Source organism: Gemmatimonadaceae bacterium, assembly GCA_020851035.1.
Lineage (GTDB): Bacteria > Gemmatimonadota > Gemmatimonadetes > Gemmatimonadales > Gemmatimonadaceae > JACMLX01.
In genome coordinates, this window is sequence record JADZDM010000028.1 from 1 (window position 1) to 57,671 (window position 57,671).

A 57,671-nucleotide genomic window follows, 5' to 3' on the forward strand; every position below is an offset into this window, starting at 1 on the left:
ACAGCAACAGCAACAGCAACAGCAACTGCCGCGCATTTGCCGTTGCTGTTGCTGTTCCCCTCAGTTCCTTCCGTACCCGAGCGAGCGACAGTGACCTGCGGTGCAGACCTCTTTGCGTCCTTTGCGCCCTTCGCGCCTCTGCGTCAACGCTGTTTGCGGTCTGCGAGTCAGGAGAGATCAGCGCCCCATGGCCCGGAGCTCGACGAGCATGCAGCGGTCCTGCACGACATCGATGCCGGCCCGCGCCAGTGACTCGGCGACGGCGTCGTGGCGGATGCCGAGCTGCATCCAGACGAGCGCCGGATGGAGGGCGAGGATGTCGTCGAGGTGGGGCGGGATGTCGGCTGGGCGCCGGAAGAGCTGGACGGTGTCGACCGGCGTCGGCACGTCGCGCAGGGCGCGATGGACGGGTTCGCCGAGGACCGTCGTCATCTCCGGGTAGTAGACGGGGACCGGGATGATCCGGTAGCCGGCCCGCTGTGTGTACTCGGGCACATACCAGGCGGGCGCGCCGGTCTCCTCGGGCTTGATGCCGACGACGGCGATGGTGTGCACGCGGGCGAGGGCGGCGTGGATGGCCTCGTCGGTGGAGAGCAGGTGGCTGCGCCAGCCATCAGCGGCGGCGGGGGCGTGAGGGGGCATGGGTGCCGGTGCCAGAGGGAGCGGAGGCCCCGGAAGGGGCAGGACGCGTAACGGCGGGCGCTCAGGTAAATTCCCGGTGCTCCCGCAGGTTCCTACCCTGCCATCACGATCTCGAGCCGGCCATGCTGCGCCGTCACTGCGCGCTGGCGGACCACCGACCTTTCCCATGCGATTTCTCGTACTTGGCCGCGGCGCACAGGGCTCCGCCTGTGCCTTCGACCTGCTCCGCAGTCCCGGCGTCTCCGAGGTTCGGATTGCCGACCTCGACGTCTCGTCGCTGCCGTCGTTCCTTCCCTCGGGCGATCCGAGACTGAAGGCAGTGTCGATCGACGTGCGCGATCGTGGCGCGATGCTGGCGCAGATGGGCGAGGTGGATGCCGTGCTCAGCGCCATTCCCTACTACTTCAACGGCGAGCTCGCGGCCCTCGCCGTCCAGGCCGGCGTGCACTTCGCCGACCTCGGCGGCAACACCGAGATCGTGTTCAAGCAGAAGGACCTGCATGAGGCGGCCAAGCTGAAGGGGGTTACGGTCGTCCCCGACACCGGCCTCGCGCCCGGCATGATCAACGTGCTGGCCGAGCACGGCATCCGCGCCATGGACAGCGTCGAGAGCGTCAAGCTGTTCGTCGGCGGCCTGCCGCAGCACCCGGTACCGCCGCTGAACTACCAGATCGTGTACTCGATCGAGGGTGTGCTCGACTACTACTCGACCCTGTCGTGGGTGGTTCGCGATGGCAAGCGTGTGCAGGTCACCGCGCTGTCGGAGCTCGAGCCGGTGGAGTTCGGCGGTTCGATCGGGACGCTCGAGGCATTCCACACGGCCGGCGGGCTCTCCACGATGGCGTGGCGGTATGAAGGCACGATCCCGGTGATGGAATACAAGACGCTGCGCTATCCCGGCCATGCGCAGATGATGGCCGCGATGCGGGACCTGGGGCTCTACGACACGGAGCCGGTGGATGTGAAGGGCACGAAGGTCGTGCCGCGCGACGTGTTCATCGCCACCGTCGGGCCGAAGCTCCGCAAGCCGGGCGGCACCGACCTGGTGGCGCTGCGCGTGGTGGTGACCGGCACGAAGGATGGTGCCCCTGCCACCCGCCAGTACGACCTGCTGGACTACTACGATGCCGAGCACGGGATCACGGCGATGATGCGCGTGACGGGCTACACCCTGTCGATCACCGGGCAGCTGATGGCCTCCCGGGCGCTGGCCTCGGGAGTCTACACGCCGGACGAGGTGTTCCCGGGTGATCGCTACATCGCCGAACTCGCGACGCGCGGGATCAACATCACTGTTTCGTAAGCGGCCGCCGGAACTGCAACAGCTTCAACGCAAAGACGCACAGGGTACAGAAGGACGCAAAGAGGTCGGTTCGCGTTGCAAACGTCCGAGCAGCACGCAGCATCGAGAGGCTTTGGGAACCGCAACTGCGAGAGCAGTTCCCCTCAGCCTTCCGTTCCGGGCGACGCAGACGCCTGCCTCACGGTGGAACTCTTTGCGTCCTTCTGTACCCTTTGCGCCTTGCGTTGAAGCTGTTGCCGTTCGAGCGCCGCAGATTCAGCGCGAGAAGTTCGCGAGGGTGACCCCGATGGCGTCGATGGCCTCGCGGGCGCGGTAGCGGTCCGTGCCGTTGTACAGCATCGCGAACGCGAGCAGCTCGCCGTTGCGGGCGGTGACGTAGCCGGCCAGCGCGACGATGTCGTTGGTGGTGCCGGTCTTGGCGTGCAGGTTGGTCTGCGCGGTGGTGCCGTTCATGCGGCGGCGCAGGGTGCCGCTCTCACCGGCGAGCGGGAGCGACGCGTGGAAGAGGGGCCCCCAGGTGGTGCGGTCCGCCCAGCCGAGGAGCTGCACCATCGCGCGCGGTGACACCCGGTCGAGCTGCGACAGCCCGCTGCCGTCGCTGGTGCGGACGGCGTCGGCGCGAACGTTCGCCGTGCGCTGCAGCATCGCGCGCAGCACCGTGTCGGCCGTGAATGCCGTGCCCGGCGTGTGGCGGTCCGATCCGCGCGCCGCCGCGCGGTACACATGCTCGGCGATCATGTTCACCGACTCGCGGTTCATCACCGTGAGCAGGGTCTCGAGCGGCGCCGACTGCCATGCGACGAGCGGTTCGGCGCCGTCGGGGGTCGCGTCGAGCGCCATGCCGTCGCGCACCGTCACCCCGTTGCGCCGGAGGGCCGCGAGGAATGCCCCGGTGGTGAACGCCGCCGGATCCTGCACGATGTAGGAGTACGAGCGCGGGCCGGCCAGCTCGCCGATGCTGCCGGTGACCGTGATGCCGGCGTCGGTGCGCGCGAAGCGGAGCGGCGCCGCGGTGCCCCGGACGGTGCGCACGTTCGCCGAGAGCGGGATGGCCGTCGTCGCCGGCTCCAGCACCACCTCGGCGGCACTGCCGCGTTGCGTGGGGCGGATCGTCACCCAGACGATGTTCTCGTTGAGCGAGAGCGCGGAGACCCGGCCCGCATACGAGTCCTGCAGGATGCGCGGGTGCCAGCCGTCAGGAATGCTGCGCGCCTCGAAGGCGGTGGCGTCGCCGATGACGCGCCCCGTCACCTCGCGTACACCGGCCTTCACCACGCGAAGCGCGAGCGAGTCCATCGCCGCGTCCGGCGTCCGGCCGAAGAAGCGCGTGCTGAGCGACGGATCGCCGTCTCCCCGCAGCACGAGGTCCCCGTCCAGCACGCCGTCGCGGAGCGACCCGGTGCGGAGGATGTCGGTCTGGTAGCGGTACTGCGGGCCGAGCTGCTCGAGCGCGAGCGCCGTGGTGAGCATCTTCTGCGTCGATGCCGTGAGGTGCGGCACGTCGGCATTTCGCGCGAAGAGGGTGTCACCGTGCGACAGCGAGACGACCATCATGCCCCACGAGCCGCTGCGGATCGAGCTGTCGGCCAGCCAGCCGAGGTCGGAGCGCAGGCCGTCGAGTCCGAGTGGCATCCTGGCCTCGAGCAGCGGCAGGGGTGGCGGCAGCGGTCTGGCCGGACGCGCGACCCGGCGCGCGGCCCTGCCCTTCGCACCGCGCACCGGCTTCACCGCCGCGCCGCGCGGTGCCGGCCTGGCTCCGCTGCGCGCCGCGGCCGTCCCCTTCCGGGCCGACGCCGGTGTGCGGGCGGCGGTCGTCCGCGCGCGTGCGGCCGTCGTGCCACGCGCCGGTCGTGCCGCCGCAGCGCGCGAGGCAACAGCGCGAGAGGCCGCGGCGCTGGCCGGCGTGCGTCGCGGCGTTGCGACCGCCGCCTTGGCCCCACGGACGGCAGGTCGCCGTTGTGCCGCAGTGGCGGCCGCACGGGACGCACCCTTCCGTGGCGAAGACTGAGCCTCACTGGCGACAGCCGGGCCGGAGAGAGCGAGCAGCATCGCCAGCATTCGCAGCGCCGGCATCAGTCGAGCGGGACAGCCCACAATCACACCTTGAGGAAGATGTTCCGGCGCCAGAGCGCCCAGAGGATCAGGAACCAGAACAGGACGAACGTGACGGCGTACCCCAGTGATGCCACCCGGGGTTCGAGTATCGGCTCGAACAACGTACGGTAGACCACCCACTGCACCGACACCGGGCCCTCGGCGGTGGGCACCTTCCAGAGCGTGACCGTGATGCGGGCCATCAGCCCCGACCCGACGAACGCGATCATCGGGTTGGTCCCGTAGATGACGAAGAACTTCGTCCAGCGCTTCCAGCCGCGCACGTCGATCAGCCACATGCAGGTGGCGAGCGTGACCGCCGCCATGCCCGCCGTGAAGACGACGTAGCTGCTGGTCCAGAGGCTCTTGTTGATCGGGAAGACCCAGTGCCACATGAGACCGACGACGAGCAGCAGCGCACCGGTCGCAAAGAGGCCGTTGAGGCGCTCGGCGAGGGGCCTGTTGGTCCCGATCCACCGTCCCGCGAGCTGTCCGAGCATCATCGTCCCGACTGCGGGGAGCGTGCTGAGCAGCCCCTCCGGATCCCAGGTCTTCGCCGATGCCCAGAGGTGGTTCGTGGTCAGCACGGTGCGGTCGAACCAGGCCGAGAGCACGGCGTCGGGCGTGTCGAGAAGCTGCCACCCCGGCACTCCACGATCGGGGACCGTCACCAGCGTCATCAGCGCCCAGTAGCCGAGCAGGATCGCGGCGAGCACGGCGATGTGCTGCTTCCAGGTGCCACGGAGGGTGAGGAGCGCGCCGATGACGTAGGCGACGGCGATGCGCTGCAGCACCCCCATGATGCGCAGGTGCTCGAGGCGGTAGAGCACCCGGTCGCCGAAGGTCGCATCGGGAATGGAGGCGATGGTGCCCCACATGAATCCCGGGAACCAGGCGAGGAAGAGCCCGAAGAGAAAGATCAGCGCGCCGCGGCGCAGCACCTGGCGGATGATCGCCGCCTCGCCGTCACCTCGTGCGCGTCGCTGCGACAGCGAGAGGTGGGCCGTGACGCCGACGATGAAGAGGAAGTACGGGAAGATCAGGTCGGTGGGCGTCCAGCCGTGCCATGCGGCGTGCTCGAGCGGCGGGAAGATGTGGTCCCAGTCGCCTGGATTGTTCACCAGGAGCATCCCGGCGACGGTCATCCCGCGGAAGACGTCGAGGGCGAGGAGTCGTTCACGCGCGCCGGGGCCAGCGGTGGCCCGGGAAGGCGATGTCGGGGTCCGGTGGGGCTGCGGCGCGCGTCCGGCTTCGGGGCGCGTGAGCGTGGCCACGCTCAGTGCCCCTGGGCGGCTGGTGTCAGGGGCGCGGCCGCAGGTCGGAGCTGGGCATCGGCCACGCCGTCACCCCCCTTCCCCTCGCGCTGCCAGCGGAAGAAGACGACGGTCATGACCCCGTAGAAGAAGAGTCCCCCCGGCACCCACATGATCAGTCCCCCGATGAGCTGGTCCGCCTTCGGCCCGATGCCCCAGATGCGCGGGCTGGACGCATAGAGAGGATACAGCACCGTGTCCGCCATGGCGATATAGATCGCGACGACGCTCATGGGGAGGGTCATGACGAAGCAGTACAACATCTGCGCCGGGTAGCTGAGGCGCGGCAGCTCGGGGAGTGGGCTGAGGAACGGCCACCACATCAGCACGCTCGCCACGAGGAAGGTGACGTGCTGGAGGATGTGGACGTTGTGGTGCAGGAGGGCGGTGTTGTAGAGGGCCGGGATGTGCCAGGCGGCGAGCGTGACGTTGAAGATCGCGAACGCCATGGCGCCGGTGGTGATGCGCCGTGCGAGCCAGCCGACGACGGGCCAGTCGAGTGCCGGCCGGAGCATCCAGCCGGGGGTGCCGGCGATGAGCAGGGGCGGCACGATGAGCTCCATGATCAGGTGCTGCACCATGTGCCCGCTGAACAGGTAGAAGTCGCTCAGGTCGTGGAGCGGTCCGTTCAGGATCAGGAAGAGCAGCACCAGCCCGCTCACGAAGGCGACACGCTGGCCGGTGGAGGGGCCGGTGCCGCCGGCGTCGCGGGCACGCCGGAAATAGAGCCACCCGAGGACGGTCAGGCCGATGACCGTGCTCGGGTGGATCGTCCAGGCATCCCACGCCAGTGTCTGCGCGGGATGGAGGAGCAGCGCGAGGTGGATCACCGCGCGCGCGCCGCCGTGCTCATGCGCCGCCGCTGAGGTTGACGGCGACCTTGCCGAACAGGAACAGCAGGCCGATGCAGGTGACGACGGCAATCGCGAGCGGCCCGACGAACAGGTTCCGGAACAGCTTGTTGTCGTACTTGAGGTGCATGTAGACCGCGCAGACCACCGCGAACTTGACGGCCGACATGAGGATCATGCTCGGCACGTAGATGGCGGACTGCTCCCACGGCTTGATGTAGTAGGCCGAGATCTCGACGATGGTGACGATCGTGAGGAAGAGCGCGGTCCAGAGGTAAGTCTTCGCCGTGGGGTGGTGGCCGTGCTCGTCGTGCGCGGCGTCGGGTCCGTGTGCCATGGGCTCGTGGCTCACTTGATGAGGTAGAGGAGGACGAAGATCGCGATCCAGACCACGTCGACGAAGTGCCAGTAGAGGGCACACAGGTCCACGTTCAGGGCCTCGTCGGTGCGGAGGCCGCGCTTCTTGTCGATCGAGGCGAGCGTGAAGAGCCAGAGCACGCCGGCGGTGACGTGCGCACCGTGGAAGCCGGTCAGCACGAAGAAGCTGCTGCTGAACAGGTTCGTGGTGAGGCCGAGCCCCTCGTGCACGAAGCTGGTGAACTCGTACGCCTGGCACATGAGGAACACGATGCCGAGCAGCGCGGTGGCGACCAGCCAGAAGAACGAGTTGCCCTCGAGCCGGGAGAAGAACGTGGTGCGCTTCACGTGGCGGTTCACCACGGCGTTGTGCGCGAGCACCATCGCGAGCGACGACATCAGGAGCACGAAGGTGGAGAAGCTCGTGACCGGGATGTTGAGGATCGCGTTGAAGACCTTGCCCGTGGCAGGGTCGGTCCAGACCTCGTGCGGGTAGGGCCCGACGCGCGACTTGCCCTTGTAGATCAGGTAGGTCGAGATGAGGCTGACGAAGAGCATGCACTCGGAGCCGATGAACGCCCAGATGGCGATCTTGCGGTTGTCGAGGCCGGTCGTGGTGTAGTGGTGGCCGTGGCCGGCGTCCGGCGTGGCGCCGTGGCCGCCGGTGGTCTCGACTGCGGTGGCGCTCATCAGTGCGACTCCTCGAGCGGTGACGTGAGCCAGGCGTAGAGGCTGATCACGAGGGTGGCCCCGCCGCCGGCGACGACGATGAAGAAGGCGGTGAAGTTCACGTGCTTGAGCGTCATGCCGCCGAGCATCGTGACGAGGCCGATCGCGGCCATCACCGGCTTGAAGGTGTTCATCGGCATGGGGATGCCGAGTTCGCGCGCGGTCGGGACGCGCTCATCGCGGGTCTCGGGGTTCTCGTGGTGCTCGCGCGAGAGGTCGTGGCCGTCGGTCACGTCCCACAGCGGGTAGCGGCTGGTGACGTTCGGCAGCACGGCGAAGTTGTACTCCGGCGGCGGCGACGGGATGGACCACTCGAGCGTCGAGGCGCCCCACGGGTCGCGGCCGGCCTTCGGGCCGCTCTTCAGGGACCAGAAGAAGTTGTAGAGGAAGATCAGCGTCGCAACGATGATGACCACGGTGCCGACGGAGCTCATCATGTTGAAGAGGTCCCAGCCCTGGTTCGCATCGTACGTGTAGATGCGGCGCGGCATGCCCAGCAGGCCGGACAGGTGCATCGGCCCGAACGTGAGGTTCATGCCGATCATGTTGATCCAGAAGTGCCACTTGCCGAGCGGCTCGTTCATCAGCTTCCCGAACATCTTGGGGAAGTAGTGATAGATGCCCGAGAAGATGCCCATGATCGAGCCACCGAAGAGCACGTAGTGGAAGTGCGCGACGATGTAGTAGGTGTCGGTCTGCTGCAGGTCGGTCGGCGGGGAGGAGTGCGACACGCCCGAGAGGCCGCCGATGGTGAACATCGCGATCAGGCCGACGGCGAAGCACATGGCGGTGGTGAACTGCAGCTTGCCGCCCCACATCGTGCTCATCCAGTTGAAGATCTTCACGCCGGTCGGGATGGCGATCAGCATCGTGGTGAGGCTGAACACGGTGTCCGCGATCGGGCCCATGCCGACCGAGAACATGTGGTGGGCCCACACGCCGAAGCCGAGGAAGCCGATCAGGATGCCGGAGTACACCATGACCGCGTAGCCGAAGAGCGGCTTGCGGCTGAAGGTCGGCAGGACCTCGGAGACGAGGCCGAATGCCGGCAGGATCAGGATGTAGACCTCGGGGTGGCCGAAGATCCAGAACAGGTGCTGCCAGAGCAGCGGGTCGGCGCCGGCGGTGAGGGTGTAGAAGTTCGTGCCGAAGAAGCGGTCGAACTGCAGGAACACCAGCGCGACGGTGATGACCGGGAAGGCCAGCACGACCAGGAACTGCACCACGAACGACATCCACGTGAACATCGGCATGCGCATCAGGTGCATGCCCGGTGCGCGCAGGTTGATGATCGTGGTGATGAAGTTGAAGCCGGCCGCGAGGGAGCTGATGCCGAGGATCTGGAGGCCGAGCACCCAGAAGTCGATGTTCAGGCCGGGCGAGTAGGCCTCGGTGGTGAGCGGCGCGTAGCCGAACCAGCCGCCGTTCGGGGCGATGCCGGCGAAGATCGGCAGCGTGATGAAGATGCCGCCGAGCAGGTAGACCCAGTAGCTGAAGGCATTGAGGCGCGGGAACGCGACGTCGCGGGCGCCGATCTGCAGCGGGATCAGGAAGTTGAAGAAGGCGGCCGAGAGCGGCATGATGGCGAGGAACACCATCGTGGTGCCGTGCATGGTGAAGAGCTGGTTGTACAGCTCCGCGCTCACCAGCGTCTGGTTCGGCGCCGCGAGCTGGGCGCGGATGACCGCCGCCTCGAGCCCGCCGAAGATGAAGAAGAAGAGCGAGGTGAAGAGGTACAGCACGCCGATCCGCTTGTGATCGGTGGTGGTGATCCAGCTCCAGACGCCGGTCTTCTCACCGGCGTGGGAGGCGGAGGAAGCAGCCGGCGCGAAGGTCGGCGGCGCAACAGTCGTGGCCATGACGCGATGTGCTCCGGGCGCGGGTTACTTGAGGGCCTGCAGGTAGGCGGCGACGTCGGCGATCTGCTGGTCGCTGAGCCCGCCCATCGTCACCTTCGCCTTGATGACCGGGTTGTACTCGCCGTTGCCGATCGCCGGCATCAGGCTGCCGGGCTTCATGGCGGGGGCGTTCTTGATCCAGCGCACCAGGTTGTCGGTGGTGTTGGTGTAGACCGCGCCGGCCAGCGTGTAGCGCGACCCGATGTGCGTGAGGTTCGGGCCGATGATGCCGGCGCTCATCGGGTTGCCGGTGATCTTGTGGCAGCCGATGCAGGAGGAACGGGAGTAGATCTGCTGGCCGCGGGTCGCGTCGCCGGTGAGACCGGCGGTGAAGGCGATCGAGGCCGGGGGCGTGGCGGTCGGCAGCGTCGAGGGGTCGAGCTTCTCGCGCGGGAAGACGAATCCGACCGGGGCCGGTGCGGCTGCGTTGGCCAGTGCCGGACCGACCTGGCCGGCCTTGCTGGTGGACTCGGCGGCCGGCGTGGCCGGCGTGGCGGCCGGCGCCACCGCCGGTGCGACGCCGAAGACCGCCGGACCCTTCTGGTGCGCCGCCCAGCTCGCAAACTGCTCCGGCGACACCGTGAAGACCCGGAACTTCATGTTCGCGTGGCTCTCACCGCAGTATTCGTTGCACGTGCCGTTGAGCGACTTCATCGCCATCGAGTCGCGTGGCGTCATCCAGAGGTAGTTCGTCCGGTTCGAGATCAGGTCGCGCTTGCCGCCGAGGCGCGGGATCCAGAACGAGTGCAGCACGTCGATGGTGTTGAGCTTGAAGTTCACCGGCCGGTTCACCGGCAGGTACAGCTCGTTGGCCGTCGTGATGCCGTACTCGGGGTATCGGAACTCCCACCACCACTGGTGCCCGATGACCTCGACCTGCAGCGCATTGGCCGGTGCCTTGGCCTGCGTCATGAAGATCGTCTTCACCGTGGGCACGGCGATGAACGCGAGGATGACGGCAGGAATCGCCGTCCACGCGATCTCGAGCGTCGTGTTGCCGTGGACGTGCTTCGGCTCGGGGGAGTCGGGGCGCGCCTTGAACTTGAAGATGATGTAGAGCACACCGACTTCGACGATCACGAAGACCACGGTGGCCCAGAACAGCAGCGAGTCCCAGAGATGGGTCGTCGCCTCATTCAGGTCGGTGGTGTAGTTGAAGGTCGTGTTCGGGTACTGCTGCGCCCCTGCGGCGGCGGCGAGTCCGAGCGTCAGCAACGCGATGAGCGCGACAGGAGCGGCTCCGCGGCGGGACAGTGCGCCGGCGATCAACCGGCGAATCCTTGAGGTGCTGGCCATGCCCAGGTCTTGGGAAAGGTCGTGAGGAGCCAGGGTAGGCTCCCCGTGATGAGCCGGCATGCGGGAACCTTTGTTCCCACCCGCCGACACGGGAGATGCAATGCGCACAACCCGGGGACGGACGTCGTCCCTTCGAACACGACCACCACGACCCCTACCGAGTCCGGCGACCGATGTGTGGTTACCCTCGTCCAGCAAAAGACGACATCGCTGTCAGGGCCTGCTCGACGATCCCGTAAAGCTAAGGAGCAGGGGTTACTCCACGCCACCGGTGGAAGAGCCCGGCGCACCAGCTTCCCCGTGCGCGCCGTCGTCCACCTTGTGCTTCGCGAGCGTCGAAGTGACGGCGAGCTCGATGCCGGACTTGAGCACCCCGACCCGCTCCCGGAGCATCCGGACCTTCACCTGGTCGGCCCCGCCCCCCCGGGTGGCCACGAGGATCAGGTCGCTGGCCATGTCGGCCAGGAGCTGGAACTGGCTGCGAAGCAGCCCCACCAGCGGCGTGGCGGCCCGCTTGATCTGCTGGGGGTAGGCGGCAGTCGCCTGTCCGGTGCGGACGGCGATGGCGTACTTCTCGACCAGGCCGTGCACGGTCTGGGCAAGGGAGGTCGCGGTCTCCAGGGACTGGAGCTTGGCCTGACCTGGGCCATCAACGGTGGGTTTCGCCATGGGCCGGGAATCTACCCGTCGGCGCGCCGGCCGGGGGCGGCGCGCGACGGCCGAGCTGCCCGCTCCCGGCGCGCGACACGGTGCCATGCCCTCGGGTCCGACTATTTTGCGGGATGTCCGATCGCACCCCGGTCCGCCACCCGGCGGCCTTCGCCCCGACCACGCCGCCCACACCACGCTGCCCGGTCTGCTGGTCCGCGCCGTTCCTGGGTCCGGCGCGAAAGGTGCGCCGCGGCTGGCGGGTGCAGGCCGGTGAGGCAGAGTCCGCCGCCGGCAGCACGGTCCCGGTCGCCACGTCGGTCTACCCGTGAAGCAATCCAGCCTGCGACGCCGCGATCGTGGTGCGCACCGCCCTCACGGGCGGGTACCTCCCCGCTGACGTCGACGGGCACGGGCTCGCCGCGCTGGATGCCGCCGCCTTCCTGCGTGGCCGCACCGCCCGTGACGGCATCTGGCGGGACCGTGCCGGCGACCCGAAGACCGCCCCTGTGCAACGGGACCTGTTCGCGGTCTAGCTCGCGGACAGGTCCCGTCCCGCCGGCGTGATGCCAGCGGGGTTCCGCACCGCCCTCACGTCACCGCACGCGCAGGCCGATGCCGATGTTGATGGAGCTGTTCTTCAGGTCCGTGCCATTGGCGTCGGTGATGTTCGTCATGCCGCGGATGTAGCGCACCGACGGCACCACCAGGTACCGCGCGCCCGCCTTGATCGGCAGCTCGACACCCACGGTCAGGCCGGCATCGAAGCGCTTCACGTCGAGGTCCTGGCCGACGAGGGCGTTGTCACAGTCGGTGGAGGAGCTGAACGAGCCGCTCTCCGCCACGGCGCTGCAGCTCACGCGCCAGTTGAAGCTGCCACCGGCGATGAGCGTCGGCGCGACACCGGCCACGCTGAGCGGGACGCCGACGCGCACCAGCAGCGGCACCTCGACGTAGCCGAGCTTCACGCCGCCGGTCACGGTCGGAAGCGCGCCGCCGCTGCTGAAGCTCGACTTCGCGCCCTTCATGACGTAGTTGACACCCGTCTGCATGCCGATCGCCGAGCCGGCCGGCTGCACGATGAACGACACGCCGCCGTACCCGCCGGTGCGGTTCTTCGCATCGTTGGCATCATCGCCGGTGAAGTTCGCGATGGAGACGCCACCCTCGAGGCCGACCTGTGCGACACCGACGGGCGTGCGGAGCGACTGCGCATATGAGGGAACCGCGATGAGGGCAGCAACACCGGCTGCGATCACGCGTGACATGGTGGTGGACGACTGCATAGGTATATCCCGCAAGGTTGCAAAGATGAAACTGCGTAGGCACGAACGTGCCATGCGACAGGATGCAGGAGCGCACATCGCGTGCCATGCACCGCATCGATGACACATCAGCGATTGCGCCTGCACGGCAACAGCAAGCGGAACGGCGCGTGAACCGGTGGGTCCACGCGCCGTCCATTCACCTGCACTGCACCTGCGTGATCAGCGACCGGCCATCGACTCCGGACGCAGCACGTCGTCGAGTTGCTCACGCGTGAGCCAGCCGCGCTCGAGCACGATCTCGGTCACGCCGCGCCCCGTCGCGAGTGCCTCCTTCGCGACGTCGGTGGCCTTCTCGTAGCCGATCACCGGCAGCAGCGCGGTCACCACGCCGATCGAGTGCTCCACGTAGTACCGCATCCGGTCTGCATTCGCCGTGATACCTGAGATGCACCTGGACTCGAGCACCTGGATCGCGTTCGTCAGCTCCTTGATGCCACCGAGCAGCCGGTAGGCGATGATCGGCTCGAACACGTTGAGCTGGAGCTGCCCCGCCTCGGCCGCCATCGTGATCGTGACGTCGCCACCGATGATGTCGAAGCAGACCTGGTTGACCACCTCGGGGATCACCGGGTTCACCTTGCCCGGCATGATGCTGCTGCCCGGCTGCACCGGCGGCAGGTTGATCTCGCCGAAGCCGGCGCGTGGCCCCGACGAGAGCAGCCGCAGGTCGTTGCAGATCTTCGACAGCTTGGTGGCGGTGCGCTTGAGCACGCCGCTCAGCTGCACGAAGGCACCGGTGTCACTGGTGGCCTCGATCAGGTCCGGCGCGGTGATCATCACCAGCCCCGTCACCTCCGAGAGGTGGCGCCGCACCGAGGTGGTGAACGACTCCGACGCCGTGATGCCGGTCCCGATCGCGGTGGCGCCCATGTTCATCTCGCGCATCAGCGCCTGCGCCTCGGCGAGCCGGTCCACGTCCTCCATCAGCGTGTGGGCCCACGCCCGGAACTCGCGGCCGAGCGTCATCGGCACCGCGTCCTGCAGCTGCGTGCGGCCCATCTTGATGAGCGACGCGAACTCGACACCCTTCACGTCCATCGCCCCGCACAGCGACCGCAACGCGTCCCGCAGGCCGTCGAGCGCGGTGTGCAGCGCGATGCGGATGGACGTCGGATAGACGTCGTTGGTGCTCTGGCTGCGGTTCACGTGCTCGTTGGGGTGCACCACGTCATAGCTGCCGCGCGACCGCCCGAGGATCTCGAGCGCGCGATTCGCGATGACCTCGTTGGCGTTCATGTTGGTGCTCGTCCCGGCCCCGCCCTGGATCATGTCCACGATGAAGTGCTCGTGGTGCCGGCCCGCCCGCAGCTCCTCGCCGGCCCTGATGATCGCCTCGGCGATGTGGTCGGGCAGCAGCCCGAGCTCGTGGTTGGCACGCGCGGCGGCGATCTTCACGCAGGCCAGTCCGGCGATCAGCTCGGGAACCTCGCGCAGCGGCACACCGGTGATGGGAAAGTTCTCGGCGGCGCGCAGTGTCTGCACACCGTAGAGCGCCTCATCGGGCACCTCCCGATCGCCGAGCAGGTCGTGCTCGGTGCGCATGCGCCGGCTGCCGAACCCCAGCGCGCGGCCGCGGCCCACCAGCGTCGCGTCGGCCACCCGCAGCCGCTGGGCGATCGCCCGCGCGGCGCGGGCCACCAGGCCGGCATAGAGGTGGGGATTGTCCTTCACCACCTCGGCCAGCTTCTCCTTGCGCAGGATCAGCAGCTCGCCGGCGATGACGGCACGGGCGGTGGTGCCATGGCGGGTGTCATCGAGCAGCATGCCCTCGCCGATCGCCTCGCCGGGACCCATGGTCACCAGGCGCACCGTGCGCCCCTCGGCGGTCTTCTCGATGGTCACGCCGCCGGTCACCACCAGCGCGAACATCGAGCGCTCCTCACCTTCGCGGAAGAACACGTCTTCGGTGGCGAAGGAGTGCGGCTCGACGGCGTGTGCCAGGCGCCAGAGCTGTGCGTCAGGAAGACCCTGCACGAACGGCAGCGCCTTCAGCTGTTTGAGAATCGCGTTTTTCATGGGCCCAAGCTATGCGCGTGCATGTGCGCCGGGCAGCAGCCGGAACCGCGATTCAGCCGGCCCCGCCAGCGGTCCACGCAGGCACCGGGTCGCCGGCCTGCCAGCCGATCCGTGCCAGTTCTGCAAGGAAAGCGAGCACGGCGTCCCGGTCGGCGTGCACGGCGAGCAGGATGACATCACCCGCCTGCGCCCACTGCACGGCGAGGCGGGCAGCGGCAACGTCATCCGCGGCCGCGGCACACTGCCCGTCGGGCACGCCCAGACCGTGCAACGCGGCGAGCAGCACGCCGCTGATCGACCCCGGCTCGCGCCCGCGCAGGAACCGCGGCATCTCCTTCGCGATGTAGAGGTCGATCACGCCGGCGCGCACGGCTGCCGCGGCGATGTCGTGCAGTGCCTCGTCGTCACGGTCGCCGCCGGTGGCGAGGGTGATGGCACGACGATGGCCCGCCAGGTGCCGCGTGGCGTCGATCAGGGCCGCCACGCCCTGCGGATTGTGGGCGTAGTCCACCACGACGGTCACGCCGCCGATGGTCTGGACCATGAGCCGCCCCATGTTGTCCGCCGGGTCGGCACCGAAGACCAGCAGCGCGCGCTGCGCGGCGGGAGGCAGTGCCAGTTCGCCGGCGACAGCGAGGGCGATGCGTGCGTTGAGCAGGTTGTGCGATGCGGCACCGCCGAGGGTGGCCGGGATGGCGCGCAACTCCTCCGCGGTGAGGGCCGCAGAGCCATCGGCGTGCACGAGATGCGTGCGGCCGGCGTACCCGGCGATCGCGTCCCGCAAGGCAGGCACGTCGCCGTTGACGACCAGCACCCCGGTCTCCTCCACCGCGCGCGTCACGACGAGCTTCGCCGCGGCCAGTGCGGCGAGGTCGGTGATGCCGTAGTCGCCGAAGTGGTCGGGCGAGAGCGTCACCACCGCCGCCACGGCAGCACGCTGCACGGCGAGCCCACGCCGCAGCATGCCCCCACGGGCAGACTCCAGCACGGCCAGTGTCACACGCGGGTCCTGCAGCACGCGCCGCGCACCGGCGGGACCGGACCAGTCGCCGCGCTCCACCCGCGCCCCGTCGATCCAGACACCGTCGGTGCAGGTGTGGCCGACCACATGCCCCGCGGCCCGTGCCATGGCCGCCACCATCCGCACGACGGTGGTCTTGCCGTTGGACCCGGTGACGAGGACGATCGGGATGTCGCGGATCGCGACCCAATCCACCTCGGAGACCTTGGGCAGCAGCGTCAGTGGCCATCCGGTCGCGCCCGCACCGGTGCCGACGAAGAGCGCGGCATCGTCGAAGGTGACGTTCAGGCCCAGCCGCTGTCCCTCGTTCCAGAGCGCGCGGAGTCGAGGCGACGCCTCGCTGTCGCTGGCGGCACGCAGGGCCGGCAGCGCCGTGTCCGGGCCGGCGGCACTGGCACCGCGGACGACCGCCTCGGCGGAGACCCACGCCGTCTCGCACACCTCGGTGGCGGTCATGAGCTGGTCGATCGGCGCGTGGACGAACAGGCTCGCGCCGCCGGGATAGCGCCGGACCGCCGTCTCTGCGTCAGGCCAGCCGAGTGCGGCGGCGAGTCCGGCCGCCTGCCGCTCCCACGCCTCCACCAGCGCCACCGCGTCCGTGTCGTGGTCGTCCAGCATCACGTCGAGCACGGCACCCAGGCCCGGGTGCATGAGGTTCGGACCCATCAGCCGGCGCGAGTCGACGATGGCCGGGGAGGGGTACCCCGACACGAGGTCCGGATCGCGCGGTGGGCGCGTCATGCGTGCGCAGTCTGGTCGGTCGCGGTCGGCTCAGTCGTTGGCTTCGCGGGCAAGGTACACACCACGATCATCGCGGATGATGGTGGTGCCGGCTTCCTCGGTGTCGCGATGCGTCGAGACCGGCAGCTTGTCGCGCAGCGAGCCGGGGATGGCATAGGTGTCCGTGATCTGGCGCACGGGCGCGTCGGCCGCAGGCGGCGCGGCGGGCAGGTCGTCATCGGCCAGTTCGACCACGTCCGGCGCGATCGTCTGCGGCACCTGGCGCTTCGGCGAGACGAGAGATGCCCGGTCGAAGTCCGGCTTGAACTGCGTGATCTGCTTCCAGCCGCGTGCGAGCGCATCGGCGAAGATGAGCACCAGGTCACCCGGCTGCGCGTGCCGCAGCGCGGTATCGATCGCCGCCTGCTCGTCGACGATGACCTCCACCCGGTCCTGGCTGATGCCATGCGAGAGCAGGGTGGCCTCCAGCATGCGCGGCACCTCGTCGTCGCCACGGCCGCGGCGGCTGTCATCGCGGCGGCAGATGTAGTGGTCGAAGAGGCCGGCGGCGGCCACGTCACCGATGGCGGCGATATCCTGGTCGCGACGGTCACCGGGGGCGGCGAGCACGCAGATGCGGCGCCCCTTCACGTCGAGCCGATTGGCGAGCTGGCAGAGCTGCTCGATGGCGTCGGCGTTGTGGCCGTAGTCGAAGAGCACGCGGAACGGATGCTGGTCGTACACGTTCAACCGGCCCGGCGCCTGGAAGAAGCTGGTGTCGAAGGTGCGCAGGCCGTGGCGGATGTCCTCGAGGCGCACGCCCATCGCGAACGCCATCGCCGCGGCGAACATCGCGTTCTGCACGTTGTGCAGCGCCTTGCCCTCGATGGTCGCCGGGATGAGGTGCGTCCAGAGCAGCGGGATGTGTGCGCCGTGGTCGTAGATGGTGATCATCGACCCGTTGATCCCGTTCTCGAGCGCAATGGCGCGGCCGCCGGCGCGAATGTGCTCGCGCACCAGCTCGTGGTCCGGGTTCAGCGTCACATAGCAGACGTGCTTCGCGTCGGTGTAGGCCGCCATCCGCAGCGTGTGCGGATCGTCGGCATTCAGCACCGCCGTGTCGCGCGCGATCTCCACCACCGTGCGCTTGATCTCGGCCAGCTGCTCGAGGGTGTCGATGTTCTTCTGGCCGAGGTGGTCGGGGCGCACGTTGAGCACCGCGCCGACGTCCACGTAGCGGGTGGCCATGCCGGCACGCAGCAGGCCGCCGCGTGCGGTTTCGAGGACGGCCACGTCCACCATCGGGTCGCTGAGCACGATGCGCGCGGCGGTGGGGCCGGTCATGTCGCCGACGACGGTGCGCTGGCCATCGATGTAGACGCCGTCGGTGGTGGTGAGGCCCACCCGCTTGCCCGAGAGCTTGTGGATGTGCGCCAGCATGCGCGACGTGGTGGTCTTGCCGTTGGTGCCGGTGATGGCCGCGATGGGGATCGTGACCGGGGCGCCCGCGGGGAAGAGCATGTCGATGGTCTTGCCAGCCACGTCACGCGGACGCCCGTCGCTGGGCGCCATGTGCATGCGGAAGCCCGGGGCGGCGTTGATCTCGCAGATCGCGCCGCCGATTTCCTTGTAGCTCTGCGTGATGTCGGGGGTGAGGAAGTCCACACCCCCGATGTCGAGCCCGATCGCCTTGATCGCCCGCACCGCCATCTCGGCGTTGTCGGGGTGCACCAGGTCGGTCATGTCGCGCGCGGTGCCGCCGGTGCTGAGGTTGGCGGTGAGGCGCAGATAGACCACCTCGTCGACGGACGGGATCGTCAGCGGCGTGTAGCCAAGCTTGTCGAGCAGGCCCATCGCCTGCTCATCGAGCTCGATGCGGGTGAGCACCTTCTCGTGGCCGATACCGCGGCGCGGGTCGGCGTTCACGTTCGCGACCAGCTGCTCGATGGTGTGTACGCCATCTCCGATGACGTGACCGGGCTCGCGCTTCGATACCGCGACCAGCTCACCGTCGATCACCACCATGCGGTGATCGTGGCCGGTGATGAACGTCTCGACGATCACGCTGCGCGAGTGTTCCTGCGCCCGCGCGAAGGCCTCGTGGATCTCGGCGTTGGTGCTGAGGTTGATCGAGACACCGCGTCCATGGTTGCCGTTGTACGGCTTGAGCACCACCGGGCGCCCGATGCGATCTGCCGCACTGACCGCGCGCTCGGCCGTCTGTACCAGCCGCTGCTTCGGCACCGGCAAACCGAGGTTGGCGAGGATCTTGTTCGTCTCCTCCTTGTCGCCGGCCAGCTCGACGGCGATGTGCGACGTGCGCCCGGTGACGGTGGCCTGGATGCGCTGCTGGTGCACGCCGTAGCCGAGCTGGATCAGCGACTGCTCGTTGAGCCGGATCCACGGGATGCCGCGCTTCTCTGCGGCGTGCACGATGCTGGCGGTGCTGGGGCCGAGGGCGCGGCGCTGGGCGTAGCGGATGAACGTGTCGCGGCGGGATTCCCAGTCGAAACTCGGGTCGAAGTCGTCGGGGCGCAGCTCGGGCGGCAGCATGGAGTGCAGCAGGTCGAGCGACAGGTCGGCGGCCTCGATGCCCACGTCCTCCTGCTCGTACTCGAACGCCACGTCGTAGACACCCTCGCGGCCGGCGCTGCGCGTCTTGCCGAACGTCACGGCGATGCCGGCGGTGTTCTGCATCTCCAGCACCACGTGCTCGAACACGTGACCGAGCCAGGTGCCTTCATCCTCGGTCATGCGGCGGATGAATCCACCCGGTTCGCCGTAGCTGCAGCCGTGCTCCCTCAGGCCGGGCAGGCGCTCGATGAGCGTGTCGATGAAACCGCGTCCCAGTCGCATCGTCGGCCAGGCTTCGAGTGCACCGAGGTCCACTTCCAGCCGGATGACCGGGAAGTGTGCGTAGTGACTGGGCCCGACGTAGACGTTGCGATCGAGGATCTTCATTCAGGCAGGCCAGAGTGCTGGAGGGTGACCACGTTGCTGCCGTGGGCCTTGCGGGTGCGCATGTCGTAGCCGGCGCCCTGCGTGAGCAGGTGCATGCGCAGGCCGATCATCGTGATGGGATCGTACTTCCCGGCCAGCCACATGGACGTGAACTCGGTTTTCGAGGTGTCGATGACGGTGACGGCGCTGGTGCCCATGACGTCGATCTCGTCGTCGGGGCTGATGAAGGCCGCCGTGTCCTCGTCCACGCCGAGTCCGAGGAAGCCCGGGTGGGAGGAGAGGGCGGTGAGCAGGCGGCCGAGTCGGTCGCGCTGGCGGAAGTGCTGGTCGATGATGATGTCGTTGGTGAGGCCGAAGCCCGGTACCAGCGTGACGATGCCGGCGCGAGGTGTCGGCCCTTCCTCGCCGCCGCCGATCATGTGCTCCGACATCACCGCGGCACCGGCGCTGGTGCCGGCCACCGGCATGCCGGCGGCGAAGCGTGCGCGCAGCAGGCGGGAGGCGGGGGTGCCGCCCATGATGTTGGTGAGACGGAGCTGGTTGCCGCCGGTGATGAAGACGCCGTCGCAGTCTTCCAGCTCGCCGAGCCAGTCGCGATCGTCGCAGTCGCTGCGGCGCTGGAAGTTCAGGGCGCGGGCGTATTTCACGCCCATCTTCCGGAACTGCTTCTCGTACCATTCACCCATGTCCGCCTCTTCGGAGGCGGTGGGGATGATGGCGATGACCGGGTTGCGGCCGCAGATGCCGATGAACCGGTCGAGGATGGCGGCGTCGGTGAGCTTGCCGCCGATGGGGATGAGCCAGCCTTTGCTGTGGGTGGTCGTCATGCCGGAAGGTACCGCCGGCCTTGGATCCGGGCAGGGTTCGCGCGGGGCGGCGGCCGGCTCCGGGGGGCGGGGTCGTCACCAGTCCTCACGCGGAGAGGCGGAGGAGCGGAGGGTTCCGTGAGCGGTGAAGGCAGGTGCGGGCGGCGGGGTGAGGGCGCTGAATCGGGGGGCGGGAGTTGGTTTGCTGGCGCGGGGGGCGGTAGCGTTGGCGGATGACTATCGAACAGAGCGAGGCCGGGGGGATGCGGCTGGTGCTGAACGCGGATGTATATGCGCCAGAACACCTTGGGCATCGGCACATCCTGACGGGGGGTGGGCGGATCCTGTGGATGGGGACGGACCGGCCGTCGTTTCCGGGCTACCTCGGGGTGGAGGAGGTGGACCTGGCGGGGCGGCAGGTGATCCCGGGGTTGATCGACGGGCATTGCCACGTGACCGGAGGCGGCGGCGAGGCGGGGCCGGCCTCGAAGGTCCCCGCTCCCTTGGCTGAGTCGTACCGGAAGGCGGGAGTGACGACGGTGGTGGGGGTGCTGGGGACCGATGATGTCACGCGGTCCACGGCGGAGCTGATCGCGGGGGTGCGTGCGCTGCGAGCGCAGGGGATCAACGCGTGGTGTCACACGGGCGGGTATCACCTGCCGCTGACGACGCTCACGGGGTCGGTGCGGTCGGACATCGTGAACATCGATTGTGTGATCGGGGTGGGTGAGGTCGCGATTTCAGATCACCGGTCATCGCAGCCGACGCTGGATGAGCTGCTGCGGATCGCGGCGGACGCGCACGTGGCGGGGTTGATGACAGGCAAGGCGGGGATCCTGCACCTGCACGTGGGTGATGGGCCGCGGGGCCTCGAGTTGATTCGTGAGGCGTTGCGGGTGTCGGAGATTCCGGCGCGGGTGTTCAATCCGACGCACGTGAACCGGCGGAAGGGGTTGCTGCACGAGGCGATTGCGCTCGTGAAAGAGCATGGGTGTTACATCGACATCACGGACTTTCCGGTGGCCGATGGTGAAGACGCCTATTCGGCTGCCGACGCGCTCGAGGTGTATTGGGAGTCGGGGGCGCCGCTCGACCGCGTCACTGTTTCGTCGGATGGTGGGGGGTGTTTGCCTGTCTTTGGGCCGGATGGGCAGGTGGTGTCGTACGACGTTGGGGATTGCTCGGCGTTGATGGGGACGGTGCGGACGTTGGTTGGGCGGGGGCATGCGCTGGAGCAGGTGCTGCCGGCGTTCACGCAGAATGCGGCGGTGCTGCTGCGGATGCGTGATGTTGGCGAACTCGCGCTGGGACATCGCGACGACGCCGTGTTGTTCGGCGCCGGCCCGACTTCGATCACGCGTGACTGATAGCTTGCACGCGGAGCGCGCTCAGCCTGCTTGCAGCGTGGAATCCACGATCGCGCGCGCCGCGGCCACGACATCGGCAGGATACCCTACCCTCTCGAGCAGCGCGATGGCATTGCGCGTGCTGCCGAGCCCCGGCCGGATACGGTAGTCGAACACCAAGCCGTCAACACCGACTTCCTCCCGGAAGTTGAACACTGAAAAGCGATCGCCGAGCAAGCCGATCAGCTCAGTGTCGTGGGTCGTGACGACGACAAGATCGTCGCCACGATTCAAGGCGTGCAGCACAGCTGATGCGGCGGCCACACGTTCCACCGTGTTCGTGCCGCGGTAGATCTCGTCTAGCAGGAACAGGTGCGCGTGGCCGCTTTCCTTGGCCTGGAGGAGTTGCAGGATCGACTCGACTTCGGCCATGTAGTAGCTCCTCCCATCGAGCACGCTGTCCTCGCGGCCGATGGAGGTGCAGACGCGCAAGCTCGGCGACCGCCACGACTCCGCGCAGACGGTGGCGAGGGTCTGGCCGAGCAGGGCGTTCACGCCGAGCGCCCGGGCGAACGTCGTCTTGCCGGACATGTTGCTGCCGGTGATCAGGGCGCCACGCTGGTGCAGCGTGAAGGCGTTTGCGACAGGATCAGCGAGGAGCGGGTGAACGATCGCCTGGACGTCGAGTGCCTTTGCGTCGCCCGTGAGGTCCGGCACGCACCACGACTGCCGAGTCGTACGCCAGTGCGCGATCGACTGCGCCATGTCGATCGCGCCGATCGCCTCCCACAACGCACGCGTCAGTGTCCGGTGACGCTGCAATGCACCAACGGAGAACACGAACGCGTTGGCGTCGAACAGGAAGAGCAGGTTGAGGTACGCGTAGAGCATCGAGGCGAGTTCATTTGCTGGCCCTGGCTCGAACATCAGCCACCGGGTCGCGGTCCGCAGGCCGGACAACGTGCGAGCCCCCTCGCGCAGCGTCCGCGTGGCGGCCTCGCTCTCTGGGAGCTCGAGGTCGCCGAGTTCGGAAGCGACAGTCACGAAGGCCGGGAGTTCGTGGACGGCGGAGAGGAACGAAGCGACTCGTGCCTTCCAGAACGCCTGCACACACATGTTGGCGGCGCACACGGCGAGCCACAGCACCAGCGCCTGTGGCCAGACCGCAATGAGGGCCATGCTTGCGAGGGCGGATGCCGACAGGATCGGGAAGAGCCACCAGAAGGCAGGACGATCCGGGACATCGCCCATGAGGAGGGGCGCGAGGTATGCCGCCCGCGTGTCGTGCAGGCGACGGAGTGACGACCGAACCCGGTTCGTGAGCCGCGCGTCCTTGGCGAACTGCGCGGCCACGCGGTCGAGACTTTCGACGTCCGGCGCGGTCTCGCAGGGCCGGTGGAGTGCGTCATACAGGTACTGGCGCCCGATCTCGCTTTCGGTGTGGTCGACGAGACCGAACACGCTGTCCATGTCGAGGTCCGCCCATGTCTTGTCACTCACGGACGGCCGCCTGGGCAGGGCATGCTCGCGGTGGTAGCTGCCGATCAGGTGCAGGTCGCCATGCCGGGAGGTACGATCGTGGTCGAGCGCGCGCTGGAGCGACAGGCCACTGCGGATTGACGCGAGCAATCGCGGGAGCAACAGGCCCGCGGCACCGACCGCGAGCGCCGTGAGGATCATCGAGACAGGTCGCATTTCGCACAATAACGGGGCTGCGCCTGGCGCGGTTTCGCGAGCACCGTCCGCTCACACCGGCAGGGGCTCAGCGCCCGTCCAACCCGAGTACCAGGCGCAGGCCGCGCGCCACGTGCTGCATCACCGCGCGCGGCAGCTGCCCGGCCTGCTCGGTGAGGACGATCCGGTCGATCGTGACGAGCTGACTGACATTCGCGACCGAATCGCGCGGCAGGCCACTGGCCTTCGCCGGGATGAGCACATTCCCCGGTGCATCGAGCAGTCGCATCGACGTGGTGAGGGCAACCACGATCACCGTGGCGACCCGACTGCGATTGAACGCGTCCGCCTGCACGATCAACACCGGTCGCCGGAACCCGGGCTCGGCCCCATCAGGCTCCGGCAGTTCCGCCCACCATACTTCCCCGCGCATCACGTCCATTCGGATCGTCGCAATGCGGTGCGTGCCGCCGCCTGCACACCCGCGTCGTGCGGCGGCGGATCGGCATAGACCCGATTGAGTGCGTCGGTCACGTCCGAGTCGCGGTGCTTGGCGAGATACTCCGCGAGCGCGGTCGCATACAGCTGCGATCGGGACATGCCGATCGCAGTCGCGAGCCGGTCGGCCTCGTCGAACAAGGCATCCGGGAGTGAGATGGCAGTCTTCATACCGGAGTATAACCCCGGTATGCCGAGAAGGGCCTGCGACAGACGGCGGCGGATAAGTCGGGCTGGTCGGGGCATACGGAAAGGTGTGCCGCTGCGGTGTCCCCTCGGTAACCGGAAACGCGCGCCGCGAAGCCTTCCACCGCCTCCGGAATCACTACCTTGCCCGCGTGACCAGCACCCCCGCCGCCCCCCGCCCCATCGCCTTCACCGAGTTCGTCGCCCTCATCGCCGCGCTGACCGCCCTCAACGCGCTCGCGATCGACTCGATGCTCCCCGCCCTGCCCCAGATCGGCGCCACCCTCCACGTCGCCACCGACAACCAGCGGCAGTGGGTCATCACCGCCTACCTCCTCGGCGTCAGCTCCACCCAGATGATCTACGGCGTGCTCTCCGACCGGTTCGGCCGGAAGCGGGTCCTGCTCACCGGCGTCGGCCTCTACGCCACCTTCGCCATCGTGGCCGCGTTCGCCGCCTCGTTCACGCAGCTGGTGTGGGCCCGCGCGCTGATGGGTGCCGGCGCCGCCGCCGTGCAGGTGCTGGCCGTTTCGCTGGTGCGCGACCGCTTCTCCGGCGCCCAGATGGCGCGCGTCATGTCGCTCACGTTCATGGTCTTCCTCACCGCGCCCGTGCTCGCACCGAGCATCGGCCAGGCGATCATGCTCGTCTCGTCGTGGCGATGGATCTTCGGGTTCCTGGCCACGTTCAGCCTGGTGCTGTTCACCTGGGCCGCGTTCCGCCTGCCCGAGACACTGCACGCCGAGGACAGGCTGCCGCTGGAGCTGGGGCGCGTGGGGCAGGCGTTCCGCACGGTGATCAGCTCACGCGTGACGGTGGGCTACATGTTCGCCGCCGCCTGCGTGCTGGGGGCGCTGTTCGGCTTCATCAACTCGGTGCAGCAGGTGTTCACCGACATCTTCCACGCCCCCACGATCTTCCCCGTCATCTTCGCCTGCGTGGCGATCGGGATGGCGGTCTCGTCGCTGCTCAACTCGCGCATCGTGGAGCGGCTGGGGGTGCGGTACGTGTCGCACCGGGCGCTGATCGGCTTCCTCACCTTCGGCGCGGCGCACCTGGTGGTGGCGCGGGCCGGCTACGAGAGCATCGCGACGTTCGCGGTGCTGCAGGCGGCGATGATGTTCTGCTTCGGGATGATCGCCGCCAACTTCGCCTCGATCGCGATGGAGCCGCTGGGGCACGTGGCGGGGACGGCGTCGTCGATCTACGGGTCGATCACGATGGCGGTGGGGTCGACGCTGGGGTTCCTGATCGGGCAGCAGTTCGACGGGACGGCGGTGCCGCTGACGACGGGGTACGTGCTGTGCGGGGTGCTGGCGCTGGGGATCGTGGCGGTGACGGAGCGGGGGGTGCTGTTCTGGCGGGTACGGTCGAGAGCCGCGGGCGCTTGATCGACCTGTCCGTCCTGCGGAGTGCAGGCCTAAGTGCTTGCCTCACAAATCGTTAGCCGATCGAGCCCGCCGTAGACTTATAATAAGTACACCCTCTGCCTATTGCAGGGCTCATAGCTGCTTATTATAATCAGCTATGCCCCCGTCCTCACGTTCATCCATTCCTACGGCATTCACTGCCCACGCCGCCCTGCGCGCAGCACTTCGCGCCGTGGGCGAACTGCTCGCAGCTGACGGGCACGCGGTCGGCATCATCGTGGTCGGAGGGGCCAGTCTCAACCTCCTCGGCTTGCTGGAGCGCGGCACCAGCGATGTCGACGTGCTCGCGGTCGCGCAGCGTGACTCGACCGGATCCACCGAGATGCGCAATCCAGCTCCACTGCCGGCAACGCTTGCGCGCGCGATGGCGACGGTCGCGCGCGACCTGCGGTTGCCGGAGAACTGGATGAACACCGACGTCGCACTCCAGTGGAAGGTGGGGCTGCCGCCCACGCTCCCGGACGACCTGACGTGGGAGACGTTCGGAGGTCTGACGGTTGGACTGGCCGGTCGGCAGACACTCATCATGCTGAAGCTCTTCGCCGCGACTGACAGCGGACCGAACAGCGTGCACATGCAGGACCTGATCGCCCTGGGACCGACCGACGCGGAACTCGCAGGCGCCGCCGACTGGGTGAAGACGCAAGACGCCTCGGACGCCTTCCCAACCCTCCTTGCCGGGGCAATCGAACATGTCCGTTGTCACACTTAGCGCGATCGGCGCGACGGCACGGCTCACGGCGCTGCAGGCGGCATGGACTCAGTGGAGCGCCGTCACGCACACCGCGAGCCAGGCCGATGACCGGGAGGCAACCGCCGTGGTCGACCCCGAGGCGCTCCTGCTCCTGTCGCTGACGCTCTGGGAGGACGAGCGGCGGCTCCGCGACCTGTGTTTCGCATTCGCGGTGCAGGACGCGAAGCTGCTCAGCGTGCACCGTGCGCAGGAGCTCTGCTCGGCGTTCCCCGACTCCACGCACGCGCTCCTCACCGAGTTCGCATCGTGGGCGAAACACCCGAGCTGGTTCCGGTTGGCCAAGCTCGCCGTCTCGCGAGAGACTCCCGCACCGCGGCAGAAGCCGCTCGGTCCTCTCCGGTTACACAACCCGCCGGCACTGTATCTCCGATTCCGGACAGCGTTCGGCGTGGGGTTGAAGTCAGACCTGCTGACCTGCGCCGTGTGCCGTCAGGAACGCAGCTCCACCGTGTCGCAGCTGGCGACGTTCGTGGCGTACTCGGAGCGCAACACCCGCGCGGCAGCCGACGATCTGGTGGAGGCCGGCCTCCTCGTGCGCGATGACTACAGCCCACAACAGACCTATCGTGCGGCACCCGGTGACTGGGCCGCCTTCCTGTCATTCGGTGCAGACGAGAGCCTGAACGTCACACGAGTGCCGCGCTGGCAACCGTGGTCCGTGCTGTTCGCCTTCCTGGCGCAGGTGGCAGACACCGCCCGACGGTCAGAGACGCATGCATGGAGCGACTATGTGTGCTCCAGCCGGGCGCGCGACATCGTGGAGCTACACTACCCCACGCTCATCCGGGCCGAAGTCGCGGAGTGGTCGGGCGTGATGCCCGGAAAGGGCGAACCGCTGGCGGAGCTTGACCGGCTCGTCGCCGCAACCCGGAATATCGTCGTTCACGGACTGTAGCATACAGTGCGTTCATGCTGCAATCGCGGTGCATTACCGGCGGTCAAATACCCGCGTGAAGATCTCTCCCAGGTTGATCACGAGCGGCGCATGCCCCACCACTGGCTGCCACGTGAGCGTGTCCACGCGAACGTCCGGCGTCTCTGCACCCGCCTGCCACACGTCCACCGAGCGCCGTTTGGCATCGACGACCCAGTACTCGGCCACACCGTTCGCGAGGTAGGTGCGCCGCTTGAGCCCGCGGTCGCGGTGCCGCGTGGACGGCGAGAGAATCTCGACCGCGAGCACCAGCGACGACATCGGCAACCGGCGTTCCTCGTCCGGATCGACCCGCGCCGGATCGAAGATCAGCAGGTCGGGCTGCACCTCGGTGATCTCCGATGCCCGTACTGCGGTCGGCGCCACGAAGAGCATCAGCCCGATGGCCTGCACGTACGCCGGCAACACCGCGATCAACCGCGCCTGCACCCACTGGTGCGACAACACCGGCGCGGGCGTCACGTACAACACCCCGTCGATGACCTCGTACCGGTTGCCGTCGTCCGGCATGTCGGCGAGATCGTCAGCCGTGTAGCGACGCTCGGCAGCACACATACCCATACGGTACGCTCCGGGAGAGGCAGGTGACAGTCGGACATGCGGCCAGCATGCCGCATTCACCGTCAACGTACCAACCGCCATTCCTGCATGCGTCATCGTTTTCGTGCGCCTGCGGAATCAGACGCGAAAGGCCCCGACCGCACATCGCAGTCGGGGCCTTCACACGCCCGGCATCGCAACTCAGCGCTACCCCCGCGCCACCCGCGCATCCTCTCGCGCCTGGCTCTCCGTGCTGTCCGCCCACAGCTGCTTCGTCACCCGCAGCAGCACCAGCCCACTCACCACGAACACCCCCAGCAGGATCCACGCCGCCGGCCAGCGCGACGGATCACCCGGCGCATACAGGAAGCTCCCGATCGCGAACAGTGCCGACCAGATCACCACGCACCCGCTGATCCACCCCGCCAGCGCACCACCCACGCGGTTCTCCAGCGCGACTTCCGCATCCGAGATCCCGGCCGCCTTCCGGATCTCCGTCCAGCCCGGCCCTGCGGGCTTCACCTTCTGCACGAAGCTGATCAGTTTCGCGCGATCGGTGACCGGGCCCACGAACGCCGTCACCAGCCACGCGATCGTCGTGATGCCGACCTGCCAGATCGTCGTCGTCGCGAAGCTGGCGCCGGGCATGAAGTACGGCACCGCCAGCGACGTCACCAGTGACACCACCATCGCCACGATCTCGCACCACGCCGACACGCGCCACCAGAACCAGCGCGCGATGTACAACAATCCCGTACCGGCACCGATCGAGAGCAGCACCTGGAACGCCTGCTGCGCGGAGCTGAGCGTGAGGCTGAGCAGCGCCGCGAACAGGTACAGCCCGAGGGTGCACACCCGCCCCACGTTCACGTAGTGGCGCTCCGTGGCGTCGGTGCGGATGAAACGGCGGTAGAAGTCGTGCACCAGGTACGACGAGCCCCAGTTGAGGTGCGTCAGGATGGTGGAGCTGTTGGCCGCCAGCAGCCCGCCGATCATCAGCCCGACGAACCCCACCGGCAGGAACTTGAGCATCGCCGGGAAGGCCGAGTCGTGGCCGATGAGCGAGACGTTGGCCTCGGGGAACGCCGCCTTGATGCTGGCGAGGTCGGGATAGACGATGATGGAGCAGAGCGCGGTGATGATCCAGGGCCACGGGCGCAGCACGTAGTGCGCCACATTGAAGAACAGCGTGCCGCCCAGCGCGTCCTTCTCCGACTTCGACGCCAGCATCCGCTGCGCGATGTACGACCCGCCCCCCGGCTCGGCGCCGGGGTACCAGTTGGCCCACCAGCTGATGGCGATCGGCAGGATGAAGATCATCAGCGCCAGGTCCGACATGGCGAAGTTCGGCATCATGTCGAGGATCGGCTGGCCGCTGCCGTCGGAGGCCGACATCACCGGCTGGGCGCCCGCCGCGGTGGACTGCACCACCTGCAGCGTCGACAGCTTGCCGACCAGCAGCTTGAGGCCGACCCACGCACTCGCGTCACCCGCCAGGCGGCGCCCCACCTCCACCAGCGAGAAGAACGCCGCGGCGAAGACGGCGGTCATCTTGATGAAGAACTGGATCATGTCGATCACCAGCACCCCCCAGAGCCCGGAGTGCGCGGCGAACACGACGTTCAGCAGGCCGGTGACGAGGATCGTCTGCCACGCCGGCATCCCGAACAGGATGTTGGCGATCTTGCAGGCGGCCAGCGTGACCGTGCCCATGATGAAGCAGTTGAAGAACAGCCCCAGGTACACGGCGCGGAACCCGCGCACCACCGACGCCGACTGTCCCGAGTAGCGCAGCTCGTAGAACTCGAGATCCGTGAGCACCCCCGAGCGGCGCCAGAGCCGCGCGAAGAAGAACACCGTCGCGAGGCCGGTGAGCACGAACGCCCACCACTGCCAGTTGCCGGCCACGCCGTAGCGCCGCACCTGCTCGGTGACCCAGTTGGGGGTGTCGGACGAGAACGTGGTCGCGACCATCGACAGGCCCGCCAGCCACCACGGCACGCTGCGCCCCGAGGCGAAGAACTCGGCCGTGCTGTCACGCGACCGCTTGGCGAGGAACAGGGCCGGCACGAAGCACACGAGGATGCTCGCGGCGGCGATGACCCAGTCGATCCAGGAGATGTTCACGGCGTGGGGAGGGGCATGGGTGTGGCCGCGGCGCGCCCCGGGGAGCGCGTCGCGTGCGCTGCAGAGCTACCGGCAGTCGGGGGCCGGCGCAAGCGCGCTATCGGTTGATGAAGGGGCGCGGCGTGACGCCGTCACGCAGCTCGCGCACCATGCGGTCATCGCCGGTGAGCTCCCAGTACACGAGGGAGACGGGGATCATGCCGACCTCGTTCACCTCGTCGAAGAAGCGGCGCATGCTGAACTGGTCGCCCAGCTGCCGGGCGCGCTCGGCCATCGTCTCCTCCATCAGGCGGCCGCCGGTCACGTAGCTGGCGCCGTAGCCCGGCAGGCGCAGGTAGAGGTGCTGCTCGAAGCCGAGCAGCGGGTCGCGCCGCATCCAGCCGCGGGGCGTCCAGTTCACGTGCATGTCGGCGGCCTGCGCCATCGTCAGCTCGTTCGAGTGGGCGTAGAGGTTGCCCAGGCCGCGTGCCGCGCGCGCCGCCAGCATCGCCCACACGATCTCGCGCGAGCGCGGTGATTCGTCGTACAGGCCCGCCTGCATCATCCACTCCTCCATCGACGTCGCCATCCCCTCGGCGCGGCTCAGCCACACGTTGTAGAGGAGCGGGGTGCGGCGGATGAGGCGCGGGTTCGGGTGCTCGCGGAAGCGGCCATTGTCCCACCAGTGCCAGAGGTGCGTCCAGAGCGGGATGGGATCGCGGTGATACGTCTGCGCGAAGAAGTTGCGGGAGCCCGGATCGGCGAACGGGTGGATGCGCTCGCGCAGCGCGTTGTCCATCCAGGGCTCCCAGGTCACCATCCCCTGCTCGCGCACGAAGGTGGTGTAGCGCGTGATGGCGGCGTTCTGGAAGTCCAGGTACGCGTCGCGCGACTCCATCACCGGCATCGGCGGCAACGCCCTGTTGCGCTGCTCTTCGAGGCGCAGCGAGGCGTGCGAGCGGGCCAGCTCGCGGCGCGTGATGGTCACTTCCTCGTCCCAGGTCAGCGGCACCAGCAGCACGTTCTTCAGGAACCAGGTGTAGTTCGCCTTGCCGATGCCGGAGGGGCCGGTTTTCCTCGGCGCCTCGACCCGGAGCCAGTCGGTGAAGCCGGCGGTGGCCGTCGCGGCAGCATCGATGGCGGTGAGCAACGCGGCGTCACTGCGGGCGACGGTGGCGAGCCTCTGCAGCTCGAGCAGCGCCTCGTGCTGCTCCTCGAACGCCTTCACGGCGCCGACCCACAGGTCCTTCGCGTTCCCCCGCGCGAGGTTCACACGGGCCTGCCGCAGCAGGGTGGGGATCGCGCCCAGCTGGGTCCCGAGTTCCGCCGACTGTGCCGCGCTGAGCGGCTGCGACACCTGCTGCCGTGTGCGCGGCCAGAGTGGGTACTGCCAGAGCCGGATGGCCCCGTGGATCGTCGGACCTTCCTCGGCCGGCGTGTCGCTCTGCTCGGTCCGGATCGAGGCGTAGTACGCCGGGTCCCGCGACCATGGCGTGAGCACCGTGAGGTTGTACAGCATGCCGTTCATCTCGGCGCGCACGATGTGCAGGTCCACCTGCTCGGGCACGCGCCAGCCGGTGGTGTCGATCGCCCGCAGCCGCTGCTGCAGCACCCGGAGCGCAGCCAGGCGCCGGACGTTGGTCGCGGGCGAGTAGTCGGGGATCCCGTTCGCGCGCGGCGGCTCCTCGAAGCGGCGCCACTCGCCGAACAGCGACTCGAGCTGAGCATGGGTGCGGCTGGTCGCCGGGGCCTGTGCAGTGAGCCGCGGCGCGAGGCCGGGCAGGGTACCGGCGGCGGTCAGCATGACGGCCGCAGCGTGGATCAGTCTCATGTGGCGCATGGCCGAGAATGTATCGGCGGCGACGGCGTGCGGGGGCCACTATGATCCGCGGGTGAGCTTCCTGCCCCAGAAGGCCCGGCATGCCGCGAAACGCAGCCGTGAGCGCTCGGGTGCACCTCCGCACGCGGTTGCACACCACCGCCGTGGTGTCGCGCGGCGCTTCGCCCAGTCGCGCGGCGCCGGCGCCAGCGCCCTCGCGGCATTTCTCGCCGTCCTGGGCCCGGGGCTGCTGGCGGGGCTCTCCGACGACGATCCGGCCGGCATCACGACCTACTCGGTGCTCGGCGCCGACTTCGGCTATTCGCTGCTCTGGATCATCCCGCTCTCGACGGTGCTGCTGATCCAGTTCCACATGATGGCGGTGCGCCTGGGTGCGGCATCCGGGCGCGGCTTCGTGGGGCTGATCCGCGATCGCTGGGGCCGCAAGGCGGGCTATGCCGCGGCCCTTGGCCTGCTGTTCGCGAACTTCGGAACGATCTGCGCCGAGTATGCCGGCGTCTCGGCGGCGGGTGGGCTGATCGGCGTGCCCTCCCGGCTCAGTGCGCCGCTGGCCGGCGTGCTGATCAGCGTGGTGGTGGTCTACGGGTCTTTCCACCGGGTGGAGCGGGTGCTGCTGGTGATCTCGTCCACGCTGGCGCTCTATATCGTCGACGGACTGCTGGCGCAGCCCGACTGGGGCGCGGTGGCGCGCGGGGCGTTCGTGCCGCGGGCCCCGACCACGGCGCCGGGCTGGATCGCGATCGCCGCCACCCTCGGCACGACACTCGCGCCCTGGGGGCTGGCGTTCATCCAGTCGTACGCCGTGGACAAGAAGCTCGCGATGTCGTCGATGCGGTGGGAGCGCGTCGACGTGTTCATCGGCTCGCTGCTCACCGGCGTGATCGGCCTCGCGATCGCGGTGGCGTGCGCCGCCACGTTGCACCGGAACGGAGTGCACATCACGGATGCCGGGGACGCCGCCCTTGCCCTGCGCCCGCTGGCAGGATCGTTCGCCACGGTCCTCTTCGGGGCCGGCCTGCTGGGCGCCTCGCTGCTGGCGGCGGCCATCGTGCCGATCGCGACGGCGTACTCCATCGCCGAGGGGGTGGGCAAGCCGGCGTCGCTCGACCTGGATGCGCACCACTTCCAGTGGTTCTACGCCGCGTTCATCGGGCTCACGGTGGCGGCCGTGGCGGTGGTCTCCCTGCCAGGGCTGCCGCTGATTCCGCTGATCTACTCCAGCCAGGTGGTGAACGCCGTGATGCTGCCGCTGCACGTGATCGCCCTGCAGCTCCTCCACAACGACGCCGCGATCCTCGGTGCGGCCCGACCGGGCCCATTGTGGCGCGGGCTCGGGTGGGTGAGTATCGCACTCATCCTCGCCTGCATCGTCGCGCTGGCATTCAGCTGGCTGCGCTGAGCCGCCGGCCCTCACCGACGCCGACCGTGTTCGACATCGTGCTGGTGCATCCCGAGATTCCGCCGAACACCGGCAACATCATCCGGCTCTGCGCCAATGCCGGGACGCGGCTGCACCTGGTGGAGCCGCTCGGCTTCAACTTCGAGGACCGCCAACTCGAGCGGGCCGGCCTGGACTACCGCGACCTCGCCGAGGTGACGATCCACCGCGACTGGGCGGCGTGCCTGATGCACCTCGGTGCCGGTCGCCGCCTGTTCGCCTTCACGGCGCGCGGGACGCGGCGGCACACCGACGTGGCGTTCGCCGCGGGGGACGTGCTGGTGTTCGGTCCCGAGTCCACCGGCCTGACCGACGCGATGCTGGCCGCGCTGCCGGCCGACCGGCGCATCCGCCTCCCGATGCTGCCGGCGCGGCGCTCGCTCAACCTGTCGAACACGGTGGCGATCGTGGTCTACGAGGCGTGGCGGCAGCAGGGATTCGCCGGCGGAAGCTGAGGCGCGGTGGAGGTGCCGGGGTGCCGTCCCACCGCGCCCATTGAGCCCTCGTGGTACCTGCCGCATCGTTCGGCGCGATCCGATCCGGTTCCCCCGACCGCCTGACCCATGTCCGTCATCCGTGTGCTGGCCCTGACCGCCCTGCTGGCGACTCCCGCCCAGGCGCAGAGTGCCTTCGTGCACACGCTGCGCGGCGACACGGTGCAGATCGAGGTCTTCACACGGCTGCCGCGGCGCCTGGACGGGGAGGTGTCGGCGAAGGGAGCACCGCGGCAGGTGTTCTCGAACCGGATCGAGGCCGACGGGCGCCTGGGGACGCTGTCGATGGCGGTGTTCGCACCGGGTGCGAAGCCGGGTGCGACCCCGGTGGCGCAGGCCGACATCGCGATCACCGGTGACACGGCGGTGGCCGGCATCGGTGCGCCGGGTCGCGCCACGAACACCCAGCGCATCCAGTCGCGCCAGCTCGCGCAGCCGATCGTGAACGCCTCCGTGGCCGCGTTCGAGGTGATCATCGCGGCGGCGCGGCGGGACCGCACGCGCGACGTGCCGCAGGTGTTCCTCGCCACCGGGGGCCAGACCTTCCCGGTGGAGTTCACGAACCTGCAGTCGGACTCCATCGCGGTGGCGCTGGGCACGCAGCGCATGTACTTCATCACCGACAGCAGCGGGCGGCTGGTGCGCGGCGGCATGCCGCAGCACGGGCTGCAGTTCACGCGCGTCGATGGCATCGCGGTGAGCAAGCTCGGACTCTCCCGGCCCGACTACTCCGCGCCGGCGGATGCGCCGTACGTGGCACAGGGTGTGACGGTGCCGACCGGGCGCGGCTTCACGCTCGGCGGCACGCTCACACTGCCGGCGGGCACCGCGTCGGCGCTGCCGGTGGTGGTGAGCATCACCGGCTCGGGCCCGCAGGACCGGGATGAGCACATCGGCGCGGTGCCCGGCGGCTATCGCCTCTTCCGGCAGCTGGCCGACACGCTCGGCCGGCGCGGGGTGGCGATGCTGCGGCTGGATGACCGTGGCGTGGGGGAGTCGGGCGGTGACTTCGCCGCAGCCACCAGCCGCGACTTCGCCGACGACGTGCGGTCTGCCCTGGCGTTCCTGCGCACGCAGCCGGGAATCGACCCGCAGCGTGTCTACCTGCTCGGGCACAGCGAAGGGGGCATGATCGCCCCGATGGTGGCGCTGGAGGAGCCGTCGCTCGCCGGCCTGGTGATCCTCGCGGGTCCAGCGCGAACCGGCCGCCAGATCCTCGACGTCCAGAACCGGTATGCCCTGGAGCGTGACACCACGCTCAGCGCCGCCGCGCGCGCCGCGGCGCTGGCGCGTGTGCCCACGCTCGTCGATTCGGCCCTGCGGACCACGCCCTGGCTCCGGTTCTTCGGATCGCACGATCCACTCGCCACGGCGCGACGGGTGCGCCAGCCCGTGCTGATCCTGCACGGCGCCGACGACCAGCAGGTGCCCGCGAGCGACGGGGCGACGCTGGCGCAGGCCATGAAGGCCGGCGGCAACACCGACGTCACGCTGCGCACCTTTCCCGACCTGAATCACCTCTTCATCCGCCAGCCGGGGGGCGATCCCGGCGGATACATGGCGCTGCCGACACACCTGGCGGCGGCGGAGGTGCTTGGCGCGGCGGTGGAGTGGATCGTGGCCCACGCGCGGCACTGATCGCGGCGGCGCCGGCGCGGGCGGACGGTCCGAGTTCACAACCCCTGGTTCGCGGGCTAACGTGGGGCAACTCTCACCCCACCACCCGTGGCGCTGCTCTCCCTGCTCGATCACACGCTGATCGGCGCCGCCACCCGCGCCGCGCTCGAAGTGGACCTGGGCGGCGGCGAGCTGGCGTCGTACGACTTCGGCGATCTCGAGGTGCGCAGCAACCGCCTCGCGTGGGTGCTGCACGACCGCGGGCTCCGGCGCGGCGACCGGCTGGCCTTCCTGCTGCAGAACCGGGTCGAGATCATCGACCTCTGGCTCGCCTGCGTGAAGCTCGGCCTGATCGTGGTGCCGGTGAACGTGCTGTACCAGGCGCGCGAGATCGCCCACATCGTGGGTGACGCCGCGCCGGTGGCGGTGATCACCACCGCCGACCGCGCCGGCGACCTCGCGGCCGGCGTGACGGCGTGGAACGTCGAGACCCTCGCGCGTGACGCCGCTGCGCTGGAGCAGGTGCGGGTCCGGCCCCTCTGCGTGCAGCAGACGGTCTGCGGCGCCGACACGCCGCTGGCGCTCGTGTACACCTCGGGCACCACCGGCGCCTCCAAGGGGGCGATCCTCACCCACGGCAACTTCGCGGCCAACGCCCTGGTGCTGAACGCAAGCTGGGGCATGCGCGCGATGGATCGCCTGCTCACGACGCTCCCGCTCTTCCATGTGCACGGCCTGGGCAACGCCGTGCACTGCTGGCTGCTGGCGGGGTGCCACATGCGCCTCACCGCACGGTTCGAGGCGTCACGCGCGGCCGGCTGGTTCACGGACTACCGCCCGACGGTGTTCTTCGGCGTGCCCACGATGTACATCCGCCTGCTGGATGTGGAGGACGCCACCGCCCGCGCCATCGGCCGCGACGCCCGCCTGTTCGTGTGCGGCTCAGCCCCGCTGCCGGCGCACGTGCTCGAGGCGTTCCGTGCGAAGTTCGGCCACGTGATCCTCGAGCGCTACGGCATGACCGAGACGCTCATGAACGTGAGCAATCCGTACGTCGGCGAACGTCGTGCCGGCACCGTGGGCCGGCCGCTGCCGCTGACGGAGGTGCGTATCGTGAGCGACGACGGCACCGACGTGCCCGACGGCAGCAGCGGCGAGCTCTGGGTGCGCGGGCCGAACGTCTGCGCCGGCTACTGGAACCGGCCTGACGCCACCAGCACCGCCTTCGCCGGCGGCTGGTTCCGCACCGGTGACATCGGCGTGCGTGCGGCCGACGGCTACATCACGCTCGAGGGCCGCCGCAGTGAACTGATCATCTCGGGCGGCTTCAACATCTACCCGCGCGAGATCGAGGAACTGCTGCTGGAGCAGGCGGGCATCACCGAGGCCACCGTGGTCGGCAGGCCCGACCCCGCGCGCGGCGAGGTGCCGGTGGCGTACGTGGTGGGTGACCCGGCACTCGACCTGATCGCCCTCGAGGCGCACCTGCGCACCCAGCTCGCGAGCTTCAAGGTGCCCCGTGCCTTCGTGCGCATCGACGCGCTGCCACGCACCGCCCTCGGCAAGGTCCAGAAGCACCTCCTCCCGCCGGCACCATGACGTGAGCCCCGCCCTGCTCTCGCTCTGCGCGCTGCTGCTGGTGATTGCCGGGAGCCTCACCAGCCGCATCAATGTCGGGGTGCTGGCGGTGGCGCTGGCGTGGCCGATCGCGATCTTCGCGGCACACTGGAAGGTGGATGCGGTGATGGCCACCTTCCCGAGCACGCTCTTCCTGACGCTCGTCGGCGTGAGCGTGCTGTTCGGCGTGGCGCAGGCCAACGGCACGATGGACGCACTGGCGCAGTCCACGGTGGGCGTGCTGCACGGGCGCACGGCGGCGCTTCCGTTGCTCATCTTCCTCATGGCGTGTGCGATCAGCACCGCCGGCCCCGGCGCCATCTCGGCCAGCGCATTGCTGGCCCCGATCGCGATGGGCATCGCCGTGCAGGCCCGGGTGCCGGTGTTCCTCGCCGCGCTGATGATCGGGAATGGTGCGAACGCGGGCAACCTCTCACCGATCAGCGCCGTGGGGCTGATCGTGCACGACTCGATGGCGAGGATCGGGCTCGAGGGGCACACCTGGGCGGTGTGGAGCGCGAATTTCACGGCCCACGCGCTCGCCGCCGTGGCGGCGTGGGCGCTCTTCGGTGGTCCGGCGCTGCTGCGGCACGCCGGTGTCGCCGTCGTCGCGGCCCCGCCGCCGCTCACCACGCGGCGCCACGCCACGATCGCCGTCATCGTCACCTGGGTCATCGCCGTCGTGGGCTTCCGGCTCAACCCGGGGCTCGCGGCATTCGCGGCGGCGAGCGTGCTGCTCCTGGCCGGCGCGGCGCCGGACACGGAGAGCGTGAAGCAGGTGCCGTGGGCCGTGATCCTGATGGTGTGCGGCGTGAGCGTGCTGATCGGCGTGCTGGAGAAGACCGGCGGCATGGACCTGTTCACGACGCTGCTGGCCCGCATCGCCACGCCCGGCACGGTCAACGGCGCCATCGCCGGGATCACCGGCCTGATCTCGACCTACAGCTCCACCTCGGGCGTGGTCTACCCCGCGTTCATTCCCGCGGTGCCGGGCCTGGTGCAGAAGCTGGGCGGCGGCGATCCGCTGCAGGTGGCGATGAGCATCAACGTCGGCGCCGCACTGGTGGACGTCTCGCCGCTCTCCACCATCGGCGCGCTCTGCATCGCCGCGCTGCCGCAGGGTGGCGACGAGGCCCGGCGCCTGTTCCGCCAGCTGCTGCTCTGGGGCTTCTCGATGACGATCGCCGGCGCGCTCTTCTGCCAGCTCTTCATCCGGTTCTTCGCGTGACCGTGCCCCGCGCGCGCGTCAGCGCCTGACCGCGCGCAGCAGCGTCGCCGTCCCCTTCGCACGCGCCGCCTCGCCAGCCTCCTCACCGCGATACTTGCCGATGCGCACGACCACCAGGTCATGCGACGGCACGATCCAGGTGCTCTGGCCACCGGCGCCGAGCATGGCGTAGGCGTCGCGCGGCAGCGGCTGTGCGCCGTCACCGTTGATCCAGAAGAAGCCACCGCCATACACCGGGCGGCCGTCGGCCAGCCACGCCGGCGCGATCGTGCGCACGTGGCGCACGTAGCCGGCGGGGAGCAGTCGCTCACCGTTCCAGACGCCATCCTGCAGGTAGAGGTTGCCGAGCCGCGCCCAGTCACGCGCGGCGATCACCTCGGCTCCCTGCCCGAGGTAGTTCCCGAACGGATCAGTGTAGATCACCACGTCACGCATCCCGATCCGCTCGAACAGCGCGCGTGTCGGAAACGCGTGGTAGTCCTCACCACGCCGCTCGGCACCGAGCCGCACGAGGTAGCTGGCCAGCACGGGGTCGGTGTTGCGGTACCGGCCCACCGTGCCCGGCGCCCATTGCAGCGGGCGCGTCGCCGCCCATTCGTAGGAGTTGCCGGCGCCGGTGTAGAGCCAGAGATGGTCGGGGTAGCCCACCGAGGCGTCGAACCCGGGATCGTAGGGCGCGCCAAGCCGCAGCCCACTCGACATCCGCATGAGGTCCATGATGCGGATCTTCTGCCGTGGGTCGCCGGGCGCCTGCCACTGTGGAATCGGGGCCGGCTGGTCGAGACGGTACGTGCCCATCTGGATCAGTCGCGCGACAAGCGTGCCGGTGACGCTCTTCCCCATCGACCAGCTCTCGAGCGGCGTGTGGATGCCGATGCCCGCGGCGTAACGCTCCCCGATGATGCGACCCTTGTGCGTAACGACGACCGCCAGGGTCATCGCCTCCGGCGGCCCGAACGCCTCGTCCAGGGCCTGCTGCAGCAGGGTCGTGTCGATCTCGCGCGGCAGCGGCGTGGCGGGCAGCACGTCGCCCATCGGCCATGGCGTGGTGGCCGCGGGCGGGAGGTTCGGTGTCACGACCGAAGGTGTGAAGTGCACACCCGTCTCACCCACCGGCAGCGGCACGCAGCCCTGGCTGCCATACCGTCGCGCCACGCGCGTCACGCCGCTCCGCAGCCGGAGCGTCACGGTCTGCGACACCGGATCGACCAGCGTGTCCACCACCTCGGCACGCGCGGCCAGCGGCCCGGTGAAGAAGCCGACGTTGGCGGCCGCGTCGGCCACCGTGAGCCCCGTGAGGAACACGGCACCACACAGCGTGGTCGCGAACCCCGCCGTCTGGTGCGACAGCGCGTCACCGGGGGGCGGCGTCCACCGCCCCGGCAGTTGCAACGAGTCACCGCGCGCGATCACCTGCGCCAGGGTGGCGATGCGGGGATTCGCGCTGACGCGCTGAGCCAGCGCCGGATGCACCACGGCAGGGGCCAGCAGGATGGCGGCGGCGGCGCGACGCAGGCTGAGTCGGCTGGGCATTGGCGAAATGAGGGCCAGGGATTCACGCAACTGCCGGGATCGTGCGCAATGATCACCCGGGCGCCGCGTTCCGCCAGAGGCAGCGCCTGCCGTAGGGGGATCGCGTCAGGGCGGACCGTCGCGACCAGGCGGAGGCATGTTTCCCGGACAGCCACGGCCGCACGTCAGGCAAAGTGCGCCATAGGCTTTACCATGTGCGCGGCCGCTGGCTCTTTCGGGACGCTGCGCACACCGGTATCCTCTGCCACCGCCGCATTCCAACCCGAACGATGGGAGTCGAGCCATGGCCTCAGCACTGCCTGAACCGCTGCCCGCCGACGTGATCGCCGCCGCACAGCGTGGCGAGAAGATCGAAGCCATCAAGATCCTGCGTGAACGCACCGGTGTCGGCCTTGCCGAAGCCAAGGACGCCGTCGAGGCGTTCGCCAGCGGCGAATCCTCGCTCGGAAACATGGTGAGTGCGTCGGGGGGATCGACGCGTGCGCTGCAGTTCGTCGTGGTCGGGATCGTGCTGCTGCTGATGGGCTACTTCTTCCTGCCGCTGGTGCGCTGAGTGGCCCGCCGTGGTCTGCGGCTCAGCGCGAGAACGACAACTCGACTGACGCCCAGCCGCCGCGGATCGCGTCGCTGAAGCTCAGCGTGCGCACACGTCGCGGGAACTGCGCCGTCACGGTCTGCCCCACGTCGCCGATGACCACACCGGCCTCCGGCGTGATGGTGAGCAGGCGGCCGAGTGGCACCGACAGGCCGAGGCTGGCTGCCGTGGACTGGCCACTCGCCACGAGGCGTGTGTCGCGGCCACTCACGATGGCCTGCGCGCGGCTCGACTCACGCAGGTAGCTGAGCGACGGCAGCACCGACAGGCGACCCCGCGGGATCGCCGCCGCGAGTGTCACGCCGGTGAAGTCCCCGATCGGAATGATCCGCGTCGCGACGTCGGGTCGTTGCATGTCGACAGGGCGCGAGTGGAAGCCGTTCAGCGAGACGAAGCCATCCCCGGCCTCACCGATGAAGCGCTGGACCCGCGCATCGATGGTCAGCGCGCCGCCGCCGGGGAAGAGGTTCCGGCCACCGAGGGAATCGGCGATGCTCCGTGTGAGCTCCACCGACGCACCGAGCGTCGTGAGGTCGGATTCCCGGCTGACGGCCACCCCGCCGCGCAGCGTGGTCCCGCGCCAGCTCACCATCTCGCGGCCGGCGGGCTTCGGTTCGTACTCCAGCCCTCCACGCAGCGAGAGCAGCGCACCACCACCGATCTCGCGCGAGAGCACGTACCGCGCGCCGATCCGTGCCGTCACGCCCAGGGCGCCCGCGTCGAGGTCGAGCGTGCTGGTGCCGACGGCGCCAAGCGCCAGCGCATCGACCGGATCCAGCGCGCCAGGGAGCGATGTGGTCTGCGCGAACACGCGGACGGTGTCGGCCGCGCGTAACGGCACGTCCAACCGGAGGCTCACCGGTGTCGCACCTGCGAACGACACCGCGGGCCGGCTGGCCGTGGTGGAAGTGTCACCCGTGTATGCCACCGGCGTGACGTCCAGTCGCACAGTGCCACGACGGAACCGGCCGACCCAGTTCACCGATGACGCCTCCTCGGCCGCGTGCACCACGCCCACGGTGTAGCGGCGCAACGTGGGGCGGAGGGTGAGTGTCTGGCGGAAGGCCGGCACCGGCGGCAGGAGCACGGATGGCTCGAGGTCCAGGTCGAGCGTGTCGGCGAGGACGGCCGCCAGGATGCTGTCTCGGACGCGCGTGCTCAGCGTGTCGGCGCGCGCCGGGCGCTGCGCCGGCAACACCGACGCGAACGCCAGCGCGGCGGAAATCGCCGCGCTGGCGTACCTGGCCGGCAGTCGCCCGGGCCAGCTCATCGCGGTTTCACGCGCATGGTCGGTGCGTCGGTCAGCGTCCGCGCCGTGACGGCGGCATCCCGGCCGGACGCCGCGGCCGCTGGCTGTCGCGGAACGCTGCCAGCTGCCGCGCCATCGCGTCCGCGGTGAGCGTGCCGGCGGCGACCTGTGCCTGCAGGGTGTGCGCCTCGGCGCGCAGCGCCTGCCGGTAGGTCGACATCGACCGCAGGTATTCCTGCTGCTCCGGGGGCATGGCGGCACGCCGCGCCCGGCGGTCGGCCCGGGCGGCGTCCCGCTGTGCCGGTGGCATCGCGCGCCGGGCGGCGCGTTGCGCCTGCAGCAGCTCACGGCGCTGGGCCGCCGCCTCACGACGGGCGATCGCCTGTTCGCGACGCGTGGCGGCGTTGTCGGCGGCGCCGGTCACCTGGGCGCCGGCGGGACACGCCAGTGTCAGCGCGCCCGCGAGCAACAAGAGCTTGATGCGCATGGGAACCACCCCTGAAAGCGGCTGGAGTCGCGTGGACCGGTGCCGATGCCCGGCACCGGTCCACGCGATGGCGAAGACTACGGACGGGCGGCTGCGCTGTCCCGCTTCACGTCGCGGTGCAGCTCGCGGCGGTCACGGCGGAGCTCACGTCGATCGCCGGCCAGCTCGCGCTTGTCGCCGCGGATCTCACGGGTGTCACGCCGGATCTCGGCGCGCTCCCGCCGGGTCACCTGCCCGTCGGCACGGGCATCCCGCACGTCGGCGCGCCGCTCCCGGCTGTCGCTGCGGATCTCCCGCCGGTCGCCGCGGATCTCGCGCCGGTCCTGGTGGATCTCGCGGACATCGCGGCGGATTTCCCGGCGGGGCGAGGCCTGGGCACCCGCCAGCGACGGCGCGGCGAGGAGGGCAAGGCTGGCAAGCATCAGTGTCGCGATACGCATGGTTCGGCTCCTGCGGCACGGGCCGCGTGGTCGTGATCAGTCTGGCCATCCCGGCCTCACCCTGCAGACGAGCGAGCCGGATGGATGTTAAGGCGGCCCCGGCGCGGTATCGTTGGGTGGCCCCATTTCACCGATCCCGGACCCCCGCCATGCCGCTCACCCGCCGCGACTTCATCACGCGCTCCGCCGCTGCCGCCGCCACCCTCTCGCTGACCGAGCAGCTGCACGCCATGCGCCTGGCCGAGCCGCTGCGGCCTGCCGCAGCCGGCGCCGCGCGCGTGGTCAGCTCCACCAACGGACTGCGCGGTGTGGCCCGCGCGTGGGAGCTGCTGCAGCGCGGCGACGACACCCTCGATGCGATCATCGCCGGCGTGAACATCCAGGAGCTGGACCCCGAGGACGATTCCGTCGGGCTGGGTGGGCTGCCGAACGAGGACGGCATCGTGCAGCTCGACGCCAGCTGCATGCACGGTCCCACCCGGCGCGCCGGGGCGGTGGGCTGCATCGAGGACATCGCCACGCCGTCGCTGCTCGCGAAGGCGATCATGGACTACACCGACCACATCATGCTGGTGGGTGACGACGCGAGGAAGTTCGCGCTCGAGATGGGCTTCACGCCGCAGAACCTGCTCACGCCGAAGAGCCGGCAGAACTGGCTCCGCTGGCGCGCCCGGCTGAACCCCGGCGACTTCCGCCTCGACTATGACGACGACGTCGCGATCCGCTTCACGCACGGCACGATCAACATGAACTGCGTCAACGCCGCCGGTGAGATGAGCAGCGTCACCACCACCAGCGGCATGGCGTACAAGGTGCCGGGCCGCGTCGGTGACAGCCCGATCATCGGCGCCGGACAGTACTGTGACCAGACGGTCGGTGCCGCCGGCTCCACCGGACGCGGCGAGGCCAACATCAAGGCCTGCGGCGGCTTCCTCACCGTGGAGTTCATGCGGCAGGGCATGTCACCGGAACAGGCCTGCCTAAAGACGCTCGAGCGCGTCGTTGCCATGACGGAGGCGCGCCAGCTCGGCGAACGCGGACGTCCGCGCTTCGACCTCAACATCTATGCGCTGGCGAAGGACGGGCGCCACGGCAGCGCCAGCCTGTACGAGGGCGGCACGTACGCCGTCGCCGACGAGAAGGGCGCTCGCGTCGAGAAGGCCGCCTACCTGTTCCGGCGCTCGGAATTCCCGTCCGGTCCGGTGCCGGTGCAGCGCGCCCGTGCGCGCTGACCTGTGCGCGATCCTGCCGCTCGCGCTGCTCGCGGCGTGCGGCAGGACCATGCAGCCGGCCGCGGCGCGTCCCGAGCCGCTGCCGGCGGGCATCGCACACGCCTGGATCACCACCCCGGACCGGCAGCACCTGCTGGAACGGCAGGCCGGAATCCCGATCGCGCGCGCAGGCGATGCCGGTGGCATCCCCATCGACGTGGACACCGCACAGCAGTTCCAGTCGATGGTCGGATTCGGTGCCGCCCTGACCGACGCCAGCGCGGAACTGCTGCAGCAGCGGCTGCCGTCCGCACGGCGTGATTCCCTGCTGCGCGCGCTGTTCGGGCGCGACCCGGGCGGTGCCGGCTTCGACATGCTGCGCGTCACCGTCGGCGCGTCGGACTTCTCCCGCACCTTCTTCACGTACGACGACGTGCCTGCCGACACCCGCGATGACGCGATGGCGCACTTCACCATCGACTCGGCACGCGCCAGCGTGCTCCCGCTGCTGCGCCGCGCCATCGCGATCAACCCGCGGCTCACCCTCATCGCAGCGCCGTGGAGTGCACCGGCGTGGATGAAGTCGTCCGGGTCGCTGGTCACCGGCACGCTGCGCGACGACGCCAGGCCGGCCTATGCCACGTACCTGCGCCGCGTGGTCGAGGCGTTCGCGGCCGAGGGCGCCCCGATCGCGTACCTCACGGTGCAGAACGAGCCGCACAACGAGCCGAAGGACTACCCCGGGATGCGCCTCGACGCCGCGCAGCGCGCCACGTTCATCGGCCAGCACCTCGGCCCGCTCTTCGCGCGGCACGGCCTGCGCACGCGGCTCCTGGACTGGGACCACAACTGGGATGAACCGGGCTCACCGCTGCAGGTGCTGGGTGACAGCGCCGCGCGACGTCACCTGGCCGGCGTCGCCTGGCACTGCTACGCCGGCGACGTGTCGGCGCAGTCACGCGTGCACGACGCCCATCCCGACACGGAGGTCTTCTTCACCGAGTGTGCCGGCGGTGACTGGGCCCCGGACTTCGGCGACAACCTGCGCTGGAACGTGAAGACCCTCATCATCGGCGCCACCCGGCACTGGGCCCGCGGCGTCACGCTCTGGAACCTGGCGCTGGACGAGCAGCATGGCCCGCACCGCGGCGGCTGCAACGACTGTCGCGGCGTGCTGACCGTCGACGCGCAGCGCGGGACCGTCTCCGCCAACGAGGAGTATTACGCCCTCGCCCACGCCAGCCGGTTCGTGCGACCCGGCGCCGTGCGCATCGCTTCGCCGGCCAGTGCGGGTGACCTGAGCACCGTGGCCTTCCGCAATGCCGATGACCACTCGCTGGTGCTGATCGCCGTGAACGATGGCACCACCGCCCGCCAGGCCCGGGTGCGCGCGGCGGGACAGCAGTTCACGGTGAGCATTCCGGCCGGCGCCGTGGCCACGGTGGTCTGGCGCTGACGGGCCGCACCCTCGTGCACCTCAGCAGCTGAACGGATACCCCAGCCGCTCCGACACGCTGCCATCACTGCCTGGTGTGTACCACTTCCCGTCCCGCTTCACCCACACGAAGCCACAGCCGAGGAGGTTGATGTCCGTGAACTCGGCGCCGGGAAACGGCGTGCCGTCGACAGCCGTGACCAGGTAGCGCAGGCCGTCCGGCGTGGTGCGCCGGAGGATCATCGCCCCGTCGGGGAAGACGTACACCGCGTCACCTGCGACGCCGCGCCCGACCTTCACGATCGCCCGGCGGCTCACGCGATAGGTGTGCGTGACGCCCTGCGGATCGCTGAACGCCAGGAACTGCACCGGCGCGTCGTTGATGTGGCGGTTGAGCTGCTGGCAGCGCCAGCCCCACTCGCGCTTCGTCACGATCTCCTCGGGCACGATGGGCTGCAGCCGACCGTCGTAGAGCCGGCAGGTGCCCCGGATCGTGTCCGCCGTGGCGTAGACACGGATGAACTTCGCCGGCCACCGGAGCTGCGACCACCGACTCATCGTCTCCACCGCGTGGAACGCGGGCAACACCACGCGCCGGCCATCGGTGCGGAACAGCTGCAGCTGCGCACCGTCGTCCGCGATCAGGAACTGGTCGGCGAGCTGGCCATCCACCACCTGGGCCAGGCCGCCCGCCCCGCGGAAGCCCGGCGCGAGCACCTCGCGCAGCGTGTGGCGCGAGACGAGTCCCATGCCTCCCTCCTCACGCGACGCCACCAGCATGAGGTGCGGTGGCAGCAGCGTCATCGCGTGCAGCGTCTGTGAGTACGAGCGGCGGTAGAGCCGCGGCGAGAGCGCGACGATCCGGCCACGGATCGCGAGCAGCAACCGGTACCCCTCACCCACCGAGTCCTCCTGGTAGGCCCGAAGCATGACGGTGTCGGCCGACCACCCCGATTCCTGCTCGAGACGACGGAAGGTTGCGCGGACCAGCGGGACGCCTCGCGCGCTCAGCACCGTGGCGCATCCCTGGCGCCACCCCACGTACCGCACCGCGCCACGGCCGAGGAAGAGCGGCGCCACGGACTGGTACGCCGTGCGATGTGCGCCACGCGCGCGGCGCATCACGAACACCATCGAGTCGGTGTCGGCGAACCGGGTCCGCACGTCGCGCACCCAGCGTGCCCCGGCGTCGTCCGTGTCGTTCCCCCGGGGATCGACGCCACCCCGATAGGGCTCGGCTACCGACGCCGCCGGGTCAGGGACGCACCGCTGGGCCTGCGCGGGCGCAACCGCCAGCGCCAGCAGCACGCCTGCGCAGAGCCCACGCCGCACAGCAGGACTACTTCGCCGTCACGACGTAGATGGCACCCGCGCCATGGTCCATGCCCCAGCGCGCCGAGGCCGAGATCGGGTCGTAGAAACGCGCGGATTGCACGGTGGACGGGAGGATGCGCCGCAGCTCCTCGACCCCGCCGATCCGCTGGTTGTCGAGGTACACCTGCAGCACGGCCGTATTCGCCGCGCCGCCGGACGCGCTGCGCACCGTCAGCCAGTTGCTGCGCAGCGCCTGCACCACGTCGTAGAGGTTCGTGTACTGCGTGCCGATGATGACGTCGCGCGTGATGAGCTGCTGGTCCTGCCGCGGGCGCCGCGCCGCCGGCGCAGGCGCCGGTGCACCCGCGGCGGCCGGCGCACCACCACCGGACGAGCAGGCACCCAGCAGGGCGAGAGTGGCCAGGGGCACACAGAGTCGGCGTACGGATGTCACGGGATGCTCCAGGACGTGAATGGAACTGACGGGCGGGATGACGCGCGCACGATGCACGTCGTCCCGCCCGGCGTGGACCGGCCACGGTGGCCGGGGTGCGTCAGCTACGCAAGCTACGGCTTGGCGGTCACGACGTAGATCACGCCTGCGCCGTGATCCATGCCCCAGCGCGCCGACGCCGCGATAGGGTCGAAGTAACGCACCGAGGCGACGTTGACCGGCGCGAGTGACCTGAGCTCGTCAGGGCCACCCACCCGCTGCATGTCGAGGTAGACCTGCACCACCGACGACTTCTGGAAGCTGTCCGATGGTCGCGTGCGGATCCACGTGCTGCGCAACGCAAGCACCACGTCGTACATGTTGGTGTAGTTGCTGCTGCGGATCACGTCCTTGGTGATCAACTGCTGGTCGATCAGCGGCGTGGCACGCGGCCGCACCGGGCCCGCGCATCCGGCGCCGGCGAGCGCGAGGGCAACGACGACACGACCGAACGCGCGCGGGACAACAGGCATGGGATGGCTCCGATGGCGGGGTGCCAGGACCGATCGGGTGCCGGCATGCACGGCCGGCCCCTCGACCAGAAACCTGCCGTGGCGGCGCGCGCCGCACCAGCCGTGCGCGCTACCGCTTGGCGGTCGTCACCAGGATCGCCCCGGCGCCGTGGTCCATGCCCCAGCGCGCGGACGCCTGGATCGGATCCATGTAGCGGATCGACTCGACGTTGGCAGCCATCATCGTGCGCAACTCCTCCACCCCGCTCAGTCGCTGGCTGTCGAGGTAGACCTGCACCGTGGACGACTTGCCATTGATGCTCTCCGCAGCCCTCGCGCGAAGCCAGTTTCCGCGAAGTGTCGCGATGACGTCGTAAAGATTGGTGTATTGTGTCGCGCGGATCTCCTCGCGACTCAGAGTCGAACGATCGCGATTGCGCGCCGGTGCCGGCGCCGTGCCGACCATCGTGCCCGTCGCGCCCGACCCGCCGGCCGGCGCCGACGGCGCACCGCTCACCTGCGGTGCCGGCGCGGGCGAACCCGGCATGGGCGACGGGGCTGGATCGGGCTTGGTTGAGCCGCACGCGGCGAGGGTGGCGAGCAGCAGCGGGCTGATGTGGCGCAGCACGGTCGGCATGGGAGACTGGATCCGGATCGGGTCTGAGTGGAAAAGTGCCGGGAGGCCTGCAGGGTCGCGCCGGCGCCACGAGGGCAGTGTCACCGCTGGATACACCACGTGTTACACACCCGTTGGGTTTCCCGGACGGTCATCGGCGTTCCATCCGCAGCGCCGCCAGCAGCCGCTGGCCGGGCCGACCGGAGACCGGCTGCCCCAGCCGCTGCTGCTCCCGCCGCACCGCCTCGCGCACCGCGGGCGTCAGCAGGCCACCCGGATTCTGCAGGTCGTGCCCGCGTGCGGTGAGCAACCCCTGGAGCTCCCGGCGATCGGCACGGGACAACCCGGGATCGTCCGTCGGCCACGGCGTCACGATCGCCCCGCCGCCCCGCAGCCGGTCCGCCAGGTGGACAATCGCCAGCGTGTAGCTCTCGGCCGCGTTGTAGCGGTAGACCGCCTCGAAGTTCGTCGTCACGAGGAACGCCGGGCCGCGCGCACCCGCCGGGAGGAACAGCCCGGCAGGCGGAGCGGGCACGGCGAAGGCGCCCTCGATCGGCGTGCCGTCCACGCGGCGGACGCCGCGCGCCGACCAGCTCGCGAGCGTGCGACGCACGCGGCGCCCCTCGCCCGCCACCGGGAACGGGGTGCCATCGGCCTGCGCCGGCAGCGTCACCTCCACGCCCCACGGCATTCCGGTCGACCAGCCGGCGCGTTGCAGGTAGTTCGCGGTCGAGGCCAGTGCATCGCCGGTGTTCGTCATCAGGTCGCGGCGTCCATCGCCGTCGAAGTCCACCGCACGGCCCCAGAAGATGCCCGGCATGAACTGCGTCTGGCCGAATGCCCCCGCCCACGAGCCGCGGAACGCCTCCGGCGCGATGTGTCCCGCCTGCACGATGCGCAGCGCCGACAGCAGTTCGCCGCGGAAGTACGACTGCCGCCGCCCCATGCACCCCAGCGTGGCCAGGGACCGCAGCACACTGAAGGTGCCTGTGCCGCGGCCGAAGTTGCTCTCGATGCCCCACACGGCCGCCACCGTCGCCGCGTCCACGCCGTAGCGCCGCTCCACCGCCGCGAAGGTCTCGTGGTGCTCGCGCAGCAGGCGCAGGCCGTCGTCCACCCGCTCCTGGTCGGCCATCACCGCCACGTAGTCCCAGATCGGCAGCCGGAACTCCGGCTGCGCGTTCAGCTGCGTGAGCACCGCCGTATCCGGCCGCATGCCCGACAGCAGCGCCCAGGTGGCGGGTGTGATCGATCGGGCCGGCCGCGACGCCCGGAGCGTCGCGAGACAGCGCTGGAACGGGTCGGGCGGCTGGTCCGGCAGGGCAGGCGTCGGGCCGGATGCGAGTGCGATGGCGACCAGGAAACTCAGCGATGGCGGCATGGCCCAGAATAGCCGACCGGATCGCAGCACACCTCCCCGTCGACGCGTACTGGCACTGCACACGCGCAGCCACCACCGTTCGGCGCCGACGCTCCGGCACGCTGCCCACCCACCCGACTCCCCACCCCGCCATGACGCGTCACCCGTCGCGCTCCGCGGCCCATCAGCTCCTCGTCGCCGCCCTCGGCGCCGGTGTGCTCGTGGCCCAGCAGCCTGCCGCCCGGGGCCCCGCCGCCCCGCCCGCGGGCCCCAGCCCCGCCGACCTCCTCAAGCGCATCGACTGGCGCTCGGTGGGTCCGGCGAACAATGCCGGACGCATCTCGGTCGTCACCGGTGTGCCTGGCGACCCGCTCACCTATTACGTGGCCGGCGCCAACGGCGCGATCATCAAGACCACCAACGGCGGCACCACCTTCCGCCCGGTCTTCGACGAGCAGGCCGCCGGCAGCATCGGCGCCATCGCCGTCGCGCCGAGCAACCCGAACATCGTCTACGTCGGCACCGGCGAGGGCAACCCGCGCAACAATGCCTCGGTCGGTGACGGGATGTACAAGTCGATCGACGGCGGCGAGCACTGGGTGAAGATCGGGCTCGAGAAGTCCGACAAGATCGCGCGCCTCCTCATCGATTCCCGCAACCCCGACATCGTCTACGCCTGCGTGCTCGGCCGCGAGTGGGGGCCAAGCGAGGAGCGTGGCGTCTACCGCACCGGTGACGGCGGCACCACCTGGAAGCGGGTGCTCTACCTCGACCCGCAGACGTCGTGCTCGGACATCAGCGCTGATTCCGACAACAGCAACGTGATCTACGCCGGCATGTACACCTACCGGCGCTGGGCCTGGCACCTCGAGTCGGGCAGCGGCAACACGTCGGTCTGGAAGTCGGTGAACGGCGGCACGACCTGGGAGCGCCTTTCGGGCCCGGACATCCTCCGCGGCCTGCCACGCAAGGCGATGGACCGCATCGGCGTGGCGGTGGCGCCGAGTGACCCCAGCATCGTCTACGTGATCAGCGAGACGAAGGACGAGGGGGAGCTCTGGCGCAGTGACGACGCCGGCCGCTCGTGGCGCACGGTGAACCGCGACCCGAACATCAACTTCCGCCCGTTCTACTACGCCGACATCCGCGTCGACCCGAAGAACCCGAACCGGGTCTTCGCCCTCGCCGGCGGCCTGTACTTCAGCGACGACGGCGGCCGCAACTTCACCACCATCGCCCGCGACGTGCACGGCGACCACCAGGCGATGTGGATCGACCCGGTGGACCCGCGCTACATCCTCGAGGGCAGCGATGGTGGCTGGCAGGTGAGCCGCGACGGCGGGAAGACCTGGGACGTGGTGAACACCTTCGCCTTCACCCAGTTCTACCACATCAACTACGACATGCAGGTGCCCTACCAGGTCTGCGGCGGCCTGCAGGACAACGGCAACTGGTGCGGCGCCAGCAACTCTCTCAGCGGCCAGGGCATCCGCCAGGCCGACTGGCGCAACGTCTCGGGCGGTGACGGCTTCTTCACCGTGCCCGTGCTCGACAAGCCGTGGCTGGTGTACAGCAACTCGCAGGGCGGCATGCTGAACATCACCGACACCCGCAGCGGCGTGCAGAAGACGATCTACCCGTACCCCAACCGCGTCGGCTCGGTGGGTGACGCGATGATCGGGCACAAGTACCGCTTCAACTGGAACGCCCCGATCGCGCTCTCGCCGCAGGACCCGGGCACGGTGTACTTCGGCGGCAACGTGGTCTTCCGCTCGCGGGACAACGGCCTGAGCTGGGACGTCATCTCGCCCGACCTCACCACCAACGACCCGAAGAAGCAGCAGTCCTCGGGCGGTGAGATCGTGGTGGACAACACCGCGGCCGAGTTCCACTCGTCGCTGCTGAGCATCGCCCCGTCCACGCTGGATGCGAACGTGATCTGGACGGCGTCGGACGACGGGCTCGTGCACGTCACGCGTGACGGTGGCCGGACCTGGACGAAGACGTTCGAGAACGTGCCCGGCCTCAAGCCGAACGCCTGGCTCGCCACCATCGAGGCCTCGCACTTCGATGCCGGCACGGCCTACGTCACCGCCGACCACCACCAGGACGACGACTACGCGCCGTACGTCTACATGACCACCGATTTCGGGAAGACGTGGCGCAGCATCCGCGGCGACCTCCCCGATCGGGCCTGGTGGACGCACGTGATCCGCGAGGACCCGAAGAACCGGAACCTGCTGTACGTCGGCACCGAGGCCGGCGTCTGGTTCTCGTGGAACCGCGGCGTGAACTGGGTCTCGATGCGCGGCGAGCTCCCGGTGACCCCGGTGCGCGACATGCAGGTGCACCCGCGCGACAACGACCTGCTGCTCGCCACGCACGGCCGCGGCCTCTACATCCTCGACGACCTCGCACCGGTCCAGAAGCTGGCCGAGGTGATGCAGAACGAGGCGGAGCTGTTCGAGATCCGTCCGTCGATCCGCTGGACGATGTGGAACCGGGACGGGAACCTGGGGCAGCGCTCGTACGCGGGGCGCAACCCGCCGAACGGCGCGATGATCTCGTACTACCTGAAGTCGCAGCCGGCGGGCGAGGTGAACATCGAGGTGGCGAATGCCGCCGGCACGGTGGTCCGCCGCTTCCGCCGCGTCCCCGATGACGCCGGCGTGAGCCGCGTGACCTGGGACCTGCGCTACGATGCGCCCCCCGGAGGCGGGCTCGGTGGCCGTGGCAACCGCGGTGCCGCGGCGCCCGCCACACCGCCGGACACCTCCCTCGCCGGATTGCGCGAGCGCCGGCGTGCTGCCGAAGCCGAGCGCGGCGGCGTGGGCGAGGAGGAGAACTTCTTCGGTCCCTCGTCAGCCATGGTGCTGCCCGGCACGTACCAGGTGACGCTCATCGTCGGCGGCAGGCGCTACACCCGGCCGGTCACGGTGAAGGCCGACCCGCGCATCGAGATGACGCCCGCGCAGCTCGCGCAGCAGCACGACGCGGCGAAGGCGATCGAGGCCACGCAGGCGCGCGTGACCCGCGTGATCGGCGGCGTCGACGACCTGCTCCGGCAGCTCACTGCCGTCCAGGGCACGCTGCGTGGCGCTCGCAGCGACGCCACGGCGCCGGCGCTCACGGAGATCGACGGCACCATCCGTGACCTGCGACACTTCCGCGACTCGGTGCTGGCGCGCCCGCTGGCCGGCCTCGGCTACCGCCAGTACCCGCGCCTCCGCGAGGAGGTGCAGAGCATCAGCGGCATGATCTCACGCCCGCAGTGGCCCGTCACGGCGGGTGAGCAGCTGCGCTCGGGTGAGCTGGTGGTGGAGACGGATGACGTCCAGCGACGCCTCGATGCGATCGTCCGCGACCGCGTCGGGAAGATCAACGACATGTTGAAGGGCACCCAGCACGTGATCACACCGAACGCACCACGGGTGCTGCAGTAGCAGCACCCGTGGCACGACACAGCGCCCCCCGGAGCCATCGGTTTCGGGGGGCGCTGTGGTGTCAGGCCCCGCAGGCACGCAGCCGATAGCTTTCGCGTGCCGGAGAGGCCCGCACACCGCCAGGCCGGGGTGGCCGCGACTCAACCCTCCGGGACCACGACACGTTGACTCGCCATGCCTCACGTCCTGATCCGGATCCTTGCCGCCGCCTTGCTGGCCGCCCCGGCCGCCACCGCCGCAGCGCAGGGGCCGGCGGGCACCGGCACACGCCCCCCCGACTCCCCGCCTGAACTCCGGGCCGCGCGGGCCGGTGAACGCATGCGGATCGACGGCCTGCTCGACGAGGCCGCGTGGGCCGGCGCCCCCGTCGCGGCTGGATTCATCCAGTCGGAGCCGCTCAGCGGCCGGCCGGCGAGCCAGGCCACCGAGGTGCGCGTGCTCTACGACCGCGACTACCTCTACATCGGCGCCTTCATGCACGACAGCCAGCCCTCCATGGCCGTCGTCAACGACATCCGGAAGGACTTCACCGAGGAGGACCAGGACGACTTCGAGGTGATGCTCGACACCTTCGGCGACCGCCGCAACGGCTACGTCTTCTCCACCAACATCGAAGGCGCCCGGCACGACCGGCAGGTCGCGCTCGAGGGCCGCGAGGTGAACAAGAGCTGGGACGCGGTCTGGCTGGTGAAGACGCAGCGGCGTGCTGACGGCTGGACTGTCGAGATGCGCATCCCGTTCCGCGCCTTGCGCTTCAGCCGCAGCGCCGGCTCGGCCTGGGGCATCAACTTCTCACGCCACATCCGACGGGTGAACGAGGTGTCGTTCTGGGCACCGGTGCCACGGGCGTTCGGGCTGAACCGCGTGTCACTCGCCGGCAGCCTGGTGGGCCTCGAGACCGGCAGCGCCGGTCGCGACCTGCGCGTGAAGCCCTACATCTCCGAGAACGCCGTCCGCGCGCTTGGCACCACCGCGGCGCCCGCACCGTCGATGAGCAACTCGATCGAGGTCGGCGCCGATGTGAAAGCCGCGCTCACGCCGGGCCTCACGATGGACCTGACGGTGAACCCCGACTTCGGGCAGGTCGAGGCCGACGAGCAGCAGGTGAACCTGACGCAGTTCTCGCAGTTCTTCCCTGAGAAGCGCGACTTCTTCCTCGAGAACTCCGGCGTCTTCTACGTCGGCGATGCCGCGCGCAAGAGTGGCGGCACCACCATCGTCACCCCCGATGAGGACAACCTCCTCTTCTTCTCGCGCCGAATCGGCCTCACCGCCGGCGGCGCGCCGATCCCGATCCTCGGCGGCATGCGCGTGACCGGAAAGCTTGCCGAGCGGACACGTATCGGCATCCTGAGCGTCCAGGACCGCGCCATGGGCACCGATCCTGCCTCGAACGCCAGCGTGATCCGCCTCCGCCAGAACCTCGGTCGCGCCGGCAACGACCTCGGCGTCTTCGTGCTCCAGAACGTGCACACGTCGGGACCGTCGTACACCAACCGCGTGATCGGCGTGGACAAGAACCTGCGCCTCTTCGGGAACCTCGACTGGAACTCGTACGCCGCCCGCACCTCCACGCCCGGCAAGACCAGCGGCGACTATGCGTGGCGCTCGACGGTGAACTGGGAGGGCGTGTTCTTCCATTTCAAGAGCGGACTGATGGAGCTCGGCCCGGGCTTCCAGAACGACCTCGGGTACTACCGTCGCGTCGGCATGCGGAAGTACATCCTCGAGACCGGACTCCGCCCACGCAGCGCCGGGCTGCGCGCCCACGGCATCCGTGAGCTGCACCCGCACATCGGCTGGGCGTACCAGGAGGACATGGGGGGCTTCGAGCTGGCCAAGTCGCTCCACAGCGGCATGTCGGTCTTCTTCAACAACGGCGCGATCTTCGAGTACTCCGCCAACCCCATCTACAACCGCCTCACCGCGCCGTTCCGGCCCAATGCGAAGATGGCCTCGCCGATTCCCGTCGGCGGCTACGACTGGAACGAGCACTGGCTGCTCTACACCAGTGACCTGAGCCGCCGTTTCTCGCTCGACACCAAGTACGTGTGGGGCGGGTTGTACGACGGTACACAGCAGACCGTGTCGGCGGCGGTGCAGTACCGCCCCAGCTATCGCTTCAAGGCCAAGGTCGGCGTGCAGCGCACCGCCGCGACCCTGAACACGCCGAACCTGCGCTTCGTGAACACACTCGGCACGTTCCGCACGAGCTACAGCTTCAACACCAACATGTTCGTGGACGCGCTGTCGCAGTACGACGCGGTGAGCAAGCAGTTCAACGCGAACATCCGCTTCAACCTGATCCACCACCCGCTGAGCGACCTGTTCATCGTCTACAACGACCAGCGGATCCTCACGCCCGACGCGCCGGTGGCGGGGCGCGGGATCATCGTGAAGTTCACGCAGATGATGTCGTTCTGACGGTCGTGCGGCTCCGCGTCTGCCGGCGCCGGAGCCGCACGCTCACTCCAGTGCGAGCACGCGCCGCAACGCACAGCGGAAGCACGGCAGCACGTCGTCCCCGGTGAGGTCGCCGTCCTCCGGCACGTGGACGATGTCACCGTCCGGCCGAAACAGGTGCGCCGAGCGTTGCCGGGGGTCGATCACCCACACGACCCGGACACCTGCACCGAGCCAGCGGCTCACCTTCCGCAGCAGGTCCGCCCACCGGTCCCCTGGCGATCGGACCTCCACGGCGAGGTCCGGCGCCATCCGCGCGAATCCCGTCTCAGGAATTCCCAACACCCGATCCCGCACGATGAACGCGACGTCAGGAGCGAGCACCGTGTCAGGGTTCGACTCGATGTGAAAACCACCGTCCGCGAGCACCGCTCCTGCCCGCGTCTCGATGACGTGCTGCATCAGGAGGAATGCAATCCGCGCGGCATAACGCCCGTGCATCGCACTCGGTGGCTCGCGCACCACCATCCGCCCCTTGATCAGCTCAGCCTCCGCATCGGGTGGCTGGTACAACAACAACTCCTCGGCCGTCATCAACGGCACCGGCGACATCACGCACCTCCGCAGCCTCTCGGTGGCTCACACATGCTTCCGCACACGCTACCACCGACGCCACGTCAGTGCGTCACCATTTTCACGCACACCGCATCACATCACGCCGGCGGCGTCACCCGCGTCAGCCACCCGAACGTGTCCGGCGCACGCCCGTTGGCGATATCCAGGAACGCGGCCTGCATCCGCTTCGTCACCGGACCCACCGTGCCCGACCCGACCTTGATGCGATCCACGCTCCGCACCGGCGTCAGTTCCGCCGCCGTACCCGTGAAGAACACCTCGTCGGCCGTGTACAGCATCTCGCGTGGGATGATCTGCTCGCGAACCTCCAGCCCGTCCCGCTTCGCGATCCGGATGATGCTGTCGCGCGTGATCCCACCCAGCAGCGAGCCGTCCAGCGGCGTCGTCACCAGCGCGCCGTCCTGCACCAGGAACACGTTCTGCCCCGACCCCTCGCTCACCGTCCCCGACGGACTGAGCGCGATCGCCTCGGCAAACCCGTTCGCCAGCGCCTCCATCTTGATCAGCTGGCCGCCCAGGTAGTTGCCGGCCACCTTCGCCAGCGACGGGATCGTGTTCGGTGCGAAGCGGTGCCAGCTCGACACACAGGCATCCACGCCATGCTCCAGCGCCTCGTCACCCAGGTAGGCCCCCCACGGCCAGCACGGCAGGTACACATGGATCGGGCTCGCGAACGGCACCATCCCTGCCGCGCCATAGCCACGCACCACCATCGGGCGCAGGTAGCACGCCTCCATCCCGTTCTTCGCCACCAGCGCGCAGCACGCCGCCACCAGCTCGTCGAGCGTGTAGTCCAGCTCCATGCGGTAGATCTTCACCGAGTTGATCAGCCGCGTGAGGTGCTCGCGCAGGCGGAAGATCGCCGGCCCGGTCGGCGTGGCGTAGCAGCGGATCCCCTCGAACGCGGACGACCCGAACTGCATCGAGTGGCTCAGCACGTGCACGTTGGCGTCGGCCCACGGGATGAAGTCCCCGTCGCGCCAGATCCACTCGGTTGCGGCAATCTGACTCATGTCGTGCGTGTCCCAGGTTGTGTGAAGGGGTGCATCCGCTGCACTAGAGCAGGGTGTTGACGGCGCCGCCGTCCACCAGGATCGCCTGCCCGGTGATGAAGCCCGCACGATCCGAGGCCAGGAACGCGATCGTGGCCGCCAGTTCCTCGGGCCGGCCCAGCCGCCCCACCGGCGTCTGCGCCACCCAGCCGGCATACACAGCGTCGCGGGTCGCGCCGGTCCGCGCCGTGGTCGCGGCGGCCAGCGACTCCAGCCGCTCGGTGGCGGTGAAGCCCGGCAGCACGGTGTTCACCGTCACACCGTCGGCCGCCACCTCGGTGGCGAGCGTGCGCAGGTAACCCGTGACCGCCGCCCGCAGGCTGTTGCTCAGCACCAGTGACGGCACCGGCTCCTTCACCGCCTTCGAGGTGATGCTGATCACGCGACCCCACTGCCGCTCGCGCATCCCCGGCACGAAGGCGCGCGTGAGCTCCACGCAACTGCGCAGCAGCAACTCGCTCGCCTTCGTCCACGCCGCCCAGTCGTGCCCCATCGAGGGTCCCGTCGGCGGCCCCCCGGTGTTGGCGACGAGGATGTCCACGCGACCGTACCGCGCCATCACACCCGTCACCACCGCCGAGATCCCCTCCGCCGTGGAGAGGTCCGCGGCGAGCGCCAGCACCGGCGCACCCAGCGTCTCCAGCCGGCCGGCGGCCGCACCGATCGCGGCGGCGTCACGCGAGCAGATCGCCAGTGCACACCCGGCCCGCGCAAGCTCCTCGGCCGTCGCGTACGCGATGCCCTTCGACGCCCCGCAGACGAGGGCGACCCTTCCGCCGATGCCCAGGTCCATCGCTACTTCGCCCCGCCGCGGATGTAGGCATCGCTCCCGTCCAGCCAGTCCTGCCGGGGCGGGTTGAAGATGTCCACGTCCAGCGTGTCCTCCAGTGCCTCCGCGCGGTGCCGCACCATGCCCGGGATCACCAGCACCTCACCCGCCTTGACGTCGGTGTAGATGTCGCCCGGTGCATCGGCGTGCGCCCCGATCCAGAAGCGCAGCGCGCCCGACCGGATGTACGTGAACTGCTCGTTGACGTGGTCGTGCGCCGGCACGATGGCGCCCTTCGACAGGAAGACCTGCGCGAGCATCATCTTCTCGGACGTGATGAGCTTGCGGCTGATCAGCGGGTTCAGCGGCTCGAGACGGACCTCGTCCCAGGCAAGGTGGCGGACGTCGGACATGGTTCGCAGGGTGAGGGACGCGGGGCAACGACAGCCGGCTCCGCCAATCTACGGCTCCCCGGACCCGCCTGCTGGCGCGGTGCAG

The 57,671-nt window shown here is 69.4% G+C and carries 50 protein-coding genes; 17 read left to right on the forward strand and 33 right to left on the reverse strand.

Annotation, left to right across the window (positions count from 1 at the left end):
* Positions 1-177: 177 nt before the first annotated feature.
* Positions 178-642, reverse strand: a complete 465-nt coding sequence (locus IT355_19230; GenBank protein MCC7055415.1) for a CoA-binding protein — start codon at positions 640-642, stop codon at positions 178-180.
* Between the two features lie 166 nt (positions 643-808).
* On the opposite strand from IT355_19230, the gene IT355_19235 reads away from it, so the two are divergent.
* Complete coding sequence (locus IT355_19235; protein MCC7055416.1) at positions 809-1,945, forward strand: saccharopine dehydrogenase NADP-binding domain-containing protein; 1,137 nt, start codon at positions 809-811, stop codon at positions 1,943-1,945.
* A gap of 255 nt (positions 1,946-2,200) precedes the next feature.
* On the opposite strand, the gene dacB is transcribed toward IT355_19235, so the two are convergent.
* The 8 genes from dacB to IT355_19275 form a co-directional block, all read right to left on the reverse strand.
* On the reverse strand, positions 2,201-3,577 hold the full coding sequence (gene dacB, locus IT355_19240) for a D-alanyl-D-alanine carboxypeptidase/D-alanyl-D-alanine-endopeptidase (protein MCC7055417.1): 1,377 nt from the start codon (positions 3,575-3,577) through the stop codon (positions 2,201-2,203).
* A 464-nt stretch (positions 3,578-4,041) separates the two neighbouring features.
* Complete coding sequence (locus IT355_19245) at positions 4,042-5,184, reverse strand: DUF5009 domain-containing protein (protein ID MCC7055418.1); 1,143 nt, start codon at positions 5,182-5,184, stop codon at positions 4,042-4,044.
* A 131-nt stretch (positions 5,185-5,315) separates the two neighbouring features.
* The gene (locus IT355_19250) at positions 5,316-6,182 is read right to left on the reverse strand and encodes a cytochrome c oxidase assembly protein (GenBank protein MCC7055419.1); all 867 of its coding nucleotides are present in this window, start codon (positions 6,180-6,182) and stop codon (positions 5,316-5,318) included.
* Positions 6,183-6,201: 19 nt separating this feature from the next.
* Entirely contained in the window at positions 6,202-6,540 is a 339-nt protein-coding gene (locus IT355_19255) for a cytochrome C oxidase subunit IV family protein (GenBank protein MCC7055420.1), read from the reverse strand.
* 11 nt (positions 6,541-6,551) lie between these two features.
* Positions 6,552-7,250, reverse strand: coding sequence for a cytochrome c oxidase subunit 3 (locus IT355_19260; protein MCC7055421.1), 699 nt, complete (start codon positions 7,248-7,250; stop codon positions 6,552-6,554).
* Positions 7,250-9,148, reverse strand: a complete 1,899-nt coding sequence (ctaD, locus tag IT355_19265; protein ID MCC7055422.1) for a cytochrome c oxidase subunit I — start codon at positions 9,146-9,148, stop codon at positions 7,250-7,252. The genes IT355_19260 and ctaD overlap by 1 nt, the downstream gene beginning before the upstream one ends.
* A 24-nt stretch (positions 9,149-9,172) precedes the next feature.
* Positions 9,173-10,483 (reverse strand): cytochrome c oxidase subunit II, encoded by a 1,311-nt coding sequence (coxB, locus tag IT355_19270; protein MCC7055423.1) that lies wholly within the window; start codon positions 10,481-10,483, stop codon positions 9,173-9,175.
* Between the two features lie 255 nt (positions 10,484-10,738).
* Positions 10,739-11,152 (reverse strand): hypothetical protein, encoded by a 414-nt coding sequence (locus IT355_19275; GenBank protein ID MCC7055424.1) that lies wholly within the window; start codon positions 11,150-11,152, stop codon positions 10,739-10,741.
* Between the two features lie 113 nt (positions 11,153-11,265).
* Here IT355_19275 and IT355_19280 point away from each other — a divergent pair, with 113 nt between their 5' ends.
* Entirely contained in the window at positions 11,266-11,463 is a 198-nt protein-coding gene (locus IT355_19280; GenBank protein ID MCC7055425.1) for a hypothetical protein, read from the forward strand.
* A gap of 27 nt (positions 11,464-11,490) precedes the next feature.
* Positions 11,491-11,667 (forward strand): hypothetical protein, encoded by a 177-nt coding sequence (locus tag IT355_19285; protein MCC7055426.1) that lies wholly within the window; start codon positions 11,491-11,493, stop codon positions 11,665-11,667.
* A 60-nt stretch (positions 11,668-11,727) separates the two neighbouring features.
* Here IT355_19285 and IT355_19290 read toward each other — a convergent pair whose 3' ends face one another.
* From IT355_19290 to IT355_19310, 5 genes are all read right to left on the reverse strand, one after another.
* A complete protein-coding gene (locus IT355_19290) occupies positions 11,728-12,417 on the reverse strand; it encodes a PorT family protein (GenBank protein ID MCC7055427.1) in 690 nt (229 codons plus the stop codon).
* A gap of 201 nt (positions 12,418-12,618) precedes the next feature.
* Entirely contained in the window at positions 12,619-14,475 is a 1,857-nt protein-coding gene (locus IT355_19295) for an aspartate ammonia-lyase (GenBank protein ID MCC7055428.1), read from the reverse strand.
* A 52-nt stretch (positions 14,476-14,527) separates the two neighbouring features.
* A complete protein-coding gene (locus IT355_19300) occupies positions 14,528-16,237 on the reverse strand; it encodes a hypothetical protein (GenBank protein MCC7055429.1) in 1,710 nt (569 codons plus the stop codon).
* A 30-nt stretch (positions 16,238-16,267) separates the two neighbouring features.
* Positions 16,268-19,177, reverse strand: a complete 2,910-nt coding sequence (cphA, locus tag IT355_19305; protein MCC7055430.1) for a cyanophycin synthetase — start codon at positions 19,175-19,177, stop codon at positions 16,268-16,270.
* Positions 19,174-20,004 carry a cyanophycinase gene (locus IT355_19310; GenBank protein ID MCC7055431.1) on the reverse strand — a complete coding sequence of 277 codons (831 nt, stop codon included), beginning with the start codon at positions 20,002-20,004 and terminating at the stop codon, positions 19,174-19,176. Before IT355_19310 ends, cphA begins: the two co-directional genes overlap by 4 nt.
* Before the next feature lie 212 nt (positions 20,005-20,216).
* Between IT355_19310 and IT355_19315 the strand changes: the two genes are divergently transcribed.
* Positions 20,217-21,350, forward strand: a complete 1,134-nt coding sequence (locus IT355_19315; protein MCC7055432.1) for a beta-aspartyl-peptidase — start codon at positions 20,217-20,219, stop codon at positions 21,348-21,350.
* A 21-nt stretch (positions 21,351-21,371) separates the two neighbouring features.
* Here IT355_19315 and IT355_19320 read toward each other — a convergent pair whose 3' ends face one another.
* The 3 genes from IT355_19320 to IT355_19330 form a co-directional block, all read right to left on the reverse strand.
* Positions 21,372-23,009 (reverse strand): hypothetical protein, encoded by a 1,638-nt coding sequence (locus IT355_19320; protein MCC7055433.1) that lies wholly within the window; start codon positions 23,007-23,009, stop codon positions 21,372-21,374.
* 82 nt (positions 23,010-23,091) lie between these two features.
* Positions 23,092-23,436 carry a type II toxin-antitoxin system PemK/MazF family toxin gene (locus tag IT355_19325; GenBank protein ID MCC7055434.1) on the reverse strand — a complete coding sequence of 115 codons (345 nt, stop codon included), beginning with the start codon at positions 23,434-23,436 and terminating at the stop codon, positions 23,092-23,094.
* On the reverse strand, positions 23,436-23,642 hold the full coding sequence (locus tag IT355_19330) for a hypothetical protein (protein MCC7055435.1): 207 nt from the start codon (positions 23,640-23,642) through the stop codon (positions 23,436-23,438). The genes IT355_19325 and IT355_19330 overlap by 1 nt, the downstream gene beginning before the upstream one ends.
* A gap of 197 nt (positions 23,643-23,839) precedes the next feature.
* On the opposite strand from IT355_19330, the gene IT355_19335 reads away from it, so the two are divergent.
* The 3 genes from IT355_19335 (at position 23,840) to IT355_19345 (ending at position 26,766) form a co-directional block, all read left to right on the forward strand.
* Positions 23,840-25,078: a multidrug effflux MFS transporter gene (locus IT355_19335; GenBank protein MCC7055436.1), complete on the forward strand. Its 1,239-nt coding sequence runs from the start codon at positions 23,840-23,842 to the stop codon at positions 25,076-25,078.
* A gap of 211 nt (positions 25,079-25,289) precedes the next feature.
* On the forward strand, positions 25,290-25,829 hold the full coding sequence (locus IT355_19340; GenBank protein MCC7055437.1) for a hypothetical protein: 540 nt from the start codon (positions 25,290-25,292) through the stop codon (positions 25,827-25,829).
* Positions 25,810-26,766 carry a hypothetical protein gene (locus tag IT355_19345; GenBank protein ID MCC7055438.1) on the forward strand — a complete coding sequence of 319 codons (957 nt, stop codon included), beginning with the start codon at positions 25,810-25,812 and terminating at the stop codon, positions 26,764-26,766. The genes IT355_19340 and IT355_19345 overlap by 20 nt, the downstream gene beginning before the upstream one ends.
* A 33-nt stretch (positions 26,767-26,799) precedes the next feature.
* On the opposite strand, the gene IT355_19350 is transcribed toward IT355_19345, so the two are convergent.
* The 3 genes from IT355_19350 to IT355_19360 form a co-directional block, all read right to left on the reverse strand.
* Complete coding sequence (locus IT355_19350) at positions 26,800-27,360, reverse strand: Uma2 family endonuclease (GenBank protein MCC7055439.1); 561 nt, start codon at positions 27,358-27,360, stop codon at positions 26,800-26,802.
* A gap of 192 nt (positions 27,361-27,552) precedes the next feature.
* The gene (locus IT355_19355) at positions 27,553-29,472 is read right to left on the reverse strand and encodes a Na+:solute symporter (GenBank protein MCC7055440.1); all 1,920 of its coding nucleotides are present in this window, start codon (positions 29,470-29,472) and stop codon (positions 27,553-27,555) included.
* Positions 29,473-29,569: 97 nt separating this feature from the next.
* Positions 29,570-31,291, reverse strand: coding sequence for a DUF885 family protein (locus IT355_19360; protein MCC7055441.1), 1,722 nt, complete (start codon positions 31,289-31,291; stop codon positions 29,570-29,572).
* Between IT355_19360 and IT355_19365 the strand changes: the two genes are divergently transcribed.
* The 5 genes from IT355_19365 (at position 31,290) to IT355_19385 (ending at position 37,685) form a co-directional block, all read left to right on the forward strand.
* A complete protein-coding gene (locus IT355_19365) occupies positions 31,290-32,690 on the forward strand; it encodes a divalent metal cation transporter (GenBank protein ID MCC7055442.1) in 1,401 nt (466 codons plus the stop codon). The two genes, IT355_19360 and IT355_19365, sit on opposite strands and share 2 nt — an antisense overlap.
* Before the next feature lie 26 nt (positions 32,691-32,716).
* On the forward strand, positions 32,717-33,184 hold the full coding sequence (locus IT355_19370) for a tRNA (cytidine(34)-2'-O)-methyltransferase (GenBank protein ID MCC7055443.1): 468 nt from the start codon (positions 32,717-32,719) through the stop codon (positions 33,182-33,184).
* Positions 33,185-33,292: 108 nt separating this feature from the next.
* On the forward strand, positions 33,293-34,861 hold the full coding sequence (locus IT355_19375; GenBank protein ID MCC7055444.1) for an alpha/beta fold hydrolase: 1,569 nt from the start codon (positions 33,293-33,295) through the stop codon (positions 34,859-34,861).
* Between the two features lie 87 nt (positions 34,862-34,948).
* Positions 34,949-36,439, forward strand: a complete 1,491-nt coding sequence (locus IT355_19380; protein ID MCC7055445.1) for an AMP-binding protein — start codon at positions 34,949-34,951, stop codon at positions 36,437-36,439.
* A 1-nt stretch (position 36,440) separates the two neighbouring features.
* Positions 36,441-37,685 (forward strand): hypothetical protein, encoded by a 1,245-nt coding sequence (locus tag IT355_19385; protein MCC7055446.1) that lies wholly within the window; start codon positions 36,441-36,443, stop codon positions 37,683-37,685.
* A gap of 18 nt (positions 37,686-37,703) precedes the next feature.
* On the opposite strand, the gene IT355_19390 is transcribed toward IT355_19385, so the two are convergent.
* Positions 37,704-39,218: a serine hydrolase gene (locus IT355_19390; GenBank protein MCC7055447.1), complete on the reverse strand. Its 1,515-nt coding sequence runs from the start codon at positions 39,216-39,218 to the stop codon at positions 37,704-37,706.
* A gap of 283 nt (positions 39,219-39,501) precedes the next feature.
* Between IT355_19390 and IT355_19395 the strand changes: the two genes are divergently transcribed.
* Positions 39,502-39,771, forward strand: a complete 270-nt coding sequence (locus IT355_19395; protein MCC7055448.1) for a ribosomal protein L7/L12 — start codon at positions 39,502-39,504, stop codon at positions 39,769-39,771.
* 22 nt (positions 39,772-39,793) lie between these two features.
* On the opposite strand, the gene IT355_19400 is transcribed toward IT355_19395, so the two are convergent.
* From IT355_19400 to IT355_19410, 3 genes are all read right to left on the reverse strand, one after another.
* The gene (locus IT355_19400; GenBank protein ID MCC7055449.1) at positions 39,794-41,083 is read right to left on the reverse strand and encodes a hypothetical protein; all 1,290 of its coding nucleotides are present in this window, start codon (positions 41,081-41,083) and stop codon (positions 39,794-39,796) included.
* A gap of 31 nt (positions 41,084-41,114) precedes the next feature.
* Entirely contained in the window at positions 41,115-41,549 is a 435-nt protein-coding gene (locus tag IT355_19405) for a hypothetical protein (protein MCC7055450.1), read from the reverse strand.
* Between the two features lie 77 nt (positions 41,550-41,626).
* Entirely contained in the window at positions 41,627-41,989 is a 363-nt protein-coding gene (locus IT355_19410) for a hypothetical protein (protein MCC7055451.1), read from the reverse strand.
* Between the two features lie 149 nt (positions 41,990-42,138).
* Here IT355_19410 and IT355_19415 point away from each other — a divergent pair, with 149 nt between their 5' ends.
* Positions 42,139-43,221 (forward strand): N(4)-(beta-N-acetylglucosaminyl)-L-asparaginase, encoded by a 1,083-nt coding sequence (locus IT355_19415; GenBank protein ID MCC7055452.1) that lies wholly within the window; start codon positions 42,139-42,141, stop codon positions 43,219-43,221.
* Positions 43,211-44,656: a hypothetical protein gene (locus tag IT355_19420; protein MCC7055453.1), complete on the forward strand. Its 1,446-nt coding sequence runs from the start codon at positions 43,211-43,213 to the stop codon at positions 44,654-44,656. The genes IT355_19415 and IT355_19420 overlap by 11 nt, the downstream gene beginning before the upstream one ends.
* Before the next feature lie 21 nt (positions 44,657-44,677).
* Here IT355_19420 and IT355_19425 read toward each other — a convergent pair whose 3' ends face one another.
* The 5 genes from IT355_19425 to IT355_19445 form a co-directional block, all read right to left on the reverse strand.
* Entirely contained in the window at positions 44,678-45,799 is a 1,122-nt protein-coding gene (locus IT355_19425) for a hypothetical protein (protein MCC7055454.1), read from the reverse strand.
* Positions 45,800-45,974: 175 nt separating this feature from the next.
* Complete coding sequence (locus tag IT355_19430) at positions 45,975-46,403, reverse strand: hypothetical protein (protein MCC7055455.1); 429 nt, start codon at positions 46,401-46,403, stop codon at positions 45,975-45,977.
* Between the two features lie 113 nt (positions 46,404-46,516).
* Positions 46,517-46,915 carry a hypothetical protein gene (locus IT355_19435; GenBank protein MCC7055456.1) on the reverse strand — a complete coding sequence of 133 codons (399 nt, stop codon included), beginning with the start codon at positions 46,913-46,915 and terminating at the stop codon, positions 46,517-46,519.
* A gap of 109 nt (positions 46,916-47,024) precedes the next feature.
* Positions 47,025-47,531, reverse strand: coding sequence for a hypothetical protein (locus IT355_19440; GenBank protein MCC7055457.1), 507 nt, complete (start codon positions 47,529-47,531; stop codon positions 47,025-47,027).
* A 130-nt stretch (positions 47,532-47,661) separates the two neighbouring features.
* The gene (locus IT355_19445) at positions 47,662-48,891 is read right to left on the reverse strand and encodes a lytic murein transglycosylase (protein ID MCC7055458.1); all 1,230 of its coding nucleotides are present in this window, start codon (positions 48,889-48,891) and stop codon (positions 47,662-47,664) included.
* A gap of 131 nt (positions 48,892-49,022) precedes the next feature.
* Between IT355_19445 and IT355_19450 the strand changes: the two genes are divergently transcribed.
* Both IT355_19450 and IT355_19455 read left to right on the forward strand, forming a co-directional pair.
* Positions 49,023-52,313 (forward strand): hypothetical protein, encoded by a 3,291-nt coding sequence (locus IT355_19450; protein MCC7055459.1) that lies wholly within the window; start codon positions 49,023-49,025, stop codon positions 52,311-52,313.
* A 174-nt stretch (positions 52,314-52,487) separates the two neighbouring features.
* Positions 52,488-54,737, forward strand: coding sequence for a carbohydrate binding family 9 domain-containing protein (locus IT355_19455; protein MCC7055460.1), 2,250 nt, complete (start codon positions 52,488-52,490; stop codon positions 54,735-54,737).
* A 42-nt stretch (positions 54,738-54,779) separates the two neighbouring features.
* Here the strand turns inward: IT355_19455 and IT355_19460 are convergent, their stop codons facing one another.
* The 4 genes from IT355_19460 to IT355_19475 all read right to left on the reverse strand — a co-directional run bounded on the left by IT355_19460 (position 54,780) and on the right by IT355_19475 (position 57,586).
* Positions 54,780-55,328 (reverse strand): Uma2 family endonuclease, encoded by a 549-nt coding sequence (locus IT355_19460; protein ID MCC7055461.1) that lies wholly within the window; start codon positions 55,326-55,328, stop codon positions 54,780-54,782.
* Between the two features lie 101 nt (positions 55,329-55,429).
* Positions 55,430-56,365 (reverse strand): branched-chain amino acid transaminase, encoded by a 936-nt coding sequence (locus IT355_19465; GenBank protein ID MCC7055462.1) that lies wholly within the window; start codon positions 56,363-56,365, stop codon positions 55,430-55,432.
* A 43-nt stretch (positions 56,366-56,408) separates the two neighbouring features.
* Positions 56,409-57,197, reverse strand: coding sequence for an SDR family oxidoreductase (locus IT355_19470; protein MCC7055463.1), 789 nt, complete (start codon positions 57,195-57,197; stop codon positions 56,409-56,411).
* 2 nt (positions 57,198-57,199) lie between these two features.
* The gene (locus IT355_19475) at positions 57,200-57,586 is read right to left on the reverse strand and encodes a cupin domain-containing protein (protein ID MCC7055464.1); all 387 of its coding nucleotides are present in this window, start codon (positions 57,584-57,586) and stop codon (positions 57,200-57,202) included.
* Positions 57,587-57,671: the final 85 nt, after the last annotated feature.

Bases quoted from the DNA above. Each gene is read 5' to 3' on its own strand.
- IT355_19315 (MCC7055432.1), top strand. From the start codon at position 20,217: ATGACTATCGAACAGAGCGAGGCCGGGGGGATGCGGCTGGTGCTGAAC.
- IT355_19465 (MCC7055462.1), bottom strand. From the start codon at position 56,365: ATGAGTCAGATTGCCGCAACCGAGTGGATCTGGCGCGACGGGGACTTC.
- IT355_19410 (MCC7055451.1), bottom strand. From the start codon at position 41,989: ATGCGTATCGCGACACTGATGCTTGCCAGCCTTGCCCTCCTCGCCGCG.
- cphA (MCC7055430.1), bottom strand. From the start codon at position 19,177: ATGAAGATCCTCGATCGCAACGTCTACGTCGGGCCCAGTCACTACGCA.
- IT355_19310 (MCC7055431.1), bottom strand. From the start codon at position 20,004: ATGACGACCACCCACAGCAAAGGCTGGCTCATCCCCATCGGCGGCAAG.
- IT355_19365 (MCC7055442.1), top strand. From the start codon at position 31,290: ATGGCCGAGAATGTATCGGCGGCGACGGCGTGCGGGGGCCACTATGAT.
- IT355_19320 (MCC7055433.1), bottom strand. From the start codon at position 23,009: ATGATCCTCACGGCGCTCGCGGTCGGTGCCGCGGGCCTGTTGCTCCCG.
- IT355_19290 (MCC7055427.1), bottom strand. From the start codon at position 12,417: ATGCAGTCGTCCACCACCATGTCACGCGTGATCGCAGCCGGTGTTGCT.
- IT355_19405 (MCC7055450.1), bottom strand. From the start codon at position 41,549: ATGCGCATCAAGCTCTTGTTGCTCGCGGGCGCGCTGACACTGGCGTGT.
- IT355_19295 (MCC7055428.1), bottom strand. From the start codon at position 14,475: ATGAAAAACGCGATTCTCAAACAGCTGAAGGCGCTGCCGTTCGTGCAG.
- IT355_19235 (MCC7055416.1), top strand. From the start codon at position 809: ATGCGATTTCTCGTACTTGGCCGCGGCGCACAGGGCTCCGCCTGTGCC.
- IT355_19395 (MCC7055448.1), top strand. From the start codon at position 39,502: ATGGCCTCAGCACTGCCTGAACCGCTGCCCGCCGACGTGATCGCCGCC.
- IT355_19255 (MCC7055420.1), bottom strand. From the start codon at position 6,540: ATGGCACACGGACCCGACGCCGCGCACGACGAGCACGGCCACCACCCC.
- ctaD (MCC7055422.1), bottom strand. From the start codon at position 9,148: ATGGCCACGACTGTTGCGCCGCCGACCTTCGCGCCGGCTGCTTCCTCC.
- IT355_19375 (MCC7055444.1), top strand. From the start codon at position 33,293: ATGTCCGTCATCCGTGTGCTGGCCCTGACCGCCCTGCTGGCGACTCCC.
- IT355_19475 (MCC7055464.1), bottom strand. From the start codon at position 57,586: ATGTCCGACGTCCGCCACCTTGCCTGGGACGAGGTCCGTCTCGAGCCG.
- IT355_19245 (MCC7055418.1), bottom strand. From the start codon at position 5,184: ATGACCGTCGCCGGGATGCTCCTGGTGAACAATCCAGGCGACTGGGAC.
- IT355_19460 (MCC7055461.1), bottom strand. From the start codon at position 55,328: ATGTCGCCGGTGCCGTTGATGACGGCCGAGGAGTTGTTGTTGTACCAG.
- IT355_19415 (MCC7055452.1), top strand. From the start codon at position 42,139: ATGCCGCTCACCCGCCGCGACTTCATCACGCGCTCCGCCGCTGCCGCC.
- IT355_19440 (MCC7055457.1), bottom strand. From the start codon at position 47,531: ATGCCGACCGTGCTGCGCCACATCAGCCCGCTGCTGCTCGCCACCCTC.
- IT355_19230 (MCC7055415.1), bottom strand. From the start codon at position 642: ATGCCCCCTCACGCCCCCGCCGCCGCTGATGGCTGGCGCAGCCACCTG.
- dacB (MCC7055417.1), bottom strand. From the start codon at position 3,577: ATGCCACTCGGACTCGACGGCCTGCGCTCCGACCTCGGCTGGCTGGCC.
- IT355_19450 (MCC7055459.1), top strand. From the start codon at position 49,023: ATGACGCGTCACCCGTCGCGCTCCGCGGCCCATCAGCTCCTCGTCGCC.
- IT355_19470 (MCC7055463.1), bottom strand. From the start codon at position 57,197: ATGGACCTGGGCATCGGCGGAAGGGTCGCCCTCGTCTGCGGGGCGTCG.
- IT355_19345 (MCC7055438.1), top strand. From the start codon at position 25,810: ATGTCCGTTGTCACACTTAGCGCGATCGGCGCGACGGCACGGCTCACG.
- IT355_19445 (MCC7055458.1), bottom strand. From the start codon at position 48,891: ATGCCGCCATCGCTGAGTTTCCTGGTCGCCATCGCACTCGCATCCGGC.
- IT355_19325 (MCC7055434.1), bottom strand. From the start codon at position 23,436: ATGCGCGGGGAAGTATGGTGGGCGGAACTGCCGGAGCCTGATGGGGCC.
- IT355_19360 (MCC7055441.1), bottom strand. From the start codon at position 31,291: ATGCGCCACATGAGACTGATCCACGCTGCGGCCGTCATGCTGACCGCC.
- IT355_19260 (MCC7055421.1), bottom strand. From the start codon at position 7,250: ATGAGCGCCACCGCAGTCGAGACCACCGGCGGCCACGGCGCCACGCCG.
- IT355_19280 (MCC7055425.1), top strand. From the start codon at position 11,266: ATGTCCGATCGCACCCCGGTCCGCCACCCGGCGGCCTTCGCCCCGACC.
- IT355_19350 (MCC7055439.1), bottom strand. From the start codon at position 27,360: ATGTGTGCTGCCGAGCGTCGCTACACGGCTGACGATCTCGCCGACATG.
- IT355_19390 (MCC7055447.1), bottom strand. From the start codon at position 39,218: ATGCCCAGCCGACTCAGCCTGCGTCGCGCCGCCGCCGCCATCCTGCTG.
- IT355_19455 (MCC7055460.1), top strand. From the start codon at position 52,488: ATGCCTCACGTCCTGATCCGGATCCTTGCCGCCGCCTTGCTGGCCGCC.
- IT355_19300 (MCC7055429.1), bottom strand. From the start codon at position 16,237: ATGACGCGCCCACCGCGCGATCCGGACCTCGTGTCGGGGTACCCCTCC.
- IT355_19275 (MCC7055424.1), bottom strand. From the start codon at position 11,152: ATGGCGAAACCCACCGTTGATGGCCCAGGTCAGGCCAAGCTCCAGTCC.
- IT355_19400 (MCC7055449.1), bottom strand. From the start codon at position 41,083: ATGAGCTGGCCCGGGCGACTGCCGGCCAGGTACGCCAGCGCGGCGATT.
- coxB (MCC7055423.1), bottom strand. From the start codon at position 10,483: ATGGCCAGCACCTCAAGGATTCGCCGGTTGATCGCCGGCGCACTGTCC.
- IT355_19435 (MCC7055456.1), bottom strand. From the start codon at position 46,915: ATGCCTGTTGTCCCGCGCGCGTTCGGTCGTGTCGTCGTTGCCCTCGCG.